Origin of the sequence: Haloferax marisrubri, assembly GCF_001469875.2 — an archaeon.
Taxonomy (GTDB): Archaea; Halobacteriota; Halobacteria; order Halobacteriales; family Haloferacaceae; genus Haloferax; species Haloferax marisrubri.
Genome location: NZ_LOPW02000006.1, coordinates 168,593 through 226,263, shown reverse-complemented (window position 1 = coordinate 226,263; position 57,671 = coordinate 168,593). Strand labels below are relative to the sequence as shown.

The 57,671-nt window shown below is 64.9% G+C and carries 42 protein-coding genes; 22 read left to right on the top strand and 20 right to left on the bottom strand.

All coding sequences use genetic code 11. The annotated features are described in order from the left end of the window. Positions 1-21 precede the first annotated feature (21 nt). Positions 22-348, bottom strand: a complete 327-nt coding sequence (locus AUR65_RS07020; protein WP_058566165.1) for a NifU family protein — start codon at positions 346-348, stop codon at positions 22-24. A gap of 448 nt (positions 349-796) precedes the next feature. Between AUR65_RS07020 and AUR65_RS07015 the strand changes: the two genes are divergently transcribed. Further along, on the top strand, positions 797-2,317 hold the full coding sequence (locus AUR65_RS07015) for a lipopolysaccharide biosynthesis protein (RefSeq protein ID WP_058566164.1): 1,521 nt from the start codon (positions 797-799) through the stop codon (positions 2,315-2,317). Positions 2,318-2,772: 455 nt separating this feature from the next. Beyond that, positions 2,773-5,532: a hypothetical protein gene (locus AUR65_RS07010; protein ID WP_058566163.1), complete on the top strand. Its 2,760-nt coding sequence runs from the start codon at positions 2,773-2,775 to the stop codon at positions 5,530-5,532. A gap of 183 nt (positions 5,533-5,715) precedes the next feature. On the opposite strand, the gene AUR65_RS07005 is transcribed toward AUR65_RS07010, so the two are convergent. From AUR65_RS07005 to AUR65_RS06990, 3 genes are all read right to left on the bottom strand, one after another. After that, positions 5,716-6,762, bottom strand: a complete 1,047-nt coding sequence (locus AUR65_RS07005; protein ID WP_084816384.1) for a DUF1616 domain-containing protein — start codon at positions 6,760-6,762, stop codon at positions 5,716-5,718. A gap of 73 nt (positions 6,763-6,835) precedes the next feature. Beyond that, positions 6,836-7,951: a glycosyltransferase family 2 protein gene (locus AUR65_RS07000; protein WP_058566161.1), complete on the bottom strand. Its 1,116-nt coding sequence runs from the start codon at positions 7,949-7,951 to the stop codon at positions 6,836-6,838. 321 nt (positions 7,952-8,272) lie between these two features. Next, complete coding sequence (locus tag AUR65_RS06990; protein WP_058566160.1) at positions 8,273-9,571, bottom strand: polysaccharide deacetylase family protein; 1,299 nt, start codon at positions 9,569-9,571, stop codon at positions 8,273-8,275. 354 nt (positions 9,572-9,925) lie between these two features. Here AUR65_RS06990 and AUR65_RS06985 point away from each other — a divergent pair, with 354 nt between their 5' ends. Continuing rightward, positions 9,926-11,356 (top strand): twin-arginine translocation signal domain-containing protein, encoded by a 1,431-nt coding sequence (locus AUR65_RS06985; protein WP_058566159.1) that lies wholly within the window; start codon positions 9,926-9,928, stop codon positions 11,354-11,356. A gap of 214 nt (positions 11,357-11,570) precedes the next feature. After that, positions 11,571-13,493 (top strand): AAA family ATPase, encoded by a 1,923-nt coding sequence (locus tag AUR65_RS06980; protein WP_084816382.1) that lies wholly within the window; start codon positions 11,571-11,573, stop codon positions 13,491-13,493. Positions 13,494-13,579: 86 nt separating this feature from the next. Here the strand turns inward: AUR65_RS06980 and AUR65_RS06975 are convergent, their stop codons facing one another. Then, on the bottom strand, positions 13,580-14,878 hold the full coding sequence (locus AUR65_RS06975) for a carboxylate--amine ligase (protein WP_058566158.1): 1,299 nt from the start codon (positions 14,876-14,878) through the stop codon (positions 13,580-13,582). Between the two features lie 276 nt (positions 14,879-15,154). Continuing rightward, the gene (locus AUR65_RS06965) at positions 15,155-15,394 is read right to left on the bottom strand and encodes a DUF7120 family protein (protein WP_004978002.1); all 240 of its coding nucleotides are present in this window, start codon (positions 15,392-15,394) and stop codon (positions 15,155-15,157) included. Positions 15,395-15,586: 192 nt separating this feature from the next. Here AUR65_RS06965 and AUR65_RS06960 point away from each other — a divergent pair, with 192 nt between their 5' ends. Further along, positions 15,587-16,201 (top strand): hypothetical protein, encoded by a 615-nt coding sequence (locus tag AUR65_RS06960; RefSeq protein WP_058566157.1) that lies wholly within the window; start codon positions 15,587-15,589, stop codon positions 16,199-16,201. Between the two features lie 58 nt (positions 16,202-16,259). Further along, on the top strand, positions 16,260-16,961 hold the full coding sequence (locus AUR65_RS06955) for a hypothetical protein (protein WP_058566156.1): 702 nt from the start codon (positions 16,260-16,262) through the stop codon (positions 16,959-16,961). 157 nt (positions 16,962-17,118) lie between these two features. On the opposite strand, the gene AUR65_RS06950 is transcribed toward AUR65_RS06955, so the two are convergent. Both AUR65_RS06950 and AUR65_RS06945 read right to left on the bottom strand, forming a co-directional pair. Continuing rightward, the gene (locus AUR65_RS06950; RefSeq protein WP_058566155.1) at positions 17,119-18,585 is read right to left on the bottom strand and encodes an MATE family efflux transporter; all 1,467 of its coding nucleotides are present in this window, start codon (positions 18,583-18,585) and stop codon (positions 17,119-17,121) included. Beyond that, positions 18,582-19,172, bottom strand: a complete 591-nt coding sequence (locus AUR65_RS06945) for a TetR/AcrR family transcriptional regulator (protein ID WP_058566154.1) — start codon at positions 19,170-19,172, stop codon at positions 18,582-18,584. Before AUR65_RS06945 ends, AUR65_RS06950 begins: the two co-directional genes overlap by 4 nt. Before the next feature lie 148 nt (positions 19,173-19,320). On the opposite strand from AUR65_RS06945, the gene AUR65_RS06940 reads away from it, so the two are divergent. Continuing rightward, positions 19,321-21,339 (top strand): sensor histidine kinase, encoded by a 2,019-nt coding sequence (locus tag AUR65_RS06940; RefSeq protein ID WP_058566188.1) that lies wholly within the window; start codon positions 19,321-19,323, stop codon positions 21,337-21,339. A 48-nt stretch (positions 21,340-21,387) separates the two neighbouring features. On the opposite strand, the gene AUR65_RS06935 is transcribed toward AUR65_RS06940, so the two are convergent. Next, the gene (locus tag AUR65_RS06935; RefSeq protein ID WP_058566153.1) at positions 21,388-22,551 is read right to left on the bottom strand and encodes a pyridoxal phosphate-dependent aminotransferase; all 1,164 of its coding nucleotides are present in this window, start codon (positions 22,549-22,551) and stop codon (positions 21,388-21,390) included. Between the two features lie 139 nt (positions 22,552-22,690). Here AUR65_RS06935 and acs (AUR65_RS06930) point away from each other — a divergent pair, with 139 nt between their 5' ends. The 7 genes from acs (AUR65_RS06930) (at position 22,691) to AUR65_RS06900 (ending at position 31,632) form a co-directional block, all read left to right on the top strand. Beyond that, positions 22,691-24,607 (top strand): acetate--CoA ligase, encoded by a 1,917-nt coding sequence (acs, locus tag AUR65_RS06930; protein ID WP_084816388.1) that lies wholly within the window; start codon positions 22,691-22,693, stop codon positions 24,605-24,607. Between the two features lie 148 nt (positions 24,608-24,755). Then, entirely contained in the window at positions 24,756-26,525 is a 1,770-nt protein-coding gene (locus AUR65_RS06925) for a bacterio-opsin activator domain-containing protein (RefSeq protein ID WP_058566151.1), read from the top strand. A 198-nt stretch (positions 26,526-26,723) separates the two neighbouring features. Further along, positions 26,724-28,718, top strand: a complete 1,995-nt coding sequence (gene acs / locus AUR65_RS06920; protein WP_058566150.1) for an acetate--CoA ligase — start codon at positions 26,724-26,726, stop codon at positions 28,716-28,718. Between the two features lie 54 nt (positions 28,719-28,772). Beyond that, positions 28,773-29,210 (top strand): DUF4212 domain-containing protein, encoded by a 438-nt coding sequence (locus AUR65_RS06915; protein WP_058566149.1) that lies wholly within the window; start codon positions 28,773-28,775, stop codon positions 29,208-29,210. Continuing rightward, positions 29,207-30,856, top strand: coding sequence for a VC_2705 family sodium/solute symporter (locus AUR65_RS06910; RefSeq protein WP_058566148.1), 1,650 nt, complete (start codon positions 29,207-29,209; stop codon positions 30,854-30,856). The genes AUR65_RS06915 and AUR65_RS06910 overlap by 4 nt, the downstream gene beginning before the upstream one ends. Before the next feature lie 3 nt (positions 30,857-30,859). Beyond that, positions 30,860-31,348, top strand: a complete 489-nt coding sequence (locus AUR65_RS06905) for a universal stress protein (RefSeq protein WP_058566147.1) — start codon at positions 30,860-30,862, stop codon at positions 31,346-31,348. Between the two features lie 68 nt (positions 31,349-31,416). After that, on the top strand, positions 31,417-31,632 hold the full coding sequence (locus AUR65_RS06900; protein WP_007276411.1) for a hypothetical protein: 216 nt from the start codon (positions 31,417-31,419) through the stop codon (positions 31,630-31,632). Positions 31,633-31,704: 72 nt separating this feature from the next. Here the strand turns inward: AUR65_RS06900 and AUR65_RS06895 are convergent, their stop codons facing one another. The 6 genes from AUR65_RS06895 to AUR65_RS06870 form a co-directional block, all read right to left on the bottom strand. Further along, positions 31,705-32,148, bottom strand: a complete 444-nt coding sequence (locus AUR65_RS06895) for a DUF5518 domain-containing protein (RefSeq protein ID WP_058566146.1) — start codon at positions 32,146-32,148, stop codon at positions 31,705-31,707. 66 nt (positions 32,149-32,214) lie between these two features. Then, positions 32,215-35,787: a PKD domain-containing protein gene (locus AUR65_RS06890; protein WP_233194325.1), complete on the bottom strand. Its 3,573-nt coding sequence runs from the start codon at positions 35,785-35,787 to the stop codon at positions 32,215-32,217. Between the two features lie 582 nt (positions 35,788-36,369). After that, positions 36,370-38,037 carry an MFS transporter gene (locus AUR65_RS06885; protein WP_058566144.1) on the bottom strand — a complete coding sequence of 556 codons (1,668 nt, stop codon included), beginning with the start codon at positions 38,035-38,037 and terminating at the stop codon, positions 36,370-36,372. Between the two features lie 59 nt (positions 38,038-38,096). Then, complete coding sequence (locus AUR65_RS06880; protein ID WP_058566143.1) at positions 38,097-39,476, bottom strand: metallophosphoesterase; 1,380 nt, start codon at positions 39,474-39,476, stop codon at positions 38,097-38,099. Then, complete coding sequence (locus tag AUR65_RS06875) at positions 39,473-40,915, bottom strand: TIGR00341 family protein (RefSeq protein WP_058566142.1); 1,443 nt, start codon at positions 40,913-40,915, stop codon at positions 39,473-39,475. Before AUR65_RS06875 ends, AUR65_RS06880 begins: the two co-directional genes overlap by 4 nt. A 54-nt stretch (positions 40,916-40,969) precedes the next feature. Then, on the bottom strand, positions 40,970-41,473 hold the full coding sequence (locus AUR65_RS06870; protein ID WP_058566141.1) for a hypothetical protein: 504 nt from the start codon (positions 41,471-41,473) through the stop codon (positions 40,970-40,972). Between the two features lie 239 nt (positions 41,474-41,712). Between AUR65_RS06870 and AUR65_RS06865 the strand changes: the two genes are divergently transcribed. Continuing rightward, positions 41,713-42,177, top strand: coding sequence for a DUF1269 domain-containing protein (locus AUR65_RS06865; RefSeq protein WP_084816380.1), 465 nt, complete (start codon positions 41,713-41,715; stop codon positions 42,175-42,177). Positions 42,178-42,723: 546 nt separating this feature from the next. On the opposite strand, the gene AUR65_RS06860 is transcribed toward AUR65_RS06865, so the two are convergent. Continuing rightward, positions 42,724-43,974 carry a tyrosine-type recombinase/integrase gene (locus AUR65_RS06860; protein WP_058566139.1) on the bottom strand — a complete coding sequence of 417 codons (1,251 nt, stop codon included), beginning with the start codon at positions 43,972-43,974 and terminating at the stop codon, positions 42,724-42,726. Positions 43,975-44,181: 207 nt separating this feature from the next. Between AUR65_RS06860 and AUR65_RS06855 the strand changes: the two genes are divergently transcribed. Together AUR65_RS06855 and AUR65_RS06850 are read left to right on the top strand one after the other, a co-directional pair. Next, the gene (locus AUR65_RS06855) at positions 44,182-45,651 is read left to right on the top strand and encodes an APC family permease (protein ID WP_058566138.1); all 1,470 of its coding nucleotides are present in this window, start codon (positions 44,182-44,184) and stop codon (positions 45,649-45,651) included. Then, on the top strand, positions 45,644-46,417 hold the full coding sequence (locus AUR65_RS06850; RefSeq protein ID WP_058566137.1) for a universal stress protein: 774 nt from the start codon (positions 45,644-45,646) through the stop codon (positions 46,415-46,417). The genes AUR65_RS06855 and AUR65_RS06850 overlap by 8 nt, the downstream gene beginning before the upstream one ends. An 851-nt stretch (positions 46,418-47,268) precedes the next feature. Here the strand turns inward: AUR65_RS06850 and AUR65_RS06840 are convergent. Together AUR65_RS06840 and AUR65_RS06835 are read right to left on the bottom strand one after the other, a co-directional pair. Next, positions 47,269-48,084 (bottom strand): IclR family transcriptional regulator, encoded by an 816-nt coding sequence (locus tag AUR65_RS06840; protein ID WP_004043255.1) that lies wholly within the window; start codon positions 48,082-48,084, stop codon positions 47,269-47,271. A gap of 440 nt (positions 48,085-48,524) precedes the next feature. Then, on the bottom strand, positions 48,525-49,772 hold the full coding sequence (locus tag AUR65_RS06835; RefSeq protein ID WP_058566136.1) for a Zn-dependent hydrolase: 1,248 nt from the start codon (positions 49,770-49,772) through the stop codon (positions 48,525-48,527). Positions 49,773-50,195: 423 nt separating this feature from the next. Between AUR65_RS06835 and AUR65_RS06830 the strand changes: the two genes are divergently transcribed. From AUR65_RS06830 to AUR65_RS06815, 4 genes are read left to right on the top strand one after another with little or no spacing between them, the layout of a single operon-like run. Further along, positions 50,196-51,869, top strand: coding sequence for an ABC transporter substrate-binding protein (locus AUR65_RS06830; protein WP_058566135.1), 1,674 nt, complete (start codon positions 50,196-50,198; stop codon positions 51,867-51,869). Between the two features lie 15 nt (positions 51,870-51,884). Continuing rightward, the gene (locus tag AUR65_RS06825) at positions 51,885-52,844 is read left to right on the top strand and encodes an ABC transporter permease (protein WP_004977946.1); all 960 of its coding nucleotides are present in this window, start codon (positions 51,885-51,887) and stop codon (positions 52,842-52,844) included. Beyond that, positions 52,844-53,743, top strand: a complete 900-nt coding sequence (locus AUR65_RS06820) for an ABC transporter permease (RefSeq protein WP_058566134.1) — start codon at positions 52,844-52,846, stop codon at positions 53,741-53,743. The genes AUR65_RS06825 and AUR65_RS06820 overlap by 1 nt, the downstream gene beginning before the upstream one ends. Then, on the top strand, positions 53,740-55,893 hold the full coding sequence (locus tag AUR65_RS06815; protein WP_058566133.1) for a dipeptide ABC transporter ATP-binding protein: 2,154 nt from the start codon (positions 53,740-53,742) through the stop codon (positions 55,891-55,893). Before AUR65_RS06820 ends, AUR65_RS06815 begins: the two co-directional genes overlap by 4 nt. 45 nt (positions 55,894-55,938) lie before the next feature. Here the strand turns inward: AUR65_RS06815 and AUR65_RS06810 are convergent, their stop codons facing one another. Then, positions 55,939-56,628: a DUF1028 domain-containing protein gene (locus tag AUR65_RS06810; protein WP_058566132.1), complete on the bottom strand. Its 690-nt coding sequence runs from the start codon at positions 56,626-56,628 to the stop codon at positions 55,939-55,941. Positions 56,629-57,021: 393 nt separating this feature from the next. On the opposite strand from AUR65_RS06810, the gene AUR65_RS06805 reads away from it, so the two are divergent. After that, complete coding sequence (locus tag AUR65_RS06805; RefSeq protein ID WP_058566131.1) at positions 57,022-57,216, top strand: hypothetical protein; 195 nt, start codon at positions 57,022-57,024, stop codon at positions 57,214-57,216. A 31-nt stretch (positions 57,217-57,247) separates the two neighbouring features. Here the strand turns inward: AUR65_RS06805 and AUR65_RS20175 are convergent. Next, positions 57,248-57,671 (bottom strand): SprT-like domain-containing protein (locus AUR65_RS20175; RefSeq protein ID WP_058566130.1); only part of this gene is annotated, 424 nt, incomplete at its 5' end.

Here is a 57,671-nt window from a genome sequence, read left to right as displayed (position 1 = left end):
AGGTGTCGACGACTCACCGGCTCAGAACGGCGGGCTGTAGTCCTCGTACTCCTCCATCTGGTCCATCTCGTCGGTCTTCGACGGCATCACGGCGGCCCGCGGGCCGCCCGCTTGCCGCACGGTCACTTCTGACACGTCGTCGAACTCGTCGGCGATGCGCTGCTTGATGGCCTTCATCGTCATCGGAGCGATGCCGCATCCGGAGCACGCGCCGCCGATTGCGATGGTGACCTCACCCGTCTCGTCGTTCACGTCTTCGATTTCGAAGTGCCCGCCGTGTTCCTGAATCTGCGGGACGTTGTTGCTCAGGTAGTTTCGGGTCCGTCGTTCGAGTGATTGCGCGCTCATATGCACTCGTTGCTTCGGCCCCATTTGTAATAAATCTGGTCTATTCGGGGCACCTAAATTCAAGGGAATTAGAGCCTGTAGTACAGTTTTAGGCAACACGAACAATCTAAACTCTGATTTTTATCATTTTCGTGTTCCCTAAAACTCCGCAGTTTTCAACTTCCGGTGCGACGCCGATAGCCCCGTACTCGTCGGTGTCCGTGGGCATTGCCGTACGGTGTCGGCCATCGACTCGGTTCTCTCGGTCACCGTTACCCACCTCCCGGCCATTCGTGGTTGTCCTCCGGTCAAACAGCGCCTAATTCCCGCGCCCGCGGGAGCCGCGGCCCCCGCGGAATCCAGTAGCGAGTCAATAATTAATCGCCTCGTGAGCCGATGTGTATCCGAGTGTTACCGTTCGTGAATACGCCGGGTCGCCGCCGTGACGGCGGCCCGAGAGGTGCCTTCGATGAGAGATAGGATTCGCTCGGTCGTCCGGACGATTCGCCGCCGGTTCGTCCCCGGTGACGACGACGGCGACCTCGCAGAGCGGACGGTGAAAAGCGGGATGTGGGTGTCGGCGATGAACGTCCTCGACCGGGTGCTGAAGGTCGTCATGTTCATCGTCCTCGCGCGACTGCTCGGCCCCGAGGCCATCGGGCTGATGGGCATCGCGCTGCTCACCATCTCGGCGCTTCTGAGCCTGACGAACCTCGGCATCGACGCCGCGCTCATCCAGCGCGTCGACGACAACGTGGACGAGTACCTGAACACGACGTTCACGCTCGAACTCCTCCGCGGCCTGCTGATGAGTTCGATTCTCTACTTCGCGGCCCCGTCGCTCGCCTCGCTGTTCGGCGAGCCCGCCGCGCGGGACCTCATCCGCGCCATCGCGCTGGTCCCGATTTTCCTCGCGCTGCGGAACCCCGCGATGGTCTACTTCAAGAAGGACCTCGCGTTCCACAAGGAGTTCGCCTACCGGGTCAGCGGCACGACGGCCTACGTCGTGGTCGCGCTCGGCTACGCCGCGGTCAGTCCGACGGTCTGGGCGCTCATCTTCGGCTACCTCGCCGACGCGAGCGTCCGGTCGGTCGTGACCTACTTCCTGCATCCGTACCGGCCGCGCCCCGCGTTGAACCGCGCGTACGCCGCCGAACTCATCGGCTACGGGAAGTGGGTCACGGGGTCGTCCATCGTCGAGTTCCTCTACGGGCAGGGCGACGACGCCGTCGTCGGCTGGCTCCTGACCGCGACCTCGCTCGGCTACTACCAACTCGCCTACCGCATCTCCAACGCGCCGGCGACCGAAATCGCCGTCGTCGTCTCCAGCGTGATGTTCTCGACCTACTCGAAGCTCCAGGAGGACCAACGCGCCCTCCGCGAGGCGTTCTTCAGTACCTTCCGGCTCACGGCGTTCGTCGCCCTGCCGATGTCGGTCGGCATCTACCTCGTCGCGCCCGCCTTCGTCGGCGCGTTCCTCGGCGAGGACTGGCTCCCGATGGTGCTCGCCATGCAGATTCTCGTCGCCTACGGGCTCTTTCGGACGCTCTTCGCGACGTTCAACCCCGTCTGGCGCGCCGTCGGCCGCCCCGACGTACAGACCAAACTGGGCTTCCTCCGAGTCGCGCTGCTCGCGATAGCCATCGTCCCCGCGACGAGCGCCTACGGTATCGAGGGGACCGCCCTCGCGGTCACGGGCATCCTCGCGTTCCCGATGGTCCCCCTCTACGCGCGCGAGATGAAGCGAACGCTCGGCACGACCTACCGCCGGTTCCTCCGTGAACTCTCGTACCCCGTCGCGGCCAGCGGCGCGATGGCGCTCGCGGTCCTCGCGGCGCAGAACCGCGTCGGGTCGCCGCTCGTCGAGTTCGCGCTCCTCGTCGCCATCGGCGTCGTCGCCTACGTCGTCAGCGCCGCGTCGCTCATGACGCTCTTCGACTGGCGGGTCAAACAGAACCTCCGGGAACTCGTCTCGGTGATGTCGAAGTGAGGGAGGCGTTCGGCCGACCCGACGGGCCCGACGAGTGGTCGATTCGACTGACTCTCATTGCTAGCTGAACCTTCGACGTGAATCAAACCTATCAGAACCCCGTCAAAAAATGTGGGTGCGGTGAAACGAACGCCCTCGCAAGGTTCGGTGGGAGCGTAATTACCAGTTCATAGATTGATTATCCAACGAGCAGAGACGTTTCACGGACCACGACTGACTCGGTACGGGATGCCGATTTGCTTCGTATAGTCTCGATTAAGCGGTTGTTTTACGGACGCAAACCGCCACCATATTCATATTTAGTTGATACCATTCTGTGAGAATATAAGGTGTGTCTTTGGAATGCAACTGGTAACTAACTGGCCTCCATCCGAATCAATCCCGTAAGTAATCGTAGCTAATTCGATTATACCCTGCAATAATGATTATCACCTTAACGAGGGCTTTCCTGAGATATGGTACGACTAAACGATGGAGACGACGACGAATCTGCCGCGGATTCGGACTCCATCCTCGAATCGCAACTCAACAGGCGGAATTACCTCAAACTCGGTGCGATGGCCGCATCGACTGCCCTCTCTGCCGGCGTCGCGTCGGCTGCGTCTGGACCAGAGGAGCGCTTCGGTATCCAATGGGACCGCGTCGTCAACGCGGTGGACGACCTTGGAATGGACCCCAACGGAAACGAACCGATAGACAACCAACTCGATTCCGCGTACGAAAGCGGGACGCTCATCGAATTCCCTCCGGGTGAGTATCTCGCCACCGAGACGCAGTACTGGAACGACGACGTCTCCCGCTTCGGGATGGTCGGCACCGGCAGTTCCCACAAGGACGTGCAGTTCGTCTTCCCGTCGGGCAACAACGGCGAGAAGTACCGGTTCCTCGAAATCACGAGCGGGGACCACCACGTCCTGAAGAACTTCTCCATCCAGCAGACCGACGACTCCACAACCACGGCGGACATCTGGATGATAAACGACGACGGCGGCCTCATCGAGGACGTCGAGTGGCTCGGTCGCACCCCCACCGACAACGACGCTCGCCGCCAGCTCCTCGCGTACGACTGTTCCTCCGTCGACGGCGTCAACGTCGCCCGTCGCGTCTACATGCGCGAGGGTGCCGAGCTTCCGGGCTACCCCGACGGCGTCGCGGGTATCCGCGTGCAGGGCGGCTCCGTCGGCGAGATTCGCCTCGTCGACTGCCACATCGAACAGCGCGGGTCGTCGTCGTTCCGCGCGACCCACACCCGCGGCGTCCTCCGCGTCGAGGGCGGGCTGTTCAAGAACAACGACAACACTAACATGCGCATCTCCGCGGGCGACCATCCGACCAAGACCTCGTGGATCAAGGGCGCGACCGTCATCATGGACGCGGACAACCTCAACGAGCACGCCCACGACGGCGACAGCCTCGACAGCCCCGAGGGTCTCCGCATCGACTCCACCGGCAACGGGTACGCGGGCGTCCTCATCGAGGACTGTGACTTCATCTTCAAGTCCTGTCCCACCTCGCGCGGCATCGTCTCGTCGCCGACGTGGGCCGGCCACGGCGGCTTCACTCTGCGCAACTGCCGCATCCAGAACGACACGTCGGTCCAGACGATTCACGCCGACTCGGTCGACACCGACACCGCGGACAAGCCGTGGGGCGTGAACCTCGAAAACGTCTCTATCACGGGCAGCACGCGGTCTCAGCCCGCCGGCGCGGCGGTCTGCATCGACAACGACCGCAACGGCTCGACCGTTCAGAACAGCTGTATCCACTTCCCGAACGGCGACGTGGACGGCGTCCTCGTCAACGACGCCACGAGCTGTGAGATTCTGGACTCGAACATCAACGTCTCCGGGCAGGCGACGGTGTTCAGCGGGGCCGACGTGGACACGAGCAACATCACGAGCAGCGACTCGTGTCCGCTCCCGAGCACCGACGGAAGCACCGGCGGCGACTCGTCGACGACGGACGACTCGACGGATTCGACGACGGACGACTCCACGACGGACGACTCCACGACCGAACCCCTCCCGAACGAGATTCGCCTCGTCGGCACGGGCACGACGACCCAGTACGAGTTCACGGTGACGGACTCGCTGCAGGCGTCGGACGGCACCATCGAGGAGTGGGACGACATCTCCAGCGGCACCGCGACCGGCTGGATTACGACCGAGGGCGTCGAGGACGCCTACACGTTCTCCGGCGACATCGACTCGTTCTCGTTCCTCGAAGGCGAGTGTGAAATTTACGTCAACGGCGAGCAGGTGACGGAGAGTACCGTCACGGACGCGACGACGGACGACTCCACCGATTCGAACACGGACGGTTCGACGGATTCGACCGACGACTCCACGACCGACTCCACCGACCTCTCGCACGAACTGCGCCTCGTCGGCACGGGAACCCAGACCCAGTACGAGTTCACCGTGAGCGACGCGCTCGAAGCCTCGGGCGACACCGTCGAACAGTGGGACACCATCGACGGCACCTCCGCCAGCGGCTGGATTACGACCGCGGGCGTCGAGGACACGTTCAACTTCGCGGGGAGCGTCACCTCCTTCAGTTTCGTCGAGGGCGAGGCCGAGATTTACGTCGACGGCGAGCAGGTGACCGAGAGCACGGTCACGGACGCGACGACGGACTCGTCGACCGACGGCTCCACCGATTCGAGCACGGACGACTCGACGGATTCGACGGACGACTCCACGACCGACTCCACCGACAGCCAGAACGAACTGCGCCTCGTCGGCACCGGCGTCGAGACGCAGTACGAAGTCACCGTCAGCGGCACGCTCGAAGCCTCGGGCGACACCGTCGAAGAGTGGGACGACGTGTCCGAAAGCTCCGCGACGGGCTGGGTGACCACCGACGGCGTCGACGACACGTACACCTTCACGGGTACGATTACGTCGCTGTCGTTCCTCCAGGGCGAGGCCGAGGTCTACGTCAACGGCACGCGGGTCGACCCCGCCGTGTTCTCCCTGCCGAACACCCTCGTCGTCGATGGCGACGGCACGGAGACGACGTACGAGTTCATGGTCTCGGGCGACATCCTGAACGACCCGCTCGTCGGGCCGATCGAGAGCGACGACAGCGTCACCAACGGCAAGGTGAAGGGCTCCGTCACGGACAACGTCGACGCCTTCCGGTTCTCGGGTGACATCAGGAAGATGAACCTGACCGGCGACGCGGCGCTGACGTTCGAAGACAACGACGGCTGAGAAAACAGCGGACTACGGCAGGAAAACGGCACGACAGCACACACGCGGCACACCGCTCGCGCGGTGACGCCGCAGACAACAGAGGTACCCACATTCGCATTTCGACGCGGTTTTTTCGATTTTCCACCCGACAGCTGAGCGGTGACCACGTTCAGGACGGAGCGACGGCCGCGCGAGCGCGAGTTACGCCGCGTCGTCGCCGGCGTCCGCGCCGTCGGTCGGTTCCTCGGTCACGGTGACCCAGACGTACGCCGAGCGGTACGCCGTCTCGGTGCTCGGCTCCGCCGGCGCGTCGCCCTCGTACAGGAAGTAGGTGAGCCGGAGGTCCTCGCCGGTCACCACCGGGGCGAACGTGTGGCGGGTCCGCCACGTCTCGCCGTCCGCGACGGTCTCCGTCCGCGACCCGAGCACCTGTCGCTCGACGACCGTCGTCTCGCCGTTCACCCGCTCGACGCGCTGGAGCTCGGCCACGAGCGTGTAGCTCGTCGCCTCGCCCTCGGCGTTCTCGATGGAGACGAACAGTTCGGTCTGCTCGCCGACCACCAGCGCTTCGGGGTAGTCGGCGGCGACGAACTCGCCGTCTGCGCCCTGCGTGAGAAGCGACAGGCTCGAATACGACTCGCCCGTCCCCGGCGCGACGAGCGCGTAGCTCAGGCTCGCGACGGCCAGGAGGATAGCGAAGGCGAGCGCGACGTTCAGAAGCGAGTCGATCCGCGAGGGCTGGTCGAACGACCGGACCACGTCGGCGTACCAGCGCCGAATCGGGACGTGGAACCGCTCCGATTCGGGCAGTCGCCGCCGGCGGGTTTCGCCGACCGCGAGGCCGACGACGATGACCGCAGACAGCGCGACGATGACGGGCGCGGTGTTCAGTCCGACGCCGGTCCAGAGGAGCGTCAACCCGACGACCGGCAGGAGCGCGACGCTCATCCCGAAGGCGAGCGCGAAGCGCTCCACGAGACTGAGGTTCGGTTGCCACTCGAACCGGCCGAACGACGGCCCCTCCACGGGCGCGTCCGACGACCCGGCGGGGAACAGCGCGAGCAACAGCGCGTAACCGGGGAGAAACAGCAGTACGGGGATTCCGACGAGCGCTTGGACGGTCGGAACGACGTCGAGCACCGCCACGAAACTACTCGCGACGACGACGACGAGTGCGAAGGGCACGTCCAGCGAGAGTTCGCCGAGCGCCCGGTTTATCCGCCCTTTGCTGTGTGATGTGGACCCCATTGTTGGATAGATGACCCGACTAGGCTGTTGTTATTGAGCGCCTCACCCACCTGTTCGGACCGGTACGAGGTGACTAACTCCCGGTCGGTTCGGACTCGTCGACGACGCCGTTCCGTTCTCGCGCGTCGGTTCTGCCGGTGTCCTCACGACGGGGTGCCCGCGGACCGTCTGCTTCCCCTCGCTCGAACGACGCGGACGGGTCAGCCGCGACCCGTAACCCCTCGTTTTCCCGACTGTCGAGGAGCATCGCGCCGGCGAGAGACGCGACCCCACCGAGTAGTCCGGCGGAGACGCCTCGACTCGGGCGCTTTCTCGACGCGACCGCACCCGCCAAGCGACCCGCTCCGGCGAGAACGCTCACGACGCCGAGCGCGTAGAGAACCGCCACCGGGTGAACGCCGCCGTCGAGGTACCGGACGCGGAGCCGCCAGAGGAAGTCCCTCAGCAGGAGGAACGACAGTCCGGGGACGAACGTCGAGTACCTGATGCCGCTTTCCTCGTCGCCGTAACGCGCGTGCATCGGCACGGTCGCGACGCGTTTTTCGGCGACGTTCAGGTGCACGAGCAGGTCGTTCAGGAAGCCGTACTGGTCGTACAGCCGGTCGAAATCTAACTCCGAGAGCGCGTCGGCCGAGATGGCCGTGTAGCCGTTCTGCGGGTCGCGAATGTGCCAGTAGCCGCTGGCGATGCGCGTCAGTCCGGACAGCAGGAGGTTGCCGAACAGCCGCCACGGCGGCATCCCCCGGCGGGTGTCTCGCGCCGCGAGTCGGTCGCCGACGGCGTAGTCGGCGTCTCCATCGACGACGGGGTCGATGATGGCGGGCATGATGTCCGGGTCCATCTGGCCGTCGCCGTCCATCACGACGATAACGTCCATGCCGTCGGCGAGCGCGCGCTCGTAGCCGGTCTTGACGGCCGCGCCGCGCCCGCGGTTGACCGGATGTCGAATCGGGACGACGCGCCTGTCGAGCGACGTGCCCCCGTCGGCCGCGGCGATGACCGGCGCGGCCGTTCGCTCGTTCGCGCGCGCGGCGTGCCGCCGAATCTCCTCCCACGTGCCGTCGGTCGAGCGGTCGTCGACCACGTAGGCGCGGTCGACGAACGCGGGGAGGGTGTCGACGACGCCGCCGACGAACCGCGCTTCGTTGTACGCGGGCACGACGACGCCGACGGCGTTACCGCGGTACATCGCCCCTCGCGTGGGACCCCTGTGTTGGACGCCGCGCGTCGGCCGGTCCGCCGCCGTGAGACGGCGCTCCCGGCGGCGACGAATCGAGTTGGAGAGTGCGTAGGAACATCGATACTTCGATCTGCTGATTGCACCGTTCGGGTCTTTGTTAGTCGTCAGCAACACGTATGTAAACCCGAATTTCAGGTGTTTGAGACGGTTAATGCGGGTGTCTAACCGCCACGAACGTGTGACTATCAGCACTCATGTCACGTTCGACGAGACTGTCAGAAAAATCAGTATTTCGGCGTATTCGGGTCGGCGCGTCGGGCGGGGAACGCGTCAGACGGTGTCTCGAACCGACTCCCAGTAGCTCGACGCCGTGACCACGTCCAGCCCGAGTTCGTCCACGTAGTCAATCGTCTCGGCGAACGCCGCCGGGCTGACAGCGCGCCCCCTCCCGGTCACGTCGTGGTACATGAGCACCGCGAGCTGGTTGTACTGGGCGGCGAAGTCGAGCGCCTTCTTCGCCTTCTGCACGTCGTCGCCGTCGGTCCGGCCGACGATTTGCGGGTCGGATACCGCGCCGGTCGGTCCCCCGACCGTCACGAACCCGAGGTAGTGGTAGTCGCTCGCGATGTCGAGCGCCGACTCGTTGTACCGGCCGTACGGCCAGATGATGAAGTCGGCCCCGCGTTCGAACCCGTTTTCGACGAGCCACGCCTTCGACTCCCTGATGCTCGCGCGCTGGTCGGCCGGCGAGAGGACGCGGAACGAGTCCGACTGCTGGGGGTGGCTCACCATGTCCCAGCCGGATTCGACCATCTCGTCCATCCCCGACCGTGGGATGCGGTGGCTCGACCCGACGGTCCACGGGATGACGCCGACGACGCCGGGGAAGCCGTGGGACTCCAGTATCGGATACGCCGTGTCGTACTGGCTCCGGGTGTTGTCGTCGAACGTTATCATCACCGACCCCGCGCCGGCCCGGGGTTTGGCCCGGAGCGAGTCGACGTAGAACCGCGCCGCAGTACCGCCGCCGGTGTACATCTGGATGCTTATCTCGGTGACGTTCGTCAGGTCCGGCGACCCGGTGACGCGCTGCGGCCCGAGGTCGAGGCGCTGCCAGCCGGCCTTCCAGATGTGGCGGCCGAGGAGTAGCGTGTTGTCGTAGTCGGGCGCGGCGAGGCGAACCGTGACGCCCTCGGTGTCGGGCGTTTCGAGGTTGACGGCCAGCGAGAGGTCAGCCTCGGAGAGGTCGATACCGTCCTCGAACGTCCGGTAAATCCACACCCGCTCGTCGTCCGGCGTCGCTTCGAGGCGGAGCGACTGCGACCCGCAGTAGACGACCTCTTCTTCGACGGCGTACCGCCCCGCGAACGTCCCCCAGAGACGCTCGTCCTCGAAGTCGTCGACGAGCCATCCGACGTCTCTGAACCGCTCTCGGCTGTTGAACGCGACCGCCAGCGGGTCGCCCCCCGCGTCGACGCTCGGGTCGTCGTATCTGAACCGTGGGGTCGGGACCGGCGGCTCGCTCGTCGCGGTCGCCTCGGGCGTTCCGCCCGGTTCTCCACCCCTCGCGACACAGCCGCTGAGTGCGGCGGCGCTCAGTCCGAGATATGAACGCCGTGACAGATTCATACAGACAACTGTCGCCACGGGTGTATAGTAATGCGACTCGTAATTTCCGTAGCCTCGGACTGACGGCCTCGGAGACGTTTGTTCTCCACCTCTCGTCCCGTCGTTTCGCCTCGGCCCCCTCTCGGTTCCGTCGCCGCCGACCCGTCCGAACTCCACGCCGCTCGCGCCGCCACCGGCGGTTACACACCGTTTACCAATCACCTTTCCCGCCCAACTGACGGGATACATGTTCAACCGACGTTGGTCCCTCTCTCTCCCGCTTTCATCTCGCCCTCCGAGGCGACTCGACGCCGACGCTCGACGGACGCTGGACAGTCACCGGGGACGCCCCGAGCGCACGGAGGTCCCCCGCCGGTGAAGCGCAGAACCTACCTGAAGACGCTCGGCGCGGTCGGCGTCGGTGCCGCGCTCGCCGGCTGTAACACGCCGGACGAGGAGACGCCGACCGAGACGCCGACGACCGAGGAGACGCCCACGCCCGAACCCGACGTCACCGCCCTCAACGCGGTCGAGGACCTCGGGATGGACCCGACGGGTCAAGAGCCGGTCGACGACATTCTCGACGAGACGTACGGCGACGACACGGCCATCGAGTTCCCGCCGGGCGACTACCTCATCACCCGCGAACACGACTGGGACCGCGGCGTCTCGAACTTCCAACTCGTCGGCCTCGGCGACTCCCACAAGGACGTGCAGTTCGTCTTCCCGCCGGCTGACCCCGGCGAGCAGTTCCGGATGCTCCGCATCACGAGCGGGACGGACCACGTCCTGAAGAACTTCTCCATCCAGCAGACCGACGACGACACCACGAGCGCCGATGTCTGGCTCGCCAACGACGACGGCGCGCTCATCGAGGACGTCGAGTGGCTCGGCCGCACCCCCACCGACAGCCACGCGCGCGACCAACTGCTCCTCTTCGACTGCACCTCGGTCGAGGGCGTCAACGTCATCCGCCGCGTCTACATGCGCGAGGGTGCGGCGCTTCCCGGCTATCCGAACGGCGTCGCCGGGATTCGCATCACCGAGCGGTCGGTCGGCGAGGTCAGGATGATAGACTGCCACATCGAACAGCGCGGGTCGTCGTCGTTCCGCGCGACCCACACCCGCGGCGTCCTCCGCGTCGAGGGCGGGCTGTTCAAGAACAACGACAACACCAACATGCGCATCTCCGCGGGCGACCATCCGACCAAGACCTCGTGGATCAAGGGCGCGACCGTCATCGTCGACGCCGACAATCTCAACGAACACGCCCGCGAGGGGGACAGACTCGACAGCCCCGAAGGGCTCCGCATCGACTCGACGGGCCACGGCTACACGGGCGTTCTCGTCGAGGACTGCGACTTCATCTTCCGGTCCAGTCCGTCCTCGCCGGGCATCATTACTGTCCCGACCTACGGGAGCCACGGCGGCTTCACTCTGCGCAACTGCCGCATCGTCAACGACACCGGCGTCCAGACCATCTACGCGGGACCGGTCGACACCGACATCGCGCGGGAACCGTGGGGGATGGTCCTCGAAAACGTCACTATCTCGGGGTCGTGCGAGAGCCAGCCCTACGGCTCGGCGGTCGTCGTCGACGAGAACCGAAACGGCTCCCGTATCGTCGATAGCTGTATCTACCTGCCGAACGGCCGGGTCGGCGGCGTGCTCGTCAACCGCGCGTCGGACTGTGCTATCCAGAACTCCAGCATCAACGTCAGCGGCCCGCCGACCCGGACCCGCGGCGTCGAACTCGTGCTCGACGACGTGTCCTACACCGCGACCTGCGCGTTCCGCGACGAGTGAGCGTACACAAACGCTGTGCTGGCACGGGTGGAACAGAGATGCGGTGACGCCTGTTGGAATAATTCGTTTTGACAGTTTGTTGTGACTGCGCAGATAATGCGTGTGTACTGATAGCTGATTCTTGATTCGGCTTATTGGGTTTAGACGAAATAGTTCGTTTTAACGAATTGCCACTAGACCAGATTTATTCGCTTCTGGTTGGCAACTGAGTTATATGGAATTGATTGGGGTCAATGTCCAGGGTTTTCGTCGGTTTAAAGATCCGACTAGTGTCCGTCTGCTGGAAAATTTGATTGCATTGATCGGGCAGAATGAATCCGGGAAAACGTCGTTTCTGGACGCTCTGGAAGAATTGAATAGCGAGGACGAGATTGAGGCTCAAAATCAGACCCGTAGGGTAGATATCACGACGAAAATAGATGCCACATTTAGCCTCGAAGATGAGGACTACAGAGATCTAAAACCCGTTGAGAATTCCGAAGAAATTAAAAAATGCACTTTCACGAAACTCGAAAATGGCTCCGTAAATGCCAGAGTCCAGCCCGAATTAAATCACAATCTTCAGCCTCGGAAAGAAGTGAAATCTGAACTTGAGATGTTCTTCCAGTCGACAGTTTTTGGTCGGAAAACAAATAGTCGAGTTTCTTCTAACCTGAAGGAATTGTCTGGGAAGCTAGATTCTAACGATGATTATCTTGGAGATCAAACAATAAACCTTCTCCAAGAATGTTCTAATAAACTGGCTGGGATTTTAGAGAACTTGGATTCTGAAAAGTATGATACTGACTTGGTCAAGCAGATAATTGAGTCGTTTGAGGAGTTAGCGAAGCATGAGAGGAATTCGCCGCCAGAGAAAGCAAGGAAAATTTTGCTACAGAGACGCCCAATGTTTCTTTCCTTTAGTGAACGTGATCGGAATTTAAAATCGACATACGACCTGAGTAATACAGTTCCCAACGCGCCGAGTGCGCTATCGAATTTAGCGGAATTAGCTAGTTTGGATCTTCAAGAACTCAAGGAAGCGGCTGAGTCCGGCACAGTACATTTAGCAAATGATCTGACGGAGGAAGCCAGCAAAGAATTGGAAAGAGCATTCTCTAAGTCTTGGGTCCGAACAGATGTTGTTCCAGTTCTTGATATTGATGGGACTGTTCTACATATAAATGTTCGAACACCGGACGAACAAAACCGATCTCCGATTCACCAGCGAAGTGATGGGCTTCGTTGGTTCGTGGCGTTGGTTGCCTTTTTGAACCAGAACGATGCTGGTGAGAAGCCTGTGTTGTTGGTTGATGAGGCGGAAAGACATCTGAGTTATGATGCTCAGGCTGAGTTGGTCGAAGTACTTGAGACGCAGACTATTGCACAGAAAGTAATTTACACCACTCACTCTGCGGGCTGTCTTCCATCAGACCTTGGTAGAGGGATTCGCCCTGTCGTACAAAAGAAGGGTGAGCGAAGTAACATCAAGAATGGATTTTGGGTTGATGAACCTGGTTTCAAGCCTATCATGATAGCAATGGGTCTGAATCCGTTAGCGTTCACAGTTGCTCGAAACTCGTTAATTGCTGAAGGTCCCTGTGAGACTATTTTACTACCAACACTCATCCGTCAAGCGACTGGTAAATCAGAGTTGGAGTATCAAATTGCCCCTGGTGCGGCAAACGTCGGAGAGAAGAAAATCTCAGAGTTGCTTTCAGAGACAGGTAGATCTGTAATATTGCTTGATGGCGATAATGGTGGTCACGAAAATAGGGACGATCTTGTGAATGCTGGTGCAAGCTCACAGAAGATTAAAACCTATCGTGATTTCTCCGATGAACTGCTTGTGCTGGAAGATCTGGTAGACTTGGAAGCATACGTTGAAGCCGTCAATAACGAACTGAATGAGTGGCAGAACCCAAACGCTGAACTGAACACAGACGAGTTCGCCGAAAACAATCGTGTTCAGGTTGTAGAAGACTGGTGTCAGAGTGAAGGAGTTGATGCACCATCCAAAGTAAACGTGGCGCAGAGATTGGTTAAGATGGCATCAGAAGGGCAGAATATTGTTGCTCCGAAAAGAGAGGTGGTTCTCTGTGGAATAGATGACTGGGCTACTGATAATTTTATTGACAATTCTAATATCGATAATTGATTGAATTAGGAACTTCAGTACAATTGCCCAATCTACAAATTTAAACAGCCCCACAACGAGTAGTGCCGCCACGACGGTCGGCCGACTCAGCGACCCCTGAAGTTGAGTCCCGGCGTCAGCGTGATACCGGTTCTCGGCTCTTCCGGTTCGTCTCCGTCACCGTCGCGGTCGGCGGTCGATTCCGCCTCGCCGTCGTCGTCCCCGCGGTTGAACAGCGCGTGGTGCACGTAGCGAGCGAAGGGAACCGGGTCGTCGAGGCGCGCGAGGTCGAATCTCGGCTCGCGGTAGATTGAGGCGGCGACCTCCCAGACGGTCTTGACGAACGACGGGCGCTCGACGAGCGGCGAGTCGTCGCGGCGGACGCTCATCACGTAGCCGAGTTCGCCCCAGAGGTAGTGGGTGCCGACGCCGAGTTCGTAGCCCGGTTCGATGCGGTGTTTCTGCCCGGTCGCCTGCAGCCAGTAGTAGTACGGGAAGTCGGCCCCGGCGCGGACGGTCGAGGGGAGCGACTGCCACATCCGGGGGTTGATTTCGATGAGTTTGAACTCGCCCGTCTCGGCGTCCTTGAGGTACTCGATGCACGCGAGGCCGTGCCAGTCGATGTGGCCGAGGAGCTTCCGCGCGACGGATTCGAGTTCGGGGTCGTACACCGAGGTCCGGTAGACGCCGCCGCCGCCGGTGTAGGAGTTCCCGCGAATCTGGAGGTGCTGGAACGTCGCGAGGGGTTCGCCGTGGTCGTACAGCGCCGCGAACATGTACTTGTCCTGGGTCGGGACGTAGTCCTGTACGATGGGGTCGTGTTTCATCTCGGCGTATATCTCGTCGGCGTTCGGCCGGTCGCCGGGGCGGACGTGGCGGACGCTCTTGACGATGTCGTACTCGTGGGGGTCGTAGCTGTCGACGTACTCGCCGGCGACGACGTTGTACCGCGGCTTGATAATCGAGGGCTCGTCGAACGCCTCGACCTCGCTGAACAGGCGGGTCCGCGGCATGGGGACGCCGGCCTCGACGGCGGCCTCGTAGAGGAGCTTTCGGTCGTGGACCCGGCGGAGCGTCTCGAAGTCGGGGACCACGAGGTCGACGTACTGCTCGAACTCGTCGAGGTACTTCGAGAAGATGTAGCCGTCTTCCGGCCGCGTCGGGATGATGGTCTTCACGTCCGGGCGGGCGGCGATGCCGACGAGGGCGTCCTTGTAGGCGACGAGGTCGTCTTTCGGGGCGGGAATGCGGACGAGTTCGTCGCAGAATCGGGACGAGGCCGCCGGCGTGTCGTCGTGTTCGGAGGCCATGACCGTGTGGACACCCCGCTCGCCGAGCGACCGGACGCAGGTGTAGTTGCCCGATGGAACGAGTACCGATTCCCGGGCGTTCGCGCGTTTGGACATGCCTGAACCGTCGCGCGGTGACGGAATTAGTATGGGTTCGCTAACGGATTCAGGGCCGCTGGCGGGAGTCGGTTCTGACCGCTCGACTCGGCGGTCGGAGCGCCGGTGGCCGTCCGCGACGGGGTCAGACTGCGCCGTTGGGGGTGCGTCGCGGCGGCGGCCGAACTGTGGATTCGAACGCGCCCGACCGGATTCGATTCGTGAGAGTCGAGCAAACCGACGGTTCGGCGGTGGTTATCCACAGCATACCGGGGGCTCAGGCGGAGTACCGCCGCCTTAGAGCACGTCGTCGTCGAGGCCACCGGGGTCGCCGGCGGTGTCGAAGAGGTTGTTCTGGGCGCTCTGGACGAAGTCGGACTGAACGCCGTCCTCGTCGTCGACGGGGGCACCGTAGGCGTCCATTCCCATCGAGAGGAGCTCCTCGACGGCCTGTTCTTCGCTGATGAATTCTTCGTCGACGAGCTGTTCGAACTCGACGAGCAGTTCGTCCGGGAGATTGACTTCTACGACGGGCATAGAAGCGCGTTCGTGCTCGACATACTTGAGCGACCGGGTGTGAGTAATCGCGGTTTCCGGTCGGTAACTGGTCACCGATGGTGACACTCCGCGCCGCGCGTCAGTCACAACCGCGTGTCTTATCAGCGCCCGGTCGGACCCTCAACGCGACGAACGGCGTCGGGGCCCGACGCCCCAGACCGAGGGACCGACGTGACACGCGACACAGACCCGGCGACCGACGAGGCCTCCGCTCCCGCCGAGAGCGACGCGCTCGGCTGGCTTCCGGAGCGCGTCGAACTGCCGAGCGACGAGTGGGTCATCTACCCGCCCGGCGAGCCGCGGCCGGCGAACTTCGCGCTCCGCTTCGAGAAGTCCGTCCCCGCGGTGCTCGTCGGTACCGACTCCGGCGACTCGCCGGGCGTGCACGTTCTCCCGCATCCGGGCGGACTCTCCGTCTCGGCCCGATTCGGTGGCGTCGTCGACGACTCGGTCCGCGATTTCGAGCCGCCGGCGTCGGACGACGAGCGCGAGGCGGTCGCCGCGTGGACGCGGACGTGGGTCGAGCGCGTGGACGACCGGGCCGAACGGGCGCGCATCCGGACGGCCTGCGCGCCGGTCCCGAACGCCGGCGACCGCGTCTCGCGGGCGCTCTTCGACCACTTCGGGAGCGCGGACGCCGTCGCGGCCGCGGTGCTCGAACGGAACACCGCCGCGCTCAGGCGCGCGTCGGGCGTCGCCGAGCAGACGGCGACCGACCTGGTCGTCCACTACGGCACCGACGCGGAGTGGGAGTACTACCGTCGCCACCGCGACGCCGCCCCGTGACTCAAATCGCGATTTGACTCTCGCGTAGGGTTATTCCCGTCCGCGACCACTACTGGGTATGTCCCTGACACGACGCACCTTCCTCGGTTCGACCGCCCTCCTCTCGTTCGGTCTCCTCACCGGCTGTGTCGGCAACGGCGGGTCGGACGACGGGGGGACGACTGACGACGAACCGACTGACACACCGACCGACGAGCCGACGGACACGACGGACGACCTCCCGGACGGAAACGGCACCGACGACGGAGCCGGCGGCACTCGCCCGTCGGGCGGCCCGGGTATCTCGCTCGTCGGCGTCGACGACGCCCCCGACGTGCCCGTCGAACACGAAATCGAGATAACGGAGGACCTCGCAAACGACGACCATCCGCCGCAGGTCCGCATCACGCTGACGAACACCGGCGACGAGACTGTCGAGGTCGGCGAGGGGAGAACGGTCTTCTTCCAGTACGTCTCGGACACGACGAACGACCTCATCTTCCTCCCTGCGGACGGCGAGTACCCCGCGGAGGCGGGCTGTTGGCGGCTCGAAGACCACATCGCCGTGACCGAGGAGTACCGGATTCTCTCGCTCGAACCCGGCGAATCGCGGTCGGAACTGGTGGACCTCTACGGCGTCGCCCAGTCCGAGGGCGAAGAAGCGAGCTGTCTCCCGGTCGGCGAGTTCCGCTTCGAGGCGAACTTCGCCACCGGCGGGCTCTCGGAGTCTGACGACGACAGACGAGAAGCGACGTGGGGCTTTTCGCTCACGCTGGAGTGACCACCGTGTCCTCGAACACGACCGTCGAGCCGTAGCCCGGGGTTTACTCGACTCCCCGTGTCGCGGTCGAGTCCGGGACGACCGACCAGCCGAGGGGTCGATGTCGCGGCCGACGAACGCGACGGTGTGACGTTGACGACGCCGCTCTTCTTCCGGATTAGTCCATCCCGCTCGATAGCTCCACGTCGTCGTTCTCCAACTCGCCGCCGGCGGGCGTCCCGCGCACGTCGCCCTCGCGCCACGTTCCCCGGCGGAACCAGAGCCACGCGATGAGCGCGCCCACGACGTTCGAGACGAAGAACGCTATCCAGATGCCTCGCACGTCGGTGCTCCCGAGGAACCAGAAGTCGGTCGGCAGGAGCCCCTGCGACGCGACGAAGGCGACCGGAAGCCGGATGCCGGCGAGCGTGACGACCGATATCACCGCGGCGATGAGCGTCTTGCCCGCGCCCCGGAAGCCGCCGGTGAACGCCCGCATGATGCCGATGAAGCCGAACGACAGCGAGACGTACCGCAGGAACTCAGCGCCCACGGCGAGCACTTCGGCGTCGGTGGTGAACACCGAGACGATGGGCTCCGGGACGAGGAAGATGGCGAGTCCGAGCAGGCCGAGGACGAAGAACAGCCCCTTGGCGGCGACGTAGTTCGCCTGCTCCGCGCGGTCGTACTTCCCCGCGCCGATGTTCTGGCCGGACATCGTCTCGACGCCGCGCGCGACGGCGATAGCCGGGAGGAAGATGACCGAGAACACGCGGGTGCCGATGCCGAACGCCGCGACGACGGAGGTCGAAAACAGCCCGACGACGATGAGAAGCGCGTTGATAGAGAGCGCGCGACCCGTCCCCTCGATACTGGCGGGGACGCCGATGCGGAGAATCTTCCGCAGGTATCGGAAGTCCGGGCGCATGTCCGTGAGGTGAATCTGGATGCCTCTGGTGCCCGACACCATGATGGCGATGCCGACGACCATCGCGAGGACCCGCGAGATGACGGTGGCGATGGCCGCGCCCTGAATCCCGAGTTCGGGGAACTGAATCGGACCCAGCGCCCATCCGTTGATGAAAAACGGGTCGAGGACGACGTTGAGGACGACGGTCCCGAACATCACGAGCATCGGCGTGATGGTGTCGCCCGCCCCGCGCATCAGCGAGATGAACACGAAGAAACCGAACATGAACGGGAGGCCGAGCGCGATGACCTGCATGTAGGCCGTCGCGCCCGGGAGCACGTCCGGCGAGGCCCCGAGGAAATCGAGGAACGGGTTGACGAGCGGGTAGCCGAGCGCGCCGAGCACCGCGGACCCGAGGAACGCGAACGTGACGGTCTGCGAGGCCGCGTACTCGGCTTTGTCCGTCTCGTCGGCCCCGGTGTGTTGGGCGACGAGGACGCTCCCGGCGACGGACAGCCCCATCCCGAGCGAGATGAGCAGAAACACCATCGGGAAGGCGAACGAGATTGCCGCGAGCGCCTCCGTGGAGTACTGGCCGAGCCAGAACGTGTCCGCGAGGTTGTACGCCGTCTGGAGGAGGTTCGTGACGACGATGGGAAGCGACAGGTAGAGAAGCGGCTTGACGATGCCGCCCTCGGTGAGGTTGAGTTCCTCCTGTCCCTTGAACAGGCTCATTCGTCCACCCCCGACGCCGGCGTCCAGCCGAGGTGGAGTTCGAGGGCGTCTTCGACGACCCGCCGGGTCTCAGCGGGGTGTTCGCCGAGCGCGACGGCGCGGGCGTGCGCGCCGTTGCTCATGGTCGTGACGAGCCGCGCGACCTCTTCGGGGTCGGCCTCGTCGAAGTGCCCGGCCTCCACGCCGTCGCGGACGATGTCGGCGACGACCCCGCGCATCACGCCGTCGAAGTCGAGGAAGCGGTCGCGGAACAGTTCGTGGTAGGGCGCTTGCGCCTTCAGTTCCATGATTGCCACGGGAAAGCCGTCCGCTCCAGGGTCCTTCCGGCTGAACACCGCGTCGAGAACCGCGTCGAGTCGCGTCCGCGGGTCGGACGCCTCGCACGACAGTTTCGATTCGAACCGCTCGATTAAGTCGTCGAGGAACGCGTTGAGGAGCTCCTCTTTCGTGTCGAAGTGGTAGTGAATCGCGGCGCTCGTCACCGACGATTCGTCCGCGATTCGCTGTACCGTGAGGTCGGCGTATCCGTGCTCGCAGAGCGCCCGGTTGGTCGCTTCGAGTATCTCGGACCTCGTCTCTGCGTCCATTTTCTGTCCGAGCTTACTGACCGGTCAGTTAAGAGGCTTTGGACCCCGAAACCCTTCGTTAGGGCGACTCACGGTCGGCCGTCTGCCAGAGTTTCTAAGTGGCCAAGCCGGGTACCGGGGTGTAGTGTCTCTCTCGCTGTCACCGTACGTGGGTGCGCTTCTCCTCGCGACCGTGATGTCGGTCGGCGTCGCGAGCTACGGCTGGCAGTACCGCGACGAACCGACCGGGCGGTGGTTCATCGCCCTCTCTTTGGCCGCCGGCTGTTGGTCGCTGTTCGAAGCCGTCTACCTCCTCGCCGGGTCGGAGTCCACCCGCCTCCTGTGGTACGTTCTCGTCTTGGTCCCCTCGGAGTCGACGGTGTTTTTCACCCTGCTTTTCGCCCTCGAAATAGCGGGTTACGAGCGGTGGGTCTCCCGCCGAACCGCCGCGCTGTTCGCCGCGTGGCCCGTGTTGGTCATCGCGGGGGCGGCGACGAACGCCCTCGGGGTCCACGCGCTCCTGTGGGAGTCGCTGTCGTTTTCGACCCCCGGGGGAATCACCACGGCAGAGGTCGTCCACGGGCCGTTGTTCTGGGCGGACGTGTTCTACAGCTACGCCGCGGTCGGGGCCTCGCTCGTCGTCCTCGGCATCCACTACCTGCGGAGCCGACAGATATACCGAAAGCAGGCGCTCGTGTTGCTTGTCGGCATCCTCGTGCCCGCCGTCGTCGGCGCGGCGTACCTCTGGAGGCCGTTCGCCCCCGCGGAGCCGATTGCTATCTCGTTCGCCGCCACGGCGGCCCTCTTCTCCGTCGGCCTCTCGCGGTACCGCATCCTCGACATCAGCCCCATCGCGCGCGACCTCGTCATCGAGCGAATGGCCGACCCCGTTGTCGTCGTCGACCGAAAGAGCCGACTGGCCGACAGCAACCCGGCGGCGAGGGCGCTGTTCGACGTGGTCTCCTCGGCGTTGGGGTCGCCCGTCTCCGACGTGTTCGACGCGGAGACTGCCGAGGCGCTCGAAACCGGTGGGGAACTGCGCGTCGTCGACGACAACGGCGAGGCGCGCCACTTCGAGGTCGATAGGTCGGCCGTGACCGACGGCCGGGGCGCGGTTCGCGGCCACCTGCACATCCTCCACGACATCACCGAGCGCCGCGTCCGCGAGCGGTGGTTCCGCGCGCTCACGGAGAACGCCTCCGACCTCATCTTCGTTCTCGACGCCCACGGCTCTGTCACCTATCTGAGCGACTCGGCCGCCCAGACCCTCGGTACCGACGAGGACCCGAGCGAGGTGCAGTCGATGAAGCGGTTTCTCCACCCCGACGACGAGGACGCCGCCATCGAGACGTTTCGGGAGGCGTTGCAGCGCCCCGACGAGGACGCCACCGCCGAACTCCGGTTCCGCAGTTCGACCCGCGGGTGGCGCGTCTTCAGCGTCCGGTGTCGGAACCTCCTCGACGACCCCGTCGTCGGCGGCGTCGTCGTCAACGCCCACGACGTGACCGACCGGCGAAAGCACGAACAACAGCTCGAAACGTTCGCGAACGTCGTCTCGCACGACCTGCGAAACCCGCTGAACGTGGCGGAGGGCTACCTCGAACTGGTGAGGGAGGCGGACCGCCCCGACCCGGACCACGTCGAGCGAATCGAGGCCGCCCACGAGCGAATGGGCGAGATAATCACCGACGTGCTGGCGCTCGCCCGCGGCGGCACGGTCGAGGAGCGCGAGACGGTCTCGCTCGACACCGCCGCGACCGAGGCGTGGGCGAACGTCGAAACCGGGCCCGCGACGCTGGTCGTCGAGGACAGCGCGTCGTTCCTCGCGGACCGGACCCGGTTGCTCCAACTTCTGGAGAACCTGTTTCGGAACGCTCTCGAACACGCCGGCGAGGACGTGACCGTCACCGTCGGCCGACTCGACGACGACGCGGGCTTCTACGTCGAGGACGACGGCCCCGGCGTCCCGCCGGCGGACCGACCGAAGCTCTTCGAATCCGGCTTCACGACGGCCGCCGACGGCACCGGCTTCGGCCTCGCTATCGTCCGTACCATCGCCGACACCCACGGCTGGTCGGTCGGTTACGAGGACGCCGCGGACGCCGGCGCGCGGTTCGTGATTCGCGGCGTCGAACGCGCCGAGGGCTCGGCGCAGGATGCGGATGCGGCGTCGGCTGACGACGCCTGACCGCGGTCCCGAGCGGGTCGCCGCCGGGGCACTACCGGGGCGACCGGGTTACCAGAAGCGGTTCTCGTCGAGTCGTCGGAGCGCCTCCTCGATGGTCGCCTCGTTGCGGGAGAACGTGAACCGAACCCAGTCCGCGCTCCCCTCGGTGTAGAAACTGCTCCCGGGGACGACCGCGACGCCGGCCTCGCGGACGAGTCGGTGCGCGAACTCGGTGTCGTCGGCGTCGCCCGGATAGCGCGTCAGCATGTAGTACGCGCCGTCCGGTTTCACGGGGTCGAGGCCGACCTCCCGGAGGCCGTCGTACAGCAGTTCGCCGCGGCGTTCGTACGAGTCCGAGAGGTCGTCGTAGTAGTCCGCCGGGAGCGACAGCGCCTCGACGCCCGCCTGCTGGAACGGCGTCGGCGCGCAGATGCTCGTGTAGTCGTGGACCTTCCGTAGTTCGGCCGACAGCGGTTCGGGCGCGAGCGCGAACCCGACGCGCCACCCCGTCACGGAGTACGTCTTCGACAGCCCCGTACAGACGACGGTTCGGCCGGCGAGGCCGTCGATTTCGACGGGGCTGACGTAGTCGTCGGCGTAGACGATGTTCTCGTATATCTCGTCGGTGACGACGACGAGGTCTTCTTCTTCGGCGACCTCCGCGACGAGTTCGAGTTCGTCGGGCGAAAAGACGTTGCCCGTCGGGTTGTGCGGGTGGTTGAGAATCAGCATGGACGCGTCCTCGGCGGCCTCCCACAGCGCGTCGGCGTCGAGTTCGAGGCCGTCGGTGATGTCGAGCGGCATCGGCTCCCCTCCGGCGAACTGGACGGCCGGGATGTAGCTCTCGTAGGTCGGCTCGAAGTAGATGACGCCGTCGCCGGGGTCGCAGAGCGCGAGGAGCGTCGAGACGACGGCCTCGCTCGTCCCGGTGGTGACGGTGACCTCCGTTTCGGGGTCGTAGCGGACGCCCTTCCACTCGGCGTAGCGCTCCGAGACCGCCTCCCGGAGTTCCGGCAGTCCCCACGTGATGGTGTACTGGCTCGACGTGTCGATTGCGTCTTTCGCCGCGCGCTTCACGCTCGCCGGCGTCTCGTCCTCGTCGGGAATCCCCTGCGAGAGGTTGATGGCGTCGTGTTCGTGCGCCTCGCGGGTCATCTCCCGGATGACGGACTCGCGGGTTCCCGCGACGCGCTCGCTCCCGATGCGTCGAGAAAATGGGGACGGTGTCGGCATACGTGGGCTGGGACTGGCTGACACAAGAATCTTGGCGGACGCTCCCGGCGCCCGAGTCGCCCCGACGAACGTTTTAATGCGATGAGGCCGACGTAACTCCTGTATGTCGAACCGTCGTGGGCCGGACTTCGAAACGAGGATGGCCGGAGACGAGGAGATTACACCGCCGCCGCAGTTCGTCGAACAGGCCACCGTCACCGACGACTCGGTCTACGACGAGTTCGAGGAGGCCTGGCCCGACTGCTGGGAGCGAGCGGCGGCGACGCTCGACTGGTTCGACCCCTACGACTCGGTCCTTCCGGACGACGAACCCCCGTTCGAGTGGTTCGCCGGGGGGACGCTGAACGCCTGCTACAACTGCCTCGACCGGCACGTCGAAGCCGGGGCGAAGAACCGCGTCGCCATCAAGTGGGAGAGCCACCTCGGCGAGACGCGGACGTACACGTATCAGGACCTCTACCGCGAGGTCAACGAGTTCGCGGCCGCGCTCCGCGCGCAGGGCGTCGAGGAAGACGACGTGGTCACGCTCTACATGCCGATGATTCCGGAACTCCCCATCGCCATGCTCGCGTGCGCCCGCATCGGCGCGCCGCACAACGTCGTCTTCGCGGGGCTGTCGGCGGACGCGTTGGCGACGCGACTGGAGAGCGCGGACTCGGCGTACCTCGTCACCTGCGACGGCTACTACCGGCGGGGAAGCGCCATCTTCCTGAAGAGCAAAGCCGACGACGCCCGCCTCAAGGCCGCCCACGACCTCGAAGAGATGGTCGTCGTCGAGCACCTCGGCGAGACCGAACACCTCGGAGCGGGACAGCACACTTACGACGAACTGGTCGACGCCCACGCCGGCGCGGAGGTCGACCCGGTCGAGCGGGCGGCCGACGACGTGCTGTTTCTCATCCACACGTCGGGGACCACCGGCGAACCGAAGCGAGTCGAACACGTCACCGGCGGCTACCTCGCCCACGTCACGTGGACGTCGCAGACGGTGTTGGACCTCAAGCCTGAGGACACGTATCTCTCTACGGCGAACATCGGTTGGATTAGCGGCCACTCGTACGTCGTCTACGGCCCGCTGGCGCTCGGCACGACGACGGTGATGTACGAGGGCACGCCGAACTACCCGGAGAAAGACCGCATCTGGGACCTCATCGAGGAGAACGCCGTCGACGTGTTCTACACGGCCCCGACCGCGATTCGGTCGTTCATGAAGTGGGACGCGTCGCTCCCGACGTCGCGCGACCTGTCGAGTCTGCGCCTCCTCGGCACGGTGGGCGAACCCATCAACCCGCGGGCGTGGAAGTGGTACTACGAACACATCGGCGACGGGAACTGCCCGGTGGTGGACACGTGGTGGCAGACCGAGACCGGCGGTATGATGATAACCACTCTCCCGGGCGTCAAGAACATGAAACCCGGCACCGCCGGGCCGCCGCTCCCGGGCGTTGGCGCTCGAGTCGTGGACGGCCGCGGCGAGGAGGTCCCTGCGAACGAGGCCGGATATCTGGTTCTCACGCGCCCGTGGCCCGGCATGCCGCTCGCGCTCCGACACGGTCATCGGTGGGGTACGGACGCGGCGAAGCTCGACGTGGACGGCTGGCACTACTTCACCGGCGACGGCGCGAAAGTGGACGACGACGGCTACATCACCGTCCTCGGCCGCGTGGACGACGTTATCAACGTCTCGGGCCACCGCCTCGGGACGATGGAAATCGAGTCGGCTATCGTCGGCGTCGAGGGCGTCGTCGAGGCCGCCGTCGTCAGCGTCGACGACGCCGACACGGGCGGTATCCACGCGTACGTCACGCTGGAGACGAGCGTCTCCGGGGACGACGACCTCCGCGAGCGAATCGGCTCGCACGTCCGCGAGCGCATCGGTCCGATTGCCACGCCGGACGCCGTCGTCTTCACGCCCGACCTCCCGAAGACGCGGTCCGGGAAGATTATGCGCCGGTTTCTGGAGAACATCACCAACGGCGAGGAGTTCGGCGACACGTCCGCGCTTCAGAATCCCGAAATCGTCGGCGAACTCGAATCCATCGTCCGAGACCGCTGACGACGTTGCGTTTCGGATAACCTTACTAACGTGAAACCGAATTACTGCCCAGAAGTGACGCTATCTCTGCGGGCTACTGTTCTTGCGGTGTGAACTGCTCCGTCTTACCGGAAGCTTTAGTTCGTTTTTCCACATTCTTCCGAAACGAATGCGGGACGGAACCTCCGAACCGACGCCGTTGGCCGCGGGTGGGTACGAGCAACTGCGACGGGCGACCGAGACGTACCGCGAGGACCTCGTGCTTCGACTCGGCGCGGAAGTCGGACTCACGCCGGCCGAGATGAGTCAGTTCGAACCCTCCCACGTGACCCGGCGGCGACACCGGGGAACGGAACTCTACTTCCTCGCCGTCCCGACGGACGGCCGGGAGGCGTACCTGCCGACCGAGGTCGAACACGACGTTCGGAAGTACGTCACGACGACCGATATCGGCGAGACGGAGCGGGTGCTTCCGGTCACGCCCCGACGCCTACAGATGCTCGTGGCATCGGTCGGCGAGCGGGCCGCCGAAACGACCGGCCGCGAGGGATTGGCGGACGTTTCGACTCGGGACCTGCGTCGGCACTTCGCCCGGACGATGCTCGCCGACGGCGTCCCCCCGAGTGTCGTCATGCGAATCGGTGGATGGGACCGCCTCGAGAGCCTCGCGCCGCTCCTCGGCGAACCGAGCGAAAACGAAGTGCTCGATGCGCTTTCGCCGGCCCCCGCCGACAGCGACGGGCGTGCCGTCAGCGGCGTCCCCGACGGAGTGAGTCAGGTCATCGAAGCCGCGCGAAGCGTCGGGTCGGCACTCTCGGCGGTGAACACGCGAAGCGAGGTCGAACAGGCCGTCTGCGACCGACTCACCGACTCAGACCGCTATCGTTTCGCTTGGATTGAGTCGGGCGAAACCGACGCGCGAGCGTCGCTCACCGCCGCCGGACTCGACGAGGAGGCGCTCAACGCGGTCCGTCGCTCGCTCGCCGGTCGAGGCACGGATTTCACCCGACGCGCGTGCGACACCCGCGACGTACAGACGGTGCGCACCGATTCGCCGTCGGACTCGGAGACCGGGCCGCTTGCCGTCGTTCCGCTGGTACACGGCGAAACCGCCTACGGTGCGCTCTACGTCGCGCTCGCCGGCGAAGCGGTCCCCGATGCCGAGGCGGACGTACTGGTGACGCTGGGTCGCCACGTCGGACAGGCAATCGCCGCCGCCGAGCGTCGGAAGCTACTCCTCGCCGACACGGTCGTCCAACTGGAGTTCGAATCCTCGGACGAGCGGGACGTGCTCGTTCGCCTCTCCGCGGACCTCGGCTGTTCGATTCGGCTCCGCGGCGTCGTCCCCATCGAAGCGCAGTCGTTGCTGTGTTTCCTCACCGTCCGGGAGGCGACGACGGACGCGGTGTTCGACGAGTTGCAAACGACGGACGCCGTCGAGCACATCCGCCTCATCCGCGACCGAGGGACGGAGTCGCTCCTCGAAGTCGCGCTCTCCGCGGGGTCGACGATTACGACGCTCACCTCCTACGACGGCACCGTCTCGCGGTTCGTCGCGGAGGACGGCGTCGCCCGTTTCGTCGGTGAGTTCTCGAACGAAACGCCGCTCCGAGACGTGATGTCCGACTTGACCGACGCCTATCCCGCGACCGAACTCGTCGCGAAACAGGAGGTCGAACGGCCCACGCGAAACACCGCCGATTTCCGGGAGTCGCTCGTGGCGCGACTCACAGACAAGCAGCAGTCCGTCCTGCGGGCGGCCTACCTCGCCGGGTACTTCGAGTGGCCTCGCGGTAGTACCGCCGAGGACATCGCCGACTCGATAGACATCTCGTCGCCGACGCTCCACCAACACCTCCGAACCGCACAGCAGAAACTCATGACCGCGTTCTTCGACGACGAGGACACCGACGAACGCGCTTCGACCCTAGACGCTTAGGCGTGCGACGCATTAGCACACGAACGTCCGTTATTGATTGATAGTTTACCAAATTTTTCAGACAATGACGGGTGCCGTTCGAATCCGGCTCTAAAGCCCATAAACTCGTTTAAAGACTATTATGTATAATCGTAGTGTTAATTTTCGATAATTAGTTACCCTACTTATGCCCCTTGTCGAGACTCGTTAACACGACATATGGCACAGGGTGACGCTGAACTGGAGGCACGGCTGGCAGAACAAGACGAGTTCGAACCCGCCGAGGAGTTCGTCGCGCAAGCGAACGTCTCGGACGCCGACATCTACGACGAGTTCGAGGAGAACTGGCCCGGCTGCTGGGAGCGCGCGGCCGAGATGCTCGACTGGGACGCCGAGTACGACGAGGTGTTGGACGACTCGAACCCGCCGTTCTACGAGTGGTTCACCGGCGGCGAACTGAACGCCTGTTACAACTGCGTGGACCGCCACGTCGAAAACGGGGACAAGAACCGCGTCGCCATCAAGTGGGAAGGCGAACACGGCGAAACGCGGACGTACACGTACCAGGACCTCTACCGCGAGGTGAACGAGTTCGCGGCGGCCCTGCGTGACCTCGGCGTCGAGGAGGACGACGTGGTCACGCTCTACATGCCGATGGTTCCGGAACTCCCCATCGCCATGCTCGCGTGCGCTCGCATCGGCGCGCCGCACAACGTCGTCTTCGCCGGCTTTTCCGCCGAGGCGCTGGCGACGCGGATGAACGCCGCGGACTCCCGGTTCCTCGTCACCTGCGACGGCTACTACCGCCGCGGCGACCCGCTCGACCACCTCGACAAGACTAACGAGGGACTCGACAGCGTCGACCACGGCGTCGACGCGACGGTCGTCGTCGACCGACTGGGTGACGACGGCTTCGGCCACGACCTGAAGGGCAACCAGCACGACTGGGACGACCTCCTCGACGAACAGAGCGGCGAGCGCGTTGCGCCGGTCGAGCGCGACGCCGAGGACATGCTGTTCCTGATGTACACGTCGGGAACGACGGGGCAACCGAAGGGCGTCAAACACACCACCGGCGGCTATCTCTCCTACGCGACGTGGACCTCCCACGCCGTCCTCGACATCGAGAAGGAAGACACCTACTGGTGTTCGGCCGACATCGGCTGGATTACGGGCCACTCCTACATCGTCTACGGGCCGCTCGCACTCGGTTCGACGACGGTGATGTACGAGGGCACGCCCGACTTCCCGAACCGCGACCGGATGTGGGAAATCGTCGAGAAGTACGCGGTCGATATCTTCTACACGGCTCCGACGGCGATTCGCGCGTTCATGAAGTGGGGCAGCAAGTACCCCGAGTCGCGCGACCTGTCGAGCCTGCGCCTCCTCGGCACGGTGGGCGAACCAATCAACCCGCGCGCGTGGAAGTGGTACTACGAGCACATCGGCAACGAGAACTGCCCGGTGGTAGACACGTGGTGGCAGACCGAGACCGGCGGTATGATGATTACGACCTTACCGGGCGTCAAGAACATGAAACCCGGGTCCGCCGGGCCGCCGCTCCCGGGCATCGACGCCCAAATCGTCGACACCAACGGCGACGAAGTAGAACCCGGCCGAGCGGGCTATCTCACGGTGAACAAGCCGTGGCCGGGGATGCTTCGGACGCTCTACAACAACGACGAGCGCTACATCTCCGAGTACTGGGCGGAGTACTCCGACACCGACAGCGACGACCCCGACGACTGGGTCTACTTCCCCGAAGACGGTGCGAAAGTGGACGACGACGGCTACATCACCGTCCTCGGCCGCGTAGACGACGTCATCAACGTCTCGGGCCACCGCCTCGGGACGATGGAAATCGAGTCGGCCATCGTCGGCGTCGAGGGCGTCGCCGAGGCCGCCGTCGTCGGCGGGAACCACGAGGTGAAAGGCGAGGCCGTCTACGCCTACGTCATCACCGAAGACGGGTACGAGGAGGGCGAAGACCTCCGCGCGCGCATCGTCGAGGGCGTCGAGGACGCCATCGGTCCCATCGCCAGACCCGAACAGGTCGTGTTCACGCCCGAACTGCCGAAGACGCGCTCGGGCAAAATCATGCGTCGCCTGCTCGAAGACGTGGCGAACGGCGCGGAACTGGGTAACACCTCGACGCTTCGGAACCCCGAAATCGTCGAGGAGATAGCGGCGAAAGTCGGCGCGCAGAACGACTGAGCGGCCGCCTTCGGCCGCCCGTATCGAGTGTAACTACGAGACGACCAACAATCTATGTCACGCGAATCAACCGAGTCAGAAATTGACTCACACACCACGAGCACCGACCGGAGCACAGCTCCCGAACACGACGAGGTAGACTACCTGTCGAGGGAGGTGAACCTGCTGAAACCGAGCACCCCGTTCATGCGAGACCACCTGAAAATAATCTGGGCCGGGTTCATCGCGTGGGCGCTCCTCACGTTCGGACCGCCGGTGCTCACCTACTTCGCACCGGCGACGATGACCGCGGAGCTACCGGTCATCGGCTTCCCGGCGCACTACTTCCTCGTCGCCGTGTTGTCGCCGACCAGTTCGCTGGTCCTCGCGTTCGTCTACTCCCGCAAGCGCGACCAACTCGACAGGCGGTACGGCATCGACCACGCGGCCTCGAAGTCGCGCTCGAAGAGTGAGAGCGAGGCCGCCGTCACCGACGGAGGGCGCGTCGAATGACGGCGAGCGTGTTCCTCCAGTCGGGCGACCTGCTCCCCGAGGCGCTCAACATCTCGTTCAAACTCGTACCGGCCATCATGGTCGTCGGGATGTTGGCTCTGTTCCTCGCCATCGGCTACGTGTTCAAAGTCGCCGATACGGAGGGGATGTGGGTCGCCGGTCGGTCGATCGGAAACGTCGAAAACGGGATGGCAATCGGCGCGAACTGGATGTCGGCGGCGTCGTACCTCGGGTTAGCGGGACTGGTCGCCCTCGCGGGTTTCTACGGGCTCGCGTTCATCATCGGCTGGACGGCCGGGTACTTCGTCCTCCTCATCTTCCTGGCCGCGCAGATGCGTCGGTTCGGGAAGTACACGGCACCCGACTTCGTCGGTGACCGATTCAACTCCGATACGGCGCGGGCAATCGGCGCGCTGACGACCATCCTCATCGGGTTCGTCTACTCGGTCGGACAGGCCCGCGGGATGGGTCTGGTCGGACTGTACGTCTTCGGGACCGACTACGTCACGATGGTCATCGTCATGATGGCGATTACGGTCGGCTACCTGACCATCTCCGGAATGATGGGCGCGACCAAGAACATGGCCGTCCAGTACGTCATCCTCATCGTCGCGTTCCTGACGGCGGTCTACGTCGTCGGCTTCACCGGCGGCTACTCGACCGTCCTCCCGCAAATCGAATACGGCCAACTCATCGGCGAGCTGTCGGCCGAGTTCTCCGAACCGTTCGCCAACGCGGGGTTCTACCTCTGGATCGCCACGGCGTTCTCGCTCATCTTCGGGACCTGCGGCCTCCCGCACGTGTTGGTGCGGTTCTACACCGTCGAAAACGAAAAGACGGCGCGGCAGTCGACCGTCTGGGGGCTGTTTTTCATCCTGCTCCTGTACTGGAGCGCCCCGGCGCTGGCGGCGTTCGGCGTCGACCTCTACGACGCCTCCCAGTACGGCCCGACGTTCGCGGCCAACGGCGGCATGAGCGGCGGTGAGGGCGACCTCATCGTGGTGCTCGCGGCGCAACTTTCCAACCTGCCGACGTGGTTCGTCGGCCTCGTGGCGGCCGGCGGCATCGCCGCCGCCATCGCGACGACCGCGGGGCTGTTCATCACCGCCTCGTCCGCCGTCTCCCACGACATCTACACGAACATCATCAACCCCGACGCGACCCAGCGTCAGCAGGTGTTCGTCGGTCGCGCGACCATCGTCGCGCTCGGTGTCATCGTGACGATAACCGCGTTCGACCCGCCCGCGCTCGTCGGTGAACTGGTCGCGCTCGCGTTCTCGCTCGCGGCCATCGTGCTGTTCCCGATGTTCTTCCTCGGCCTCTGGTGGGAGAACACCAACCGTCAGGGGGCGCTCGCGGGTATGAGCGTCGGCCTCGCGCTCTGGGTCGCCGCGGTGGTCAACGACCTCATCTTCCACTTCAGCGACCTCTTCGCCGAGTTCGTGCCGGCCATCGGCGCGGCGCTCGTCGGCACGCCGCTGGTGTTCGTCATCACCATCGCCGTCTCGATGGCGACGGACGAACCGCCCGAGCGAATCAAGAAGATGGTTCGGCAGTGTCACAGCCCGGAACCGATGGGCCAGCAACAGTCCGCAGAAGACGTGGTCATGAGCGCCGACGGGGGCCAGTCCCCCGCGGACGACTAACCAATGTACGAACACATCCTCATCCCGACAGACGGAAGCGAAGCGGCGGAGTACGCCGTCGAACAGGCGGTCGACATCGCGTCGAAGTACGGGGCGACGGTCCACGCGCTGTACGTCGTCGACGTCGACGCCACCAGCTACTCGCTGGGAACCGAACAGGTCGACCGCATCCGACAGGGCCACCTCGACGACATGCCCGAAGTGAAGGACGCGGCCGACGCGGCCACGGGCTACGTCGCCGACGCCGCCGCCGAACACGGACTGGCCGTCCGCGAACACGTCGTCCCGGGCGAACCGGCGCGAGCCATCAGGAAGTTCGTCGAGGACAACGACATCGACCTCGTCGTGATGGGCTCGCACGGCCGTTCCGGGCTCTCCCGGGTCGTCCTCGGGAGCGTGACCGAACGCGTCCTGCGGCGGACTCGACTCCCGGTGCTCGTCGTCGACGTCCACGAAAAGGAAGCGGAAACAGAAGCAGAAGCGGAAGCGTAACGCATGTCCGACGCGACCCACGCGAAGACGACCACGCCACCCGCGGCTCCCGACGGGGTGACCCGCCGATGAGTCTCGCGGAGACGATTCGTACCCACGTGCGCGAACACCGCTCGGGAATGCTGACCGACCTGCTGTTCGCCCTCGTGTGGGTGACGGTCGTTTCGGTCCTGTTCGACGTTCTCGACGGCCCGCAGTGGGCGTTCTACCTCTGTATGGGTGCGGGCGTCGTCGCGTACTTCGGCTTCTTCGCGTCGGTCGAAGCCGCGCGCGAACAGCGCTGACGCTGGATTCACTCCCGGACTATTTTCTCGTACGGACTCGGAGCGGTCGCGGGTTCGCGCTCGCCGGCGCAGTCACTCGTTCGTCGCCGTCGGTGACGGCGGGTCAGACGTCGTCAACGCCGCGCCGACTTTCGCGCCCGCGCCGCCGAGGAGCGCCGACAGACCGAACCCGAGCAGGCCGACCGTGGCGACTCCGCCGAGCGCCATCAGCCACCCCGCGCCGACGAACCACGTCGGGCCGGACAGCCCGGTGGCGAACGCGAGCACGTCGAACAGCACCCAGAGGATGGGAAGTCCGCCGACGAGTCCCGTCCGGACGCCGACGCCGGTCGCCGTTCCGTGCCGTCGCTTCGCCACCGCGCCGACGACGAGTCCGGCGAAGAACACCGCGGTCAGCGACATCGCCGACCGCCCGTCGAGATAGCTCCACGAGACGAACACCGCCGCGACGAGGCCGCCGACGAGGCTGTACCGCCGTCGCCACGGGAGTCCGCCTGGAGGGCTGTGGTCGTTCATACTCCTATTCGTGTCTACCATCTAATAACTCTGTTCACGAACCGAAAAAAGCGGGCCGTTTCGGGGCTATTCGTCGCGTTCTCGTCGTCGGTAGGCGATGCCAGCGCCGGCGGCGAGCAGGACGGCGACGACGGCGGCGAGCGTCCATCCGGCGTTGCCGCCGTCACCGTCGCCATCGTCAGCACCGGGCTCCGACTCGTCGGCCGACGCCGCGGTCTGCGCCGCTTGCGACTCTTCGACGGTGATACTGCCAACGACCTGGTCGCCGACCGCGAGTTCGTACGTCCCGGCCTCGTCGAATGCGTAGCTGAGCGTGGCCGTTCCGTTCTGGAACGCGCCGAGTTCCACGGTCCCGCCGGCGACGCGCTCGCCGTCAACCAGCAAGTCGAGCGCGTGGGTTCCCCCCGCGCCGCCGAGGTTCGACACGTCGACTGCGACTTCGATTTCCTGTCCGACCGACACGCTCGTCTCGGTGACTTCGGCGGCGGTCGTTTCGAAGACGGGGACGGTCGAGCCGATGGTGAAAAGCGACAGGCCTGGCGAGGTCGCCTCGAAGACGTAGTGCGTCTCGGACTCCTCGACGAGACTGGCGTCGAGCCTGCGCCACTGGGTGTGCTCGTCGCGGTAGAGGGCAACCGACTCCGGGCCGATGCCCGTCGCCTCGAAGTAGCGCTTTCGCACGCTGAAGGTGAACGTCACGTCCTCGATGTCGTCGTCGTGTATCGAGTGGTTGACCACGACGAAGCCCGCCGAGGTCGCGCCCGTCTCGCGCTGGAAGCGCTCGCCCGTGGCCTCGTCCTCGGTCGCCTCGTACGTCGTGACGTTCAGCGTGAAGTCGTCCCCGTTGTTCACGTTCATCGAGAGCTGTGCGACCGAGATGTTCTCGGCGGCGGACGACGCCGGTTCCTCGTCGGTTCCGGCGTCTCCGGCGGATTCGTTAGTTCCAGTCTCGCCGGTTTCGGTGTCGTTCGCGACCGGTTCGAGCGCGATGACGACAGGGCGGCTCGTATCGACGTTCCTGACCGACACGTTCGCGCGCTTGCTCGTGCCTTCGCTTTTCGAGTCGACGACGACGTCCGAGTTGTCGTCCGTCCCCTCGCTCGATTCCGTCGTGGACGACGACGAGGAAGAGGACGAAGAAGACGAAGACGAAGACGATGACGATGACGAGGACGATTTAGCCTTCACGGTCACCGTCATCGTGTCTGAACCGACGTTCCCGGCGGCGTCGGTCACGTTCAGCGTGACGGTGTAGGTCCCCGTCGAGTCGTAGCTGTGCGTCTCGGAGGCGTTCGTCGAGCTCGCGCCGTCGCCGAAGTCCCACTCGTAGGAGTCGATGGCGACGTTGTCGGTCGAACCGCCGGCATCGAACTCGGCCGCGTTGCCCCGCGTGACCGATTTGTTTCCGCCGGCGTCGGCGGTCGGCGCGGTCGTGTCGTTCACGGTCACGACCAGCGAATCCGAATCGGCGTTGTCGCCGCCGTCGGTCACGGTCAGTACCACGTCGTACGTTCCGGGGTCGGCGAAGGTGTGAGTCGCGTTCTCGCCGGTCGCGTTTGCGGTGCCGTCGTCGAAGCCCCACTCGTAGGTGGCGATTGCCCCGTTATCCGTGGAGGTGGAGCCGTCGAAACTGACGGCGGTGTCCTCGTCCACGGTCTGGTTCGCACCGGCGGAGGCCGTCGGCGACGTCGTGTCGTTGACGCTCGCGGTGAGCGTGTCGAACCCGCTGTTCCCGACGGTGTCGGTCACGTTCAGCGTGACGGTGTAGGTGCCGGGGTCGGCGAAGGTGTGGGTCGCGTTCTCGCCGGTCGCGTTCGCGGAGCCGTCGCCGAAGTCCCACTCGTAGGCCGCGATACCCGAGGCGTCGGTCGAGCTACTGGCGTTGAACTCGACGGCGGTGTCCTCGTCGACGGTCGCGTTCGCCCCCGCGTCGACGGCGGGCGCGGTCGTGTCGATAGTGACGCTGTCGGACTCGTCTCCGGCCCCGTCTTGGCCGTCGACGTTCTCGGCGGTCCCGACCGTGACGGTGTAGGTGCCGTCGCTTCCGGTCTCGTACGGCGACGCGAGCGTGTACATGTACGGCCCGCTCCCCGACTCCACGAAGTCGCCTTCGGTGAATGTCGTCGAGCTCGGTCCGGAGACCGAGACGGAGATGTTCGTCAGGTTCTGCGACGAGTCGAACGACACAGAGAGGTTCTGTCCCGAGGGGTTCGTCGCGTTGACCGCGGAGACGGTCGGTGCCGGTTCTGTGAGCGCGTGGAACTGGCTGGCACTTCCGTAGTAGAGATAGCCGTTCCACGCGAGCGGCGTCGGGTAGAGGGTGTTCACCGGCGAGTCGTACGACCACAGTTCCGTCCCGTCGGTCGCGTTGAACGCGTGGACGGTATCGTTACCGTAATCGGAGATGTAGAGCACGTCGCCCGCGACGACCGGCGCGCCACGGAAGTCGGTCCCCGACGCGGTCCAGCGTTCGTTCCCGTCGGCGGCGTCGAGCGCGACGAGTTCGCCGCCGCGGCTCCCGGCGTAGACGACGCCGTCGGCGTACACCTGACTCGAATCCACGTCGCCCGCCATCGAGTAGTTCCAGCGCTCCGTGCCGTCGGTCGCGTTGATGGCGTACACGCTTCCGCTCCCGCTTGTTTCACCCATCGTGCTGTCGCTTCCGACGAACACCGTGTCGTTCGCGACCGTCGGGTCCGACTGGCTCTCGTCGGGGAGCGCGTAGTTCCAGATTCGTGCGCCGGTGGTGGAGTTCAGCGCGGTCAGGTTATCGTCGTCACCCGACACGTAGACGACGCCGTCGACGACCGCGGGGTTCGATTCCACCAGTACCGGCTGGTACATCGTGTAGTACCAGAGTTCTTCGCCGGTGTCGGCGTCGACCGCGGTCAGGTTCCCGTCGTTGCTTCCGAAGTAGACGACGCCGTCGATGACCGCGGGGGCCGACCGGACGTTCGTCTGCGTCTGGTAGCTCCAGATTTCGGTGCCGTCGGTCGCGTTTATCGCGTGTAGCTTGTAGTCATTGCTTCCGAGGTAGAGCACGCCGTTGGCGTACGCGGGCGTGGTCCACGTCGACCCCGAAGCGCCGCCGGGCGTCGCGTTCCACTTCTCCTCGCCCGTTTCGGGGTCTAACGCGTACAGGCTTCCGCCGTCGTGGAAGGCGGTGTAAAGCGTGTCGCCCACGATGGTCGGTTGCATCACCTGCGGCGTTCCGTCCGAGATGCTCCACGCCTCCGTGGGTTCCGTGAGCGGTCCCGTCTGATTCGGGTAGTAGCCGTGGTTACCCGGTCCGCCGTGGAACTTCGCGTTAGCCTCCTCGACGGTCACGGTCTGTGCGCTGAGCCCCCCGGCGGCGACGTCGTAGCTCCCCGCCCCCCAGAGCGTCTTCGTGAACGTGACCTGTTCGGTCGCGCCGGCGTTCAGCGTCCCGGTTTGATACGCCACGACGTCGCCGTCGACGGTGAGCGTCGTGTTGTACGGCTGTTGTGTCCCGCCGGTGTTCTCGACGGTGACGTTCACGGTGACGGCGCTTCCCTCGTAGAGCGTCGTCGGCGTCACCGAGAGGTCGGTGTGCGAGATGTCCGCACCGTTCGTGACCGCCGCCGCACCGACCGGCACCCACGCGACGAGCGAAATCACCGTCACCAGCGCCAAAACAAGCGTGCTAACCTGTTGCCGCGTTATCTCGGGTCCACGCGTCATCTGCTGTTTGCCTCTCTGTCCGCCGCAACCTGCCCTGTGTTTCCCTTCGATTTCATTTCCCTGCCGAATTCGGTTTCACCACCGATAATTAGGCGATTCAGACTGTCTGGATAGTATTATAAAAATTCCGAATAGGCTCGGAGACGTGAATATAAATATTATATCTAAAAAATACAGAGTTAAATATAGTTGTGTAAATAATATACAATACAATTTTGAATCTATCTTACCACAACCGATTTGAACGCCTAAGAATTAGGTTTTAAGAACTTAAACAATAAATTCCTGAATCGTTCACAACTGTATCATGCATATTTTATGCACTATTCTTTGAAACAGATGTTATCAAAATAAATATTCTAACAAAACGTATCCCTCCTGAATCTATTGCTCCAATGATATGAACTGGACGGGAGACGGCTTCCGCATCTGTTGGTCACCAACAGTACAGCTTTATCGTGCACGTGAGTTGAACCGTCCATACTGGAACTGGGGGCAAGAGGCGGAAAACCGCCGCCCTCACGGGTCGCCGTCGCGCCCACCGTCCGGGAGGAGTGTCGAGGCGAGGAGCACGAGCAACACGAGAAGCGCGAGGAGCAACAGCGTCTCCCGCTGTGCCTGCACTATCGCGGCGTCGAACACGTCAGCCAGCAGTTCTCGTTGTGCCGGAGCGAGGCCGCCGAGGACGGTCTGTTGGGTCTCTTTGGTCGCCGTCTCGGCGGCGTTTTCCAGCGCGACGACGAGCGCCCCTCGCTCGCTCGCCGACACGCCCGCGTCAACGGCGGTCAACACGCCGTCTACGACGCCGCCGTAGAACCGCCTGAGCAGGTACGTGCCCACGATGGCGGTCCCGAACGAGTAGCCGAGCATCATCGTCGCGTTCAGCAGGCCGGACGCCGCCGCCGAGTCCCGCTGTTCGACGGCCGAGAGCGTCATATCGATGAGCTGTGCCATCACGAGGCCGAGACCGAGGCCGACGAGCGCCATCGGCACGGCGAGTTGCGCGACCGTCGCGTCCAGCGCGGTCTGCGACACGAGCGCGAGCACGCCGAGCCCCATGAGGACGGTTCCGCCCTGAATCAGCAGTTTCGGCGCGACGAACCGCCGCCAGCCGGTCGTGAAGATGGACGCGACGAACGTCGCGACCGAGAACGGGAGCATCGCGACGCCGGTTTCGAACGCGGTGTAGCCGGCCCCCGACTGGAGGAAGACCGGGACGACGAAGATGAACCCCGCGAGGACCAGCGACCGCGCGGCGTTCGTGGCGACGCCGGCGGTGAACGGCCCGTTCGACAGGAGGCGGACCGGGACGAGCGGCGACCCGCCCTCGCGCTCGACGCGACGCTCGTACTGGACGAAGCCCGCGAAGACGACGGCCCCGAATCCGACGAGCCAGATCGTCGGAGACGCGCCGAACAGGTCCAGTTGCACGTCGCCGACGACGAACGGCCGGCGGGCGGAAATCCAGCCGTAGCGCCCGGCCAGCAGGACGCCGGCGACGAGCGCCGTCGTCCCCACCACCGAGAGGAGCGTCCCGCCCACGTCCAGTTTCGTCGGCGTCTCGCTCAGGGATTCCTCGGGGAGGTATCGGGTGAACGCGAGCGCGACGAGGACGATTAGCACCTCGATGCCGAACCCCCAGCGCCAGCTCGCGAACGTCGTGACCGCGCCGCCCAACAGCGGTCCGAACGCGGCACCGGCCGCGTTCACGCCGGCGAGGATACCGAGGGCTTTCGCCCGGTCGGCACCCTCGTAGCTCACGAGGAGGACGGTGAACGTCAGCGGGAGCAACACGGCGGCGGCGGCCCCCTCGATGACCGACCAGCCGACGTAGAGCACGGCGACGTTCCAACTCAGCGCCGCCAGCGTCGTCCCGACCCCGTACACGAGGAGCGTCGCGGTCATCAGCCGTCGAACCCCGTACATCGACGATAGCTTACCGCCGGGGAGAATCAGCGCCGCCATGACCATCGCGTAGAACGAAATCGCGCCCTGTACGACTGTGACAGTCGTGTCGAGGTCGGCGACGATGGACGGAATCGCGACGTTCATCAGCGTCGAATCGATGACGCCGATGAACATCGCGAGACTCACCGCCACCGCGGGACCCCAGTACGCCAGCCCTCTCGCCGAGTCGTTCGCGACCGGTCTCTCCCCGAGAGCGTGCGCGTTCGCGTCAGAGTCCATCGTCCTCGATACCACCGCTCGTCCGATAAACCTCTCTGCGCGTCGGCCGGTTCGAGGCGTCAGCGGTCATGGTCACCCCTCGGGCCGGTCTCCGTCGCGGCCGCCTCGGTCGCCTCGGTTGCCTCGGTCGCCTCAGTCGCCTCAGTCGCCTCGACCGCCGGTCGGACGACGGTCCGGGGCGGAATCACGTCCTCTCGTCTCGGCGCGGCCGTGACGAGTCGCTGGAACCACGTCTCCTCGTTCGGCGCTGACTTCTCGATGAGTTCGTACTCGACGGCGACGCCGCCGCCCTCCGTCGCGGACACGCGCACGTAGTTGAGTTGGTACCACGAGTAGAAGACCGGCGGGAGGACGCCGAGCACGGACTCGACGCGCCGCAGTCGTTTCAGCCACGTCCCCGTGTTGACGACGACTCTCTCGGAAACTTCGGTGACTGCGGGCCGGTGGGTGTGGCCGTAGACGAACACCGCGACTGTCGGGTCTGACGCGAACAGCTCTCTGGCGGCCGTCAGATAGGTGTCCGCCGACGAGCCCCGGTCGTCGGGTCGGTCGATGCCGAACCGCCTGAGCGTCTTTCGGACGTCTCTGGCGAAGACCAAAAGCGGTATCGCGACGAGTATCAGCAACAGCGTGACGGCGAGGTTCGCGGTCAAAAGCAAGTCCACCAGCACCCCGACCGGACCGAACAGCCCGAGGAACCGTTCGATGAGGGTCATCGGGAGCGACCAGACCCCGGCGGCGTCGAGCGCGAACGCGAGCACGTAGAGGAACCCGACGTTGAACAGGAGGAGAAACGGAGCGGAGGCGAATCTGAGCCACGGGCTCATCTCCCGATAGAAGTAGTTCGACAGCGTCCACGCCGGAATCTGCGTCATCGGCGTCACCGCCTGCACGTCTTTGAGCCAGTTGAACTTCCCGCGCCCGGAGAGCCGGCCGGCGCGACTCGTGACCTGTCTGTTGACGAAGTACCCCGGCGGGTTCGCGTAGGGGTTTCCGAAGTCCGGAATCCGGTTGTTGGGGTCCCGTTGCATCCCGTGTTCGATGTAGACGACGTAGTCGCCGACGCGCCGGGTTATCGAGACCTCCTGTCGGAGCGTGACGTTGAACTCGGCCAGCCGGTCGACGTACTCCGGGTAGGCGGCGAGTTCGTAGTCGTGGTTCCCGGGGATGAGCGTGATGGGGATTCGCGCGCCCGTCGCTTCGAACTGGTCGAACAGCTCCGGATAGCGCTCGACGAGCGCGTCGAACTTGTCGAGCCCGTCGACGTCGGTGAACTCCCACAGCCCGAAGGCGTCGCCGTTGATGATTAGCTCGGCGTCCTCCTCGGTCGCTTCGAGCGTCCGAAGGAACGACAGTAGCTCGTCGAGGAAATCGACCTTTCCCAGTTGCTCGTCGCCGCCGATGTGGAGGTCGCTGATGAAGTAGTACGCGTCGGTCACGGCTGTCCCTCCGGAGTGCGGAGGACCAAGGGGCGGTCGAGGAGAACTGAGGATCGGTCGATGAGCACTGAGGGGCGGTCGAGGAGGGCTGACGGGCGGTCGAGACGGCTATTCGCCGGAGCGAGCCCGCCGGTCGAGGCTCGCGTCGATGCGTCGTCGGAGACCTGCGCCTCGACGAAGCCGACTCTCACCACCACGTCTCGGCCCAACCCCTCGGTCAGTTGGTCGTCGAATCGCTGTGCGAGGTCGGGGGGCGCTTGCAGGTCGCGAGGAATTCCGACCAGTACGTCGACTCGTGGCTGGTTCCCGAGGAGGTAATCGATGGGCCTGTAGTCGACCGTGACGCTGACGAGTTCGACGCCCTCGATGTCCGCCTCGTCGAACTGGCGCTGGAGTTCCGTCTGCGTTTGCTGTTCGAACGACGTGGTCTGGAACGAGGCGTACGTCACGCTGGCGAGGACGAGAGAGAGGACGGCGATACCCACGCCGATGACGGCGATTCGGGCGGCGACAGACGATCTGACGCTCTCCCGTTCGTCGGCGTCGAGGGGTTTGAACCCCGACAGGTAGAACAGAATCAGCGCCGAGAGGTTGATTGCGAGGAGGTTGACGACGACGAGCACCGCGCCCGCGAGGGCGACCGCGGGGAGTCCGAACGCGATACCCAACCCCGATGTCGCCGCCGGCGGAACGAGCGCGACGGCGATGGCGACGCCGACGAGAGTCGACCCGGAGCCGCGCATGATGCTTATCGCGCCCGCGATACCCGACCCCAGCGCGAGAAAGAGCGACAGAACGTTCGGACTGGTCCGCTCTGCGACCTGCGGTATCTCCTGAATATTGATGCCCGGCGGAATCAGAATCGTCTGCTGGAGCACTACCCCGAGCACCGCGGCCGTCGCGATGGCCGCCGCGAGACCCGTCACCTGAAGGACGACGCCGCGGGTCGCCATCTGCCGGTCGGCCAGTATCGTGCCGACGGACGCCGAAACCGCCGGTCCCATCAGCGGGGCGACGACCATCGCGCCGATAATCGTCGCCGCGGAGTCGAGAAGCAGGCCCGTCGCGGCGATGACCGTACTGAGTACCAGGAAACTGAAAAACGTCGAGTTCGCCGGCGCGAGGTCCTCCGCCCTGGCGTAGAGCTCCTCGCGGGAGATTCTGAGTCCGGGAAAGCGCTCTTTCAGGGCCGAGAGGCGCTGTGAGACGACCGTCTCCGTGGGGAGCACGATTGTGTAGCTGTCGTCTCGAATCCCCGCGGTCGTCAGTTTCTCCATCACCGTCTCGACGCCGCTTGGGGGAACCGGAAACTGCACCATCGCCTCGAAGTCGCCACGCCCGACCTCCTCGAAGACGGCGTAGTCGACTCCCTGTTGGTCGAGCGACTCCAGCACGCTCTCTCGTCTCCCCTGTGGTATCAACACCTGAACGAGTCGCATACGGGCTACAACGTCACGAGGGCACAAAAAATATGAGTGCTTTGATAGGATAGCTTACTCGATTGTCTCGCCCGACGTATCGGCAACGGCGAGGGTCTCCCCGATAGCGTCGATGAACGCCCGTTCGGCCGGACTGACTCGTCGGCCACCCAGTCGGAGTATCCCGCCTTCGACGCCGGCGTCCGCGACGCGTTCGGCGCACCAGCGAACGAACCGCCCGTACTCGTCTCGCTCCGCCGCGGTCGCCCGCGCTCGGACGATTGTCGTCGTCTCCCGACAGTAGTCGTGGGCGCGAGCGATCGTCACCGCGCGGTTGAAATCATGCGTCTCCGCGTCGCGTCGCACCCGGTCGGCGTTCACCCGGACGAACCCGGCGAGATGCGTGACGAGTTCCGTCTCCGGGCCGAACTCGTCCGCGTGTCGGAGGGTCCGACGAATCGTCTTGAGTTCCCGTCGCAAGCCGCCGTTCGAGGCGACGACGACGCCGAACATCACCTCGACCGGCGTCTGCGCGAGCGTTCGCCACTCCTCGGGCGTGAACGACTCTCGACTGGTCATGGCGAACCATTGGCGGGCGACGAATATAGCGTCGCAGGTCGTCGCGGGCCGAATCGGCGGACCCTCTCGGGGCCTCCGGAAGCGGTCGGTTCGGGAAACGCCCCGGCTGCTTTCGCGCCCGAGAGATTACGAGATGTGAGACAATCAGCACCTCGATAAATGCAGTTTATTATGTTATCTCACTTACGTGTGGTCGGGTTGAAAAGATGAGTTCACTGGTAGTACTCGCGTTCGATACGATGGACGGTGCGGAGAACATGCGGGAGAAACTGTATCATCTCCAGCGTCGCGAACTGATTACGATAGAGGACGCCGCCATCGCCGTTCGAAAAGAGAACGGTCAGGTGAAGGTCAAACAGGCCCAGAGCCTCGTCGGCGTGGGCGCGCTCGGCGGGTCGTTCTGGGGGCTTCTCATCGGTGTCATCTTCTGGATGCCGTGGCTCGGGATGGCGGTCGGGGCGGTGACGGGCGCACTCAGCGGGAAGTTCACCGATATCGGCATCGACGACTCGTTCATCAAAGAGGTCGCGAACACGGTCGAACCCGGAAACTCCGCGCTGTTCCTCCTGTCCCGCGGCGCACAGATGGACCGCATCAAAGAGGAGCTGTCGGACGACAAGTTCGAGATAATCGAGACGAACCTCTCGCCCGAGGACGAAGACCGACTTCGTGAAGCGTTCGCCGCCGAGGAAATCGCGGGATAGGTTCCGAACGGCGACAGGCGACCGTCTGCACGGTGCGGAGAGCGTCGCCCACGCCTGACGACGTGTGCGCCGGTCGCCTCGGCACGGTTTGGCTTGCTCGTTTTTGTCCCAATTCCCACTTCGCCCGTGTTATCTCCCGGGGGCGTGCGAAGAATATCTGCGAACCGCCTCAGACCGGACGTTTCGGCGCTCGCAAGTATCTTACTCCCCGGAACGAGATTCACTATACTTTACAAAGGTAGCCGTGTAACAAAAACGTCGGTGAGACGTCATTATCGGGGGTAGACGGGTGCCTAATGGGAGCGTAGGCTGCCCGCGATTCGGAGGAGAGAACCGTCCTGTTGCCTGAAATGGGCGTTTCCATCGAACGGTCGGTGCGTTCCGAACGCTGGCCGGCTTTTCAGTACAGAAACGCGGTCGTGTCTCTTGTCGGTCTGCACAACCGAAGGATGAGTGTCTCGCCACGTGATAGTTGTCTATCGCGATATACGATTTATCACGGCTACCACTCCACCTCGTGTTGCGCAGAGACCCGAAGCCAAACAGCTACTGCAGCACTTGCTCTTCGACGGTCACGGACTCGTCGCTGGACTCGAACACGTCGGCCAGCGTCTCGCGCATCGCCTGCCGGCGGAACGACCGGCGACGCTCCTCGGAGAGGTAGTTCGACATGACGACGCCGGCGCTCTTCGACCCCTGGTCGGCGGCGACGCCCTCCAACTGCGCGAGCATCTCGTCGACCGCCGCCTGATAGGCCGTGTACCAGAAGCGCCGACAGAGCTTCGCGGTCGGGACCTCACCGTCGACGGTCACGCCCGCCTCGTCGGCGAGGCGCTTGAACCGCCGGTTGACCGTCTCGCGGGCGATGTGGCCCGAGGCGGCCCGCGAGGAGGGGAACAGCGCGCCGTTCCAGTCGTCGTCCTCGGCGAGCGCGTCGATGCGGGCGGCGACTGCGTCGACGCCGTAGAGGAGCGCGACGGTCCCCGGCCCGTTCTTCCGCGCTTCGAACTCGATGTGGGGGTCGTCGCCGGAGAGGACGAGTTGCGACGCGCGGAGCGACGCGAGTTCGTTCGGTCGGAGCCCCCACCCGGCGAGTCCGAGGACGAGAAGCCGGTCTTCGAGGTCGTCGGCGACGGCGTACACGTCGCTCACCTGGTCGGCCGACATCGTGCGGTTGTCGGGTTGCCCCTGCTCCCAGCGGAACTGCTTCGCGGCGTTCTCGACGGGGTTGTACCGCGCGCGCCGGAAGTCCACGAGGTACTCGTAGAACGACCGGACCGTCTGGAGGTATTTGAGCTTCGTCCCGTCGGTGGCGAGCTCGGCATCGAACTCGTCGAGGACCGCGAGACAGCGGTCTATCTCGTCGGGTTCGGCGTCGCGGTCGTCGAGTCGGGAGAGCAGGTCGGCCGACCCGTGGCGGTCCCGGTAGACTCGGGCGAACCGCGCGAGGTGAGTCCGACGGGTCGGCAGCGTCGAGTCCGCGAGTCCGCGCCGCGATTCGAGCATGTCGAGGTAGGACTCGAACGCCTCGACGGTTCGGTCGTCGTCGATGCCCCAGTCGTAGCCCTCGTCGGCGTCCTCGTCGCCGAGTCCGACGACGCCGACGAAGAACTCCCGCGGCGTGAGGTCGTGTTTCTCGCGGAGCGCGTAGGCGATGCCCGACCAGCCGCGTTCGGTCAGCCACGCGTAGGTCGGCACGTCCCGCGTCGGGTCCATCCCGTCGCGGTCCATCGCGGGCGCTATCGTCTCCCAGTAGAACGCCTCGAGTTCGTCGAGCGACTTCCGCGACCAGTTCACCGCGGCTCACCCCGCCCGAACCGGCCGCCGCGTCGCGTTCCGTGCGCCATCGTTCTGCATGCAGGGCGTGCCGCGGACGGATTAACACTTTCTCTCGTCGCGGGCGACGACGTGTCGGCGGCGGCGTCGCACCCACCGGTCGACCCGACCGCCCTAAATATGACGGGTATTAGATATATTGGGGAGCCGTGATAACAGGAACCCACAATGTCCGATGGAAACGACGGCGGTTCGGTGCTCGGGGCGGACCCGCCCGACGACGGGGCGGGGGTCGCCGACGCGGACCCGGCGGTCGACGTCGGGGCCGCGGCCGACGAGGTGACGGTCCTCGAAAGCGGGACCGAGTTGGAGCGAACAATCGACCTCCGCGGCGGGTTGGCAATCGGTATCGGGACGATGGTCGGCGCGGGTATCTTCGTCTTCCCCGGTCTCGCCGCCGGGCAGGCCGGCCCCGCGGCCTCGCTCTCGTTCGCGCTCGGGGCGGTCATCGCGCTGTTGGTCGCGCTTCCGACCTCCGAGTTGGCCACGGCGATGCCCAAAAGCGGCGGCGCGTACTACTTCATCTCCCGCGGTATGGGTTCGGCGTTCGGCGCGGTCGTCGGTATCGGTCTCTGGCTGGGGCTCGTCTTCGCCTCGGCGTTCTACCTCGTCGGGTTCGCGCAGTACGCCATCGCCGTGCTTGCGGAGTTGGGCGCGGCGTCGATGGTCACCGACCTGCCGCTCGTGGCGGCGCTCGGCGTCGGCTTCGGGCTCGTCTTGACGGCGCTCAGCATGTTCGGGACCGAGAACGCGACGAAGCTCCAGAACGGTATCGTGAGCCTGCTTCTCGGCATCCTCCTCGTGTTCCTCGTCTACGGCTCGCTCGACACGCTCGGGCTGTTCGGCCGTCAGACCGTCCCCGAGGAGTTCATGCCCTACGGGACGCTCAGCATCTTCACCACGGCGGCGCTCGTGTTCACCTCCTACCTCGGGTTCGCGCAGGTGGCGACGGTCGCGGGCGAGATAACGAAGCCCGGCCGGAACCTCCCGCTGGCGATGGTCGGCTCCGTAATCGTCGTCGGGGCGCTGTACGTCGTGACCATCCTCGTCTCGACCGGCGCGTTCGGGAGCGCCAGACTCGCCGCCTTCGGCGAGACGGCCATCGTCGAGGTCGCCCGCTCGTACCTCGGATTCCCCGGCGCGGTCGCCATCCTCGTCGCCGGGCTCTTCGCGACGGTGTCGAGCGCGAACGCCTCGATTCTCAGTTCGTCGCGCGCCCTCTACGCGCTCAGCCGCGACGCGTTGGTCCCGCCGCAACTCGCGCGAATCAACCTCCGGTACGGGACGCCCCACGTCGCGCTCGCGCTGGTCGGCGGGCCGACGGTCGTCCTCGTCGCGGTCGGCCGGACCGAGGTGCTCGCCGAGGTCGCGTCGTTCCTGCACCTCGTCACCTACGGGCTCATCTGCGTGGCGCTCATCGTCCTCCGCCGGTCGAACCCCGCGTGGTACGACCCGTCGTTCCGGGTGCCCGGCTACCCGGCCGTCCCGGTGCTCGGGGGGCTTGCGAGCTTCAGTCTCGTCGCGTTCATGCAACCGCTCTCGCAGGCGATCGGCGCCGTCGTCGCGGTCGCCGCGCTGGTGTGGTACTTCGTCTACGCCCGCGACGTGCGCCTGAAGGGGGTGAGCTCCGATGCGTGACCCCGACGACGTTCGCGTGCTCGTTCCCGTCGCGGTGCTGGCGGGACAGGTGATTCCGGACCAACTGATACGCGTCCTCTCGGGGACGACGGTCGTCCTCCTCGCGTACCACGAGATACCCGAGCAGACGGCCCCCGAGCAGGCCAGAGAGCAGTTCGAACCGAAGGCACGCGAGGAACTCGCCGAACTCGTCTCGGTGTTCGAAGCCGCCGGCGCGACCGTCGAGACGCGGCTGGTGTTCACCCACGACACCGACCAGACGACGGAGCGCATCGCCACGGAAGCCGACTGCGATGCGGTGTTGCTCTCGAACCCCGCCCCGACCATCGACCGCATCATCGTCCCGATAAAAGAGGACATCAACCTCGAGACGATTACCAAGGTCGCCGCGGCCGTCGGGAGACACGAGGACATCGAACTCACGCTGTTCCACGCCGTCGAGGACGACGACGCGGTCTCGGACGGCGAAGCCCTGCTCAGCGAGGTCGCCAACGAACTGGCCGTCCTCGGGGTCAGCCGCGAGCACATCTCGCGCGTCGTCGTCGTCGCCCAGAACCCGCTTCAGGCGCTCATCGAGGGCGCGAAGGACCACGACGTGGTCGTGATGGGAGAGGAGAAACCCACGCTCCGCGGCCGACTGTTCGGCGAGACGTCCGACCGCGTCGCCGAACAGACGGTCGCCCCGGTTCTCGTGGTCCGACGGCCGCTCGACCCCGAACCTGACGCTGAAGATGCCGACGGTCCCACTACCGACGGCCCGGAGTGAGGCCGACCCCACCTCGAACCGCGCTGTCTTCCCAACGCATTCTTGCATAACTAATACATTTCTAACGGCGCTACTCGACTGCTCGACCCGCGACTGTATAGCACGAAAATTATATAATTTTTACAATTTTTACAAATTGTACATTCTCACGCTCAATAGAGGCGACTGAACCGGATTTTCACCGAACCTCTCACTCTCTGATTCCACCGTGAATTCTGACCACACTCGACGACCTGTTTGACGCTCCGCATTATTGCTTGATAAACACATTTCTAAGATGGTCCGAAGGCCGTGTTCAGCCTGTCTCAGTCGTCCGTACACGACAGCCGACCCGCGACTGCCGTGGACACTTGCATTACACTCTTACTTGTGTCATGGCTGTTGGGCTCTCGACCGATGGATGGTGGTCGCCGTCCGCCCCTTCGGTGGGGTGTCCCGGCTGCGACAGAAAATTTTGGAGACTAGCTGGAATGTGGCGTACGATTAAACTATCTCTCACCGATACCTGGTTCGTGTTCTTATATGGTCAATCCTACCGAACATTCGTTTTTGTGTGTCGCTTCTACGATGTTCCGTTCTCGCTACTTTTCGGGGCGCGTTGACGGTCCGACGTTCGAAACCGTCAATCTCGGTCGACGGACGACATCGACAGTTCGAGCGCGGCGTTGCCGGCGGTGACGCCGAGATTCGGGGACGGGAACGCCGTTCGGCCCGCCGCTCGTCTCGTCGGTGGCCGTCTCGCCGGCCGCGACTCGGTCGAGACCGCTGGTTCTCCGTTTGTGAACCGTGCCGGGCGGTCGACGACGGGAGAACGATACCGACGCGGCGGCGTCGGGGGTGACACGCCCCGACTAACTGAACGTCGGGAAGTCGTCGTCGGACTCTTCCATGTTGACGTTGACCTCGATGACGTTGGCGGTGTTGACGACGCTCTCGATGAGCTGTTCGTGGTACTCCGGCTGTTTCATCCGGCGGACGGGACCGGAGACGCTAATCGAGCCGAGGACGCGCCCGTGGCGGTTCGTCACCGGCGCGCCGATGGCCTGCAGGCCCTTTATCTCCTCTTCGTCGTTGAGGGAGTAGCCCCGGTCGCGAATCGTCTCCAACTCCTCGAAGAGTTCCTCGCGGGTCGTGATGGTCGCCTCGGTCTTGCCCGGCAGGCCGTACTGGTCGATAATCCACTCGACGCGTTCTTTCGGGAGGTGCGCGAGAATGGCCTTGCCCGTCGCCGAGAAGTGGAGGTAGTCGGCGCGCTGGAGCTTGTTCACCTGGTAGTCGCTCCCGACGGCCTTCTCGCCGCTCACCTTGTAGAGGTTGACGCCCAGCCCGTGCTGCTCGGTCGCCAGATGCGCGTACTCGCCGGTCTTCTCCGCGAGTTCCTCGATTTCGGGCTTGCCGATGCGGTAGAGGATGTTCTGGTACCGGACGTACTCGCCCACGAGGAGGAACTGCAGGGACAGCCGGTAGGTGTCTTCTTCCTTCACGACGAACTTCTCGGCCCGGAGCGTGCTCAGGTAGTTGTAGACGACGCTCTTCGAGAGGTCCAGATGGTTTGCCAACTCGGTCACTCGCGCGCCGTCTAACTCCTCGAGCGCCCGAACGACATCGAACGCACGAGACACCGTCTTCAGCGTCCGCGGCGAACCGGTCGTGTGTTCGTCTGCCATAGTCCAGTTCGAAGCCCCCGCGGCATAGGTGTTTGTATTTGACAAACGTCCACTTCCGTATGAGCGCGAAATTCGCAGGGATTGCCGCAAAGTGGCGTAATTCGAAGGGCTCAAACTACCCACCCCGTCTAAATGGGCGCTGAAACAGTCGAACCCGACTACTTAGGCCCCGTGTTCTCATTGTACAAACATCGCGGTGTTTCGAGCGAGTCGCCTCGCGTCGAATCGCGAGTAAAAACGGTCGTTGATGGCGCTAACGGGTGATCTCCGTTCGACCCGGCGAGCGTTTCGACTACGCGGTCGTCGCGGAGATACCGGTGGCAGTCGAATCGAACGTGCCGACAGAGCGGGCTTCGGGGGACGGAATCGGAACCGGCGTCGAGAAGGAGTCGTCGGCCGGAACAGCGTCGAACGCGGCAGTCGTCGGACGGGCGGCGTCGTCACTCGGTCGCGAGGTCGGCGAGCGCGCCGGCGAGCACGCGGGTCGCGTCGGCGCAGTCCTCCCAGTCGGTCCACTCGCGGGGGTTGTGCGAGATGCCGTCGCGGGAGGGGGCAAAGAGCAGCGCGGCGTCGGTGACGGCCGCGACGTGCATGGTGTCGTGGCCGGCCCCGGAGTGGAGGTCGAGGGTGTCGAGGTCGGCATCGGTCCCGGCGTCGTGGAGCGCGGCGCGGCAGCGCTCGCTCATCTCGACGGGCTTGCGGTCCCACGGGTGCGAGAGCGCGGCCTCGACCGGGCGCTCGGCCTCGATGCGGTCGAGACTCGCCTCCGCCTCGTCGATGACGTACTCGATGGAGTCGTACGCCACGTCGCGGATGTCGACGGTCAGGTCCACTTTCCCGGCGATGACGTTGGGCGCGTTCGGTGAAACTTCGAGTTTACCGACGGTTCCGACCGCGGTCTCCGAGACCTCGTTGCGTTCGTTCGTCGCGCGCTCCACGTCGAGGACGAACTCGCTGGCGGCGGCGAGCGCGTCCGACCGGTCGTCCATGAGCGTCGACCCGGCGTGGTCGGCCTCGCCCGTGATTTCGACGGCACAGCGCGAGAGGCCGACGATGCTCGTGACGACGCCGGCGGGGACCGCGGCGTCTTCGAGGCGCTCGGACTGCTCGATGTGGAGTTCTATCCACGAGTCCCAGTCCGCGGCGTCGACGCGCCCTTCGCCCCGGTAGCCGATGTCCGCGAGGGCGTCGCCAAGCGGAATCCCGTCGGCGTCCTCGATGTCGAGCGCCTCCTCGACGCTCAGTTCGCCGACGGCGACCGCCGACCCGATGAGGCCGCCGCCGAACCGCTGGCCCTCCTCCTCGGTGAAGTTGACGACCTCGACGGGTCGGACGGGTTCGATTCCGGCGTCCTGCATCGCGCGGACGCTCTCCAGCCCCGCGTAGACGCCGAGCGGGCCGTCGAAGATGCCGCCCTCGGGGACCGAATCGAGATGGCTTCCCGTGGCGACCGGGGCCGCGTCGGGGTCCGCGCTCTCTGGTTCCCACCGACCGACGATGTTGCCGACCTCGTCGATGGTGATGGAGAGACCGGCGTCCCGGAGGCGCTCGCAGAAGAACTCTCTCGCCCGCCGGTCCGCCTCGCTGCCGGTCAGGACCGTCCGTCCCCGACCCTCGTCTGTCGGGACGGCCCCGAACTCCGCGTTCGACTCGATGTCGCTGCGGAGTCGCTGCTGATTGACTCGCATGGTTCCCGGATTCGTGACTAACCCTATTTTATTGTTTGGAATTCAGTCACATGCGTGACAGTACCGGGAAGCAGCGAACTCTCCGAAATCGGGGGTTACAGGGCATATATTCTGGTTCTGGGATTCTTCTACCCTCCCGTGTCGCTCGAAGACTCTCGTCGGGGACGGCTCAGTCGTCCGCGATGACGGCTCGGTCACCTGCGAGCGGCCTGCGGGTCGTCGATGTGGACCGTCGCTACGACGAGGTGTGTTGACATTCGGGGAGTAATATCGGATGTGGCGGGATAGAATTGGGCATTCCACAGTTTCTCTGCGCTCGGTGCTCGAACCTATATCTGGTATTACATTTCCCTCGTCTCGATATGGTGATTGTACTCACACAACCACAATTTTTATCACACAGTAGCGGATTTGAGCGACTGTATGCAAGAGAATGGCAAGGGGAGCGACTCCTCCGATAGCACCGGCGACGGCACGCGTCGCAGTCGGTTCGACCGCCGTACTTTCCTCGGGGCGGCGGCGACGACCGGTGCGGTGGCGCTCGCCGGATGTACGGGCGGCGGTTCGGACGACAGCACGACCGAAGACTCGGGTTCCACGGACGAGGGCGGCGACACCGAAAGCACCGACACGACCGCCGCGAGCGGCGGGAAGCAGGGCGGCACGCTCCAGTGGGGCGGCGCGGTGCCGGTGCAGGGCCTCGACCCGCACATCGACACTTCGGCGGCTTCCAAGCGCGTTCTGGAGAACATCTACGAGGAAGTCGTCGCGCTGCAGGACGACTACTCCATCCAGCCGCACCTCGCGGAGTCGATGGAGCAGTCCGACGACAACACGCTCCTGACGTTCAACCTCCGGCAGGGCGTCACCTTCCACAACGGCAAGGAGATGACCTCCGAGGACGTGCTGGCGAGCTACGAGCGCGTCCAGAACGGCGACTACCTCGCCACCGGCTTCTTCGACTACGTCGAGGAGCTTCGCGCTCCCGACGACTACACCTTCGAAGTCCAACTCACCGAACCCTTCGCGCCGTTCCTCGCGAAGATGGCGACGGCGGAACTGTCGGTCATGCCCGCCGAGAACGCCGAGAAGGACATGGTCGAAGAACCCATCGGGACCGGCCCGTACGTGTTCGAGAGCCGCGAAATCGAGACCTCGTTCACGATGTCGCGCAACGAGGACTATTGGGGCGCGTCCGACGAGGACGGCCCGTTCATCGACACCATCGTCAAGAGCGAGGTGCCGGACCCGAGCGTCCGTCTCCAGTCGTTCCTCGCCGGCGAGTACGACTTCATCAACGGCATCGCGCCGAAGGACGTCTCCCGCGTCGAGCAGGCCCCCGACGTTCGGTTCGAAAAGCAGTTCCCGAAATCGCTCGTCTACCTCGGCCTGAACTGCGACGTGGCTCCCTTCGACAACAAGGACGCCCGCCTCGCGCTCGACTACACCATCGACAAGGAGAAGGTCGCCGAGGCGGCCCTCTACGGCACCGGCCAGACCACCGCGTCCCCCGCGACGCCCGGCAGTCCGTGGGTCAACCCGGACATCGAACCGCGCCCGCGTGACCTCGACAAGGCCCAAGAGCACCTCGACGCCGCCGGCATGTCCGACGGCTTCACGGCGACGTTCAAGATTCCGCAGTCCTACCCGACGCAGGTGCAGGCCGCGGAGGTCATCGCCGCCGACGCCGCCGAGGTCGGCATCAACCTCGAAATCCAGCAGATCACGTGGAGTACGTGGCTCTCGGACGTCTACTCCAACCGCGACTTCCAGGCGACGACGAGTTCCTACCTCGCGCTCTGGTACCCCGACGTGTCGTTCTACAAGTTCCTGCACCCCAACGGCGCGTTCTTCTTCACCAACTGGGTGAACGAGGACTACAACGCGCTCGTCGAGGAGGCGCGAACCATCTACGACGAACAGGAGCGCGCCGACCTCTACCACCAGGCGACGGAGATTCTCCACGAGGAGCGCGCCGGTCACCTCTTCCTGTGGTGGCAGCCGAGCCTCTACGGAGCCGCCTCGCAGTACAAAGGCGACATCGGCGCGCCCGACGGGTCGACGCTACAGTTCGGCGACAACTGGCTCGACCGCTAACAGAGATTCCACACAATGTCGATGTACAACTACGTCTTTCGGCGCGTCGGGTTCATGGCGGTGACGCTGTTCTTCGTCACGCTCATCGCCTTCGCCGTCACCAACATCCTGCCCGGTGACGTGGCCCTGCTCATCTTGGGCCCCAACGCGACCGAACAATCGCTCGAAGCGCTCCAAACCCAACTGGGACTCAACCGCCCGCTGTACGTGCAGTACATCGACTGGGTCGTCGGGCTCCTCCAGGGGAACATGGGCGAATCGCTCCGGTTCGGCGAGCCCGTGGCACAGCTCATCGCCGAGCGCCTGCCGCGGTCGATGATGCTCGCGGTCGCCGCGACGCTCGTCGCTGTCGTGCTGTCGGTTCCGCTCGGCGTCTACGCCGCCGTCAACCAGAACGAAGCGCCCGACGTGAGCGCTTCGATGTTCGCCTTCGTCGGCATCTCGATGCCCATCTTCCTGTGGGGACTGGTGTTCATCCTGGTGTTCGCCGTCTGGCTGAACCTCTTTCCGACCGGGGGGTACGTCTCCCCGAGCGAGGACCTCGTCGGGTCGCTCACGCGACTCGTCCTCCCCGCGGGGGCGATGGGCTTCGCGCTCACCGCCTACATCATGCGGATGACCCGGTCGTCGATGCTGGAGGTGCTCAGCGAGGAGTACATCAATCTCGCGCGTGCGAAGGGGATGAGCCAACGGGTCATCGTCCTCCGACACGCGCTCAAGAACGCAATCATCCCCGTCATCACGGTCATCGCGTTCCAGTTCAGTTACGCGTTCGGCGGGGTCGTCGTGCTCGAAGAGGTGTTCTTCTGGCCCGGCATCGGTCGGCTGACGCTGACCGCGATTCAGAGCCGCGACATCCCCCTGATTCAGGGGTGTATCCTCGTGGTCGCACTCATCTACATGTTCTCGAACTTCGCCGCAGACCTGCTGTACGCGTACTTCGACCCGCGCATCCGCTACGGAGGTGACGACTGATGGCGACCGAACAAGAGACCGAACGCGGTCGCTTCACCATCACGCAGTCACAGCGCGACCGTATCGCCCGGTTCGTCCGGAAGTTCCGAAGCAACACGAAGGCGATGCTCGGCTTCTCCATCGTGGTGATGCTCGTGCTCGTCGCCATCTTCGCGCCGATTATCGCGCCGTACCCCATCGACGCGACGAACATCGAAGACCGCTCGCAGGCCCCGTCGGTCGAACACCCGTTCGGCACCGACGACCTCGGCCGCGACATCTTCAGCCGCGTCGTCATGGGGAGTCGCATCTCGCTGTACGTCGGCTTCGGTGCTATCTCCGGCGCGCTCGCCGTCGGGGCCGTCGTCGGCGTCGTCGCCGGCTACGCCGGCGGGTTAACCGACGAGATACTGATGCGCGTCATGGACGCCGCAATGGCGTTCCCACCGGTGTTGCTCGCGCTCACGCTCTTGGTCGTCCTCGGCCCGGACTTGAGTAACGTCATCATCGCGCTGGCGTTCGTCTACACGCCGTACATCGCCCGCGTCTCGCGGAGCGCGGCGCTGGCCGAACGCAACGAGGCGTACGTCGAGGCCGCCATCGCCCGCGGCGAGAGCGACTCGCGCATCGTCTTCAGCGAGGTGTTCCCGAACTGCATGGCTCCCATGCTGGTGCAGGGGTCGCTGAACGTCTCGTTCGCCATCCTCGCGGAGGCGAGCCTGTCGTTCCTCGGCCTCGGCGCGCAACCCCCGCGGCCGTCGTGGGGGCTGATGATCAACACCGGTCGCGGCTTCATGGAGACCGCGCCGTGGATGTTGCTGTTCCCCGCGTTGGCTATCGGTATCGCCGTCGTCGGGTTCAACATGCTCGGCGACGGACTGCGTGACGTGCTCGACCCCAAAGTGGAGGCGATAGAATGAGTGCTCCCACTACTGCGACGGACGGCGAGGCCGACGACGGCCCGCTGCTCGACGTGCGCGGACTCAGAACCGAGTTCCGCACCGACAGCGGCCCCATCGTCGCCTCCAACGAGGTGTCGTTCTCGCTCGACCGCGGCGAGACCATGGGTCTCGTCGGCGAGTCGGGCGCGGGCAAGTCCGTGACGGCGCGGTCGCTCATGCGCCTCATCGACTCGCCCGGCGAAATCACCGGCGGGCAAGTCGTATTCAACGGCGAAGACCTCCTGCAGAAGACGGAAGCCGAGATGCGCGACATCCGCGGCAACCGCATCGCGATGATTCCGCAGGACCCGATGTCGTCGCTCAACCCGGTGATGACCGTCGGCGAGCAGATCACGGAGACGATTCGCCGCCATCAGGACGTCTCCAAGTCAGAGGCACGCCAGCTCGCCATCGAATCGATGGACGACGTCGGCATCCCGGACGCCGAAGAGCGCATCGACGACTACCCCCACGAGTTCTCCGGGGGGATGCGCCAGCGCGTCCTCGTCGCCATCGGCTTCTCCTGCGAGCCGGACCTCATCATCGCCGACGAGCCGACCACCGCGCTCGACGTGACGACGCAGGCGAAGATTCTCGACCTGCTCAACGAGATGCAGGAGCGCGAGGGGACGGCCGTGCTGATGATTACCCACAATCTCGGCGTCGTCGCCCAGACGTGTGACCACGTCGGCGTCATGTACGCCGGGAACCTCGTGGAGACGGCCGAACTCGGCGACCTGTTCGACCGCCCGCGACACCCCTACACCCGCGCGCTCATCGACTCCATCCCGGAGGTCGACACCGACTACGACGAACTGCCGACGCTCGACGGCGCGATGCCCGACCTCGGGAACCTCCCGAGCGGCTGTAACTTCGCGCCGCGGTGTCCCCACGCCACCGAGGCGTGTCGGACCGGCGGCGACCCGTCGCTCGACGCCGTCGGCGACGACTCGTCGCGCGCGGCGTGTCTCCACGCCGCCGACCTCGACCTCTCGGAGAGCACGGTCCCCGAAGCCGGGACCGGCCGCCGCGACATCGACCGCAGCGGCGAGCCGCTGTTCGAAGTGCGGAACCTGAAGAAGTACTTCGACGCCGGCGAGGGCGTCTTCGGCAACGTCCACCTCTCGTGGGAGGGCGGTGGCCTACCGACCGTCGAACGGCGGCACGTCAAGGCCGTCGACGACGTGAGCTTCGACGTCTACCCCGGCGAGACCGTCGGGCTCGTCGGCGAGTCCGGCTGCGGGAAGTCCACGGTCGCTCGCACCGCGCTCCGGCTCCTCGAACCGACCGACGGCGAGGTGTACTTCGAGGGCCAGCCGCTCCACGAACTCGGTTCCTCGGAGATTCGGAGTCTGCGCCGCGAGATGCAGATGATATTCCAGGACCCCCAGAGCTCGCTCAACCCGCGGAAGACCGTCGGCCAAATCGTCGGGCGCGCGATGGAGAAACACGGCATCGCCACCGGCGATGAAAAGCGCGAACGCGTGGGCGACCTGCTCGAACGCGTCGGCCTCTCGCGGGCCGCCGCGAGCAAGTACCCCCACGAGTTCTCCGGGGGCCAACAACAGCGCGTCGCCATCGCGCACGCGCTCGCGGTCGAACCGAAGCTCATCGTCTGCGACGAGCCCGTCTCGGCGCTCGACGTGAGCGTGCAGGCGCAGATTCTCAACCTCCTGAACGAGATTCAGGAAGACGAGAACATCTCGTTCCTGTTTATCTCGCACAACATCGGCGTCATCCGGCACATCTGCGACCGCGTGGCCGTGATGTACCTCGGGAAGATAGCGGAGTTCGGGAGCATCGAGCAGGTGTTCTCGCCGCCGTTCCACCCCTACACGGAGAGCCTCCTGTCCGCGGTTCCCCACGCGAACCCGGACCGCGAGACGGACCGCATCTTGCTTGAGGGGAGCGTTCCGAGCCCCATCAACCCGCCGTCGGGCTGTCCGTTCCAGACGCGCTGCCCGAAGAAAATTGGCGACGTCTGCGAGCAGGACCTCCCGGAACTCGAAGCGGTCGACGGCGGTGACCACTACATCTCCTGTCACCTCTCCGAGGAGGAGATGAGCCAGCGTGACTCCTTTATCACGCCGTCGAAGCGCGCGGAGACCAGTCCGGCCGACTCGGACTGACGCCGCCCGCGCGGTCTCTTCTCAGTATTTGACGCCGCAGTCGACTCAGTACTTGACGCCGAAGTCGAGAATCTCGTCTGGGTAGTCGCCGAACTGCGCGTCCGTCTCCCGTCGAATCTGGGCTTTCGCGCGCCGCGCCTCCGCGAGCAGGTCGCGCAGGTCGGACACCGGTTCGTCGGAGAGGTCGACCCGGAGGTTGTGGTAGAACTCCGGCGTCGGCGCGTGGACGAGCAGCGCGGCGCTCATCTCGCCGCGGTCGTCGCCGCCCGCGGCCTCGCCGGCTTCGAGCGCCGAGACGAGTCGCTCGGCCATGTCGCCGTCGGCGGATTCGTAGGCCTCGGCGGTCGCCTCGACGACCGCCTCGCCGGCGAGCATGTTGCCAGCGACGGTGTAGTCGTCGGCGACGCGGTGGCCGGCCCACGAGACGCATTCGCCGCCGGTGAAGGCGAACTCGCCGCCCGCACCGACGCCGTGGACCTGCCGGTACGCGACGTGGTCGTCGCCGTCGAGGAGCGTTTCGAAGGCGTCGTCGATGGCCTCGCCGTCTTCCGCGCGGGCGACCGCGTCGCGGCCGTGTTCGGTCTTCGTGTACGACTGCGTGACCGCCGCGCCGCCGGCGCTCACGTAGGGACAGGTCGCGCCGACGGCGACCGTGCCGGTCGTCACCGCCGCGCCGAAGACGTTCGCCTCGGGGTCGCGCGCCGCTATCGAGAAGGTTCCTGGGACGTGTCGCATGGGTTCGTTACTGCGCTTCGGTCACGCTCGCGCGGTAAATAGTCTCCTCTCGCGGGAGCGACGCGAGAGCGGTGCGACATCCGAACGCGGCACAGTATCCCGATTACGTCGGCCTCTGCGTCTATCTCTCGCCCTCAGATATTGGCGATAGAATTGTAAAACGAGAACATTATTGTATGTCATAATTTCTTATTTATCGGACTTTCTTATTCGGATGTTTTTGAATTAGACGTGAATGATTGTATTGTCACTCTCGCTTCGATTTGAGACGAAAAGCTAATCCGGGCGAGTTCGACGGAAGAGTAGTATTCGAGGTGACGAACAATACAGCCGTCTCTCGCGCGGCGGAAGTCCCCTCCAACGCTTATGTTGTCGCGGTGGCAAGACCGAGGTATGAGACTGGGTATCGGTCGAACCGGCGTGGCGATTCTCGTCGCGCTGTTCGTCATCCTCGGTGCGGAGGACGTGTACGTCTGGGCCGTCGCCGGGACCGTTCCCGGCGTCGAGTTCTTCCTGGCGCTCGTGTTCGTCCTCGCCGTCGCCTTCGTGGCGATTCGGGAGGCGCGGGCGCACCCGCCGAGTCGGTAGTCGTCGGGCGGTCGGACGCCCCTTCCACCTGCTACTCCTGCCGCGTTCGACAGTTCAGCGGCGCTTCGCAACACGCGGAGCGGTAGGCCGACGACTCGCGGACGAGTTTGCACTCGCGGTAACGGTAGGCCACGTCCGCGCCGCAGGCCTCGCAGGTGAGGGTGTACTTCGGCTCGGCGAACCGGCGGACGCGAACCAGCGCGTCGACCGCCTCGGCGCGGCGCTTGAACGCCGGGCCGTGGTCGGTCGCGCCGAACGCCTGAAACTGCTCGACGTGGACGAGTTCGTGCCGGAGCGTTGCGGTCCACTCCCCGCGGTCGAACGACTCGAACGCCCGCCACGACAGCGACATGGTACACGTCGGCGCGATGTCGAGTTCGGCCGACTGCGACGACGCACCGGTCCACTCTCTCGGCTCTCCGACCGTCGCACCCTCGACGTTCGGGGTCTTCACC

Coding starts and splice junctions, on each gene's coding strand:
- AUR65_RS07020 (WP_058566165.1), bottom strand. CDS start 348: ATGAGCGCGCAATCACTCGAACGACGGACCCGAAACTACCTGAGCAAC.
- AUR65_RS07015 (WP_058566164.1), top strand. CDS start 797: ATGAGAGATAGGATTCGCTCGGTCGTCCGGACGATTCGCCGCCGGTTC.
- AUR65_RS07010 (WP_058566163.1), top strand. CDS start 2,773: ATGGTACGACTAAACGATGGAGACGACGACGAATCTGCCGCGGATTCG.
- AUR65_RS07005 (WP_084816384.1), bottom strand. CDS start 6,762: ATGGGGTCCACATCACACAGCAAAGGGCGGATAAACCGGGCGCTCGGC.
- AUR65_RS07000 (WP_058566161.1), bottom strand. CDS start 7,951: ATGTACCGCGGTAACGCCGTCGGCGTCGTCGTGCCCGCGTACAACGAA.
- AUR65_RS06990 (WP_058566160.1), bottom strand. CDS start 9,571: ATGAATCTGTCACGGCGTTCATATCTCGGACTGAGCGCCGCCGCACTC.
- AUR65_RS06980 (WP_084816382.1), top strand. CDS start 11,571: ATGGAATTGATTGGGGTCAATGTCCAGGGTTTTCGTCGGTTTAAAGAT.
- AUR65_RS06975 (WP_058566158.1), bottom strand. CDS start 14,878: ATGTCCAAACGCGCGAACGCCCGGGAATCGGTACTCGTTCCATCGGGC.
- AUR65_RS06965 (WP_004978002.1), bottom strand. CDS start 15,394: ATGCCCGTCGTAGAAGTCAATCTCCCGGACGAACTGCTCGTCGAGTTC.
- AUR65_RS06955 (WP_058566156.1), top strand. CDS start 16,260: ATGTCCCTGACACGACGCACCTTCCTCGGTTCGACCGCCCTCCTCTCG.
- AUR65_RS06950 (WP_058566155.1), bottom strand. CDS start 18,585: ATGAGCCTGTTCAAGGGACAGGAGGAACTCAACCTCACCGAGGGCGGC.
- AUR65_RS06945 (WP_058566154.1), bottom strand. CDS start 19,172: ATGGACGCAGAGACGAGGTCCGAGATACTCGAAGCGACCAACCGGGCG.
- AUR65_RS06935 (WP_058566153.1), bottom strand. CDS start 22,551: ATGCCGACACCGTCCCCATTTTCTCGACGCATCGGGAGCGAGCGCGTC.
- acs (WP_084816388.1), top strand. CDS start 22,691: ATGGCCGGAGACGAGGAGATTACACCGCCGCCGCAGTTCGTCGAACAG.
- AUR65_RS06925 (WP_058566151.1), top strand. CDS start 24,756: ATGCGGGACGGAACCTCCGAACCGACGCCGTTGGCCGCGGGTGGGTAC.
- acs (WP_058566150.1), top strand. CDS start 26,724: ATGGCACAGGGTGACGCTGAACTGGAGGCACGGCTGGCAGAACAAGAC.
- AUR65_RS06915 (WP_058566149.1), top strand. CDS start 28,773: ATGTCACGCGAATCAACCGAGTCAGAAATTGACTCACACACCACGAGC.
- AUR65_RS06910 (WP_058566148.1), top strand. CDS start 29,207: ATGACGGCGAGCGTGTTCCTCCAGTCGGGCGACCTGCTCCCCGAGGCG.
- AUR65_RS06905 (WP_058566147.1), top strand. CDS start 30,860: ATGTACGAACACATCCTCATCCCGACAGACGGAAGCGAAGCGGCGGAG.
- AUR65_RS06900 (WP_007276411.1), top strand. CDS start 31,417: ATGAGTCTCGCGGAGACGATTCGTACCCACGTGCGCGAACACCGCTCG.
- AUR65_RS06895 (WP_058566146.1), bottom strand. CDS start 32,148: ATGAACGACCACAGCCCTCCAGGCGGACTCCCGTGGCGACGGCGGTAC.
- AUR65_RS06885 (WP_058566144.1), bottom strand. CDS start 38,037: ATGGACTCTGACGCGAACGCGCACGCTCTCGGGGAGAGACCGGTCGCG.
- AUR65_RS06875 (WP_058566142.1), bottom strand. CDS start 40,915: ATGCGACTCGTTCAGGTGTTGATACCACAGGGGAGACGAGAGAGCGTG.
- AUR65_RS06870 (WP_058566141.1), bottom strand. CDS start 41,473: ATGACCAGTCGAGAGTCGTTCACGCCCGAGGAGTGGCGAACGCTCGCG.
- AUR65_RS06865 (WP_084816380.1), top strand. CDS start 41,713: ATGGACGGTGCGGAGAACATGCGGGAGAAACTGTATCATCTCCAGCGT.
- AUR65_RS06855 (WP_058566138.1), top strand. CDS start 44,182: ATGTCCGATGGAAACGACGGCGGTTCGGTGCTCGGGGCGGACCCGCCC.
- AUR65_RS06850 (WP_058566137.1), top strand. CDS start 45,644: ATGCGTGACCCCGACGACGTTCGCGTGCTCGTTCCCGTCGCGGTGCTG.
- AUR65_RS06840 (WP_004043255.1), bottom strand. CDS start 48,084: ATGGCAGACGAACACACGACCGGTTCGCCGCGGACGCTGAAGACGGTG.
- AUR65_RS06835 (WP_058566136.1), bottom strand. CDS start 49,772: ATGCGAGTCAATCAGCAGCGACTCCGCAGCGACATCGAGTCGAACGCG.
- AUR65_RS06830 (WP_058566135.1), top strand. CDS start 50,196: ATGCAAGAGAATGGCAAGGGGAGCGACTCCTCCGATAGCACCGGCGAC.
- AUR65_RS06825 (WP_004977946.1), top strand. CDS start 51,885: ATGTCGATGTACAACTACGTCTTTCGGCGCGTCGGGTTCATGGCGGTG.
- AUR65_RS06820 (WP_058566134.1), top strand. CDS start 52,844: ATGGCGACCGAACAAGAGACCGAACGCGGTCGCTTCACCATCACGCAG.
- AUR65_RS06815 (WP_058566133.1), top strand. CDS start 53,740: ATGAGTGCTCCCACTACTGCGACGGACGGCGAGGCCGACGACGGCCCG.
- AUR65_RS06810 (WP_058566132.1), bottom strand. CDS start 56,628: ATGCGACACGTCCCAGGAACCTTCTCGATAGCGGCGCGCGACCCCGAG.
- AUR65_RS06805 (WP_058566131.1), top strand. CDS start 57,022: ATGAGACTGGGTATCGGTCGAACCGGCGTGGCGATTCTCGTCGCGCTG.